The 57671-nt window shown below is 41.6% G+C and carries 40 protein-coding genes (2 of these 40 running past the window's edge); 12 read left to right on the top strand and 28 right to left on the bottom strand.

The window, feature by feature from the left end:
• The 15 genes from HMPREF1212_RS03645 to HMPREF1212_RS03575 all read right to left on the bottom strand — a co-directional run.
• Nucleotides 1-1969: the 5' portion of a family 43 glycosylhydrolase gene (locus tag HMPREF1212_RS03645; RefSeq protein WP_225607920.1), read on the bottom strand. It extends 467 nt beyond the left edge of the window; 1969 of the gene's 2436 nt are visible here — the first part of the coding sequence; it begins with the start codon at nucleotides 1967-1969; its stop codon lies off the left edge, out of view.
• 255 nt (nucleotides 1970-2224) lie between these two features.
• Nucleotides 2225-3706 (bottom strand): RagB/SusD family nutrient uptake outer membrane protein, encoded by a 1482-nt coding sequence (locus HMPREF1212_RS03640; RefSeq protein WP_046148467.1) that lies wholly within the window; start codon nucleotides 3704-3706, stop codon nucleotides 2225-2227.
• A gap of 17 nt (nucleotides 3707-3723) precedes the next feature.
• On the bottom strand, nucleotides 3724-7110 hold the full coding sequence (locus HMPREF1212_RS03635) for a TonB-dependent receptor (RefSeq protein ID WP_225607921.1): 3387 nt from the start codon (nucleotides 7108-7110) through the stop codon (nucleotides 3724-3726).
• 210 nt (nucleotides 7111-7320) lie between these two features.
• Nucleotides 7321-8304, bottom strand: a complete 984-nt coding sequence (locus HMPREF1212_RS03630) for a FecR family protein (protein ID WP_028726134.1) — start codon at nucleotides 8302-8304, stop codon at nucleotides 7321-7323.
• Between the two features lie 119 nt (nucleotides 8305-8423).
• On the bottom strand, nucleotides 8424-9563 hold the full coding sequence (locus HMPREF1212_RS03625; RefSeq protein WP_046148466.1) for a DNA alkylation repair protein: 1140 nt from the start codon (nucleotides 9561-9563) through the stop codon (nucleotides 8424-8426).
• Between the two features lie 21 nt (nucleotides 9564-9584).
• Nucleotides 9585-10127, bottom strand: coding sequence for an RNA polymerase sigma-70 factor (locus HMPREF1212_RS03620; RefSeq protein WP_046148465.1), 543 nt, complete (start codon nucleotides 10125-10127; stop codon nucleotides 9585-9587).
• A 177-nt stretch (nucleotides 10128-10304) separates the two neighbouring features.
• Nucleotides 10305-10772, bottom strand: a complete 468-nt coding sequence (locus HMPREF1212_RS03615; RefSeq protein WP_157316945.1) for a hypothetical protein — start codon at nucleotides 10770-10772, stop codon at nucleotides 10305-10307.
• On the bottom strand, nucleotides 10769-11227 hold the full coding sequence (locus tag HMPREF1212_RS03610) for a macro domain-containing protein (RefSeq protein ID WP_046148463.1): 459 nt from the start codon (nucleotides 11225-11227) through the stop codon (nucleotides 10769-10771). Before HMPREF1212_RS03610 ends, HMPREF1212_RS03615 begins: the two co-directional genes overlap by 4 nt.
• A gap of 235 nt (nucleotides 11228-11462) precedes the next feature.
• Nucleotides 11463-11873 carry a hypothetical protein gene (locus HMPREF1212_RS03605; RefSeq protein WP_046148462.1) on the bottom strand — a complete coding sequence of 137 codons (411 nt, stop codon included), beginning with the start codon at nucleotides 11871-11873 and terminating at the stop codon, nucleotides 11463-11465.
• 60 nt (nucleotides 11874-11933) lie between these two features.
• Nucleotides 11934-18116: an RHS repeat-associated core domain-containing protein gene (locus tag HMPREF1212_RS03600; protein WP_052724908.1), complete on the bottom strand. Its 6183-nt coding sequence runs from the start codon at nucleotides 18114-18116 to the stop codon at nucleotides 11934-11936.
• A 36-nt stretch (nucleotides 18117-18152) separates the two neighbouring features.
• Entirely contained in the window at nucleotides 18153-18605 is a 453-nt protein-coding gene (locus HMPREF1212_RS03595) for a hypothetical protein (protein ID WP_052724907.1), read from the bottom strand.
• A gap of 7 nt (nucleotides 18606-18612) precedes the next feature.
• Nucleotides 18613-19767, bottom strand: coding sequence for a tail fiber domain-containing protein (locus HMPREF1212_RS03590; RefSeq protein ID WP_028726129.1), 1155 nt, complete (start codon nucleotides 19765-19767; stop codon nucleotides 18613-18615).
• Nucleotides 19768-19790: 23 nt separating this feature from the next.
• On the bottom strand, nucleotides 19791-20204 hold the full coding sequence (locus HMPREF1212_RS03585; RefSeq protein ID WP_028726128.1) for a DUF3244 domain-containing protein: 414 nt from the start codon (nucleotides 20202-20204) through the stop codon (nucleotides 19791-19793).
• A 164-nt stretch (nucleotides 20205-20368) separates the two neighbouring features.
• On the bottom strand, nucleotides 20369-22024 hold the full coding sequence (locus HMPREF1212_RS03580) for a tetratricopeptide repeat protein (RefSeq protein WP_046148461.1): 1656 nt from the start codon (nucleotides 22022-22024) through the stop codon (nucleotides 20369-20371).
• A 231-nt stretch (nucleotides 22025-22255) separates the two neighbouring features.
• On the bottom strand, nucleotides 22256-22855 hold the full coding sequence (locus HMPREF1212_RS03575; RefSeq protein WP_028726126.1) for an HU family DNA-binding protein: 600 nt from the start codon (nucleotides 22853-22855) through the stop codon (nucleotides 22256-22258).
• A 392-nt stretch (nucleotides 22856-23247) separates the two neighbouring features.
• Between HMPREF1212_RS03575 and HMPREF1212_RS03565 the strand changes: the two genes are divergently transcribed.
• The 12 genes from HMPREF1212_RS03565 to HMPREF1212_RS03510 all read left to right on the top strand — a co-directional run bounded on the left by HMPREF1212_RS03565 (nucleotide 23248) and on the right by HMPREF1212_RS03510 (nucleotide 41904).
• Complete coding sequence (locus tag HMPREF1212_RS03565; RefSeq protein ID WP_087880911.1) at nucleotides 23248-24465, top strand: ATP-binding protein; 1218 nt, start codon at nucleotides 23248-23250, stop codon at nucleotides 24463-24465.
• Nucleotides 24466-24536: 71 nt separating this feature from the next.
• Nucleotides 24537-25079, top strand: a complete 543-nt coding sequence (locus HMPREF1212_RS03560) for a DUF5063 domain-containing protein (RefSeq protein ID WP_046148459.1) — start codon at nucleotides 24537-24539, stop codon at nucleotides 25077-25079.
• Nucleotides 25076-25660, top strand: a complete 585-nt coding sequence (locus HMPREF1212_RS03555; RefSeq protein WP_028726123.1) for a 3'-5' exonuclease — start codon at nucleotides 25076-25078, stop codon at nucleotides 25658-25660. The genes HMPREF1212_RS03560 and HMPREF1212_RS03555 overlap by 4 nt, the downstream gene beginning before the upstream one ends.
• Nucleotides 25661-25662: 2 nt before the next feature.
• Nucleotides 25663-26847: a class I SAM-dependent rRNA methyltransferase gene (locus HMPREF1212_RS03550; RefSeq protein WP_028726122.1), complete on the top strand. Its 1185-nt coding sequence runs from the start codon at nucleotides 25663-25665 to the stop codon at nucleotides 26845-26847.
• 165 nt (nucleotides 26848-27012) lie between these two features.
• Nucleotides 27013-28869, top strand: a complete 1857-nt coding sequence (locus HMPREF1212_RS03545) for a glycoside hydrolase family 127 protein (protein WP_046148458.1) — start codon at nucleotides 27013-27015, stop codon at nucleotides 28867-28869.
• 221 nt (nucleotides 28870-29090) lie between these two features.
• Complete coding sequence (locus HMPREF1212_RS03540) at nucleotides 29091-29654, top strand: RNA polymerase sigma factor (protein ID WP_028726120.1); 564 nt, start codon at nucleotides 29091-29093, stop codon at nucleotides 29652-29654.
• A 123-nt stretch (nucleotides 29655-29777) separates the two neighbouring features.
• On the top strand, nucleotides 29778-30848 hold the full coding sequence (locus tag HMPREF1212_RS03535) for a FecR family protein (protein ID WP_046148457.1): 1071 nt from the start codon (nucleotides 29778-29780) through the stop codon (nucleotides 30846-30848).
• 357 nt (nucleotides 30849-31205) lie between these two features.
• Entirely contained in the window at nucleotides 31206-34418 is a 3213-nt protein-coding gene (locus tag HMPREF1212_RS03530) for a TonB-dependent receptor (protein ID WP_157316944.1), read from the top strand.
• Nucleotides 34419-34430: 12 nt separating this feature from the next.
• Nucleotides 34431-36170 (top strand): RagB/SusD family nutrient uptake outer membrane protein, encoded by a 1740-nt coding sequence (locus tag HMPREF1212_RS03525; protein ID WP_046148456.1) that lies wholly within the window; start codon nucleotides 34431-34433, stop codon nucleotides 36168-36170.
• A gap of 110 nt (nucleotides 36171-36280) precedes the next feature.
• Nucleotides 36281-38491 carry a beta-N-acetylhexosaminidase family protein gene (locus HMPREF1212_RS03520; protein ID WP_052724905.1) on the top strand — a complete coding sequence of 737 codons (2211 nt, stop codon included), beginning with the start codon at nucleotides 36281-36283 and terminating at the stop codon, nucleotides 38489-38491.
• Nucleotides 38492-38516: 25 nt separating this feature from the next.
• The gene (locus HMPREF1212_RS03515; RefSeq protein WP_232430041.1) at nucleotides 38517-39557 is read left to right on the top strand and encodes an MBL fold metallo-hydrolase; all 1041 of its coding nucleotides are present in this window, start codon (nucleotides 38517-38519) and stop codon (nucleotides 39555-39557) included.
• Nucleotides 39558-39609: 52 nt separating this feature from the next.
• A complete protein-coding gene (locus HMPREF1212_RS03510) occupies nucleotides 39610-41904 on the top strand; it encodes a glycoside hydrolase family 3 C-terminal domain-containing protein (RefSeq protein ID WP_044191278.1) in 2295 nt (764 codons plus the stop codon).
• A gap of 125 nt (nucleotides 41905-42029) precedes the next feature.
• Here the strand turns inward: HMPREF1212_RS03510 and HMPREF1212_RS03505 are convergent, their stop codons facing one another.
• The 13 genes from HMPREF1212_RS03505 to HMPREF1212_RS03445 form a co-directional block, all read right to left on the bottom strand.
• Nucleotides 42030-43361, bottom strand: coding sequence for an NADP-specific glutamate dehydrogenase (locus HMPREF1212_RS03505; RefSeq protein ID WP_028726115.1), 1332 nt, complete (start codon nucleotides 43359-43361; stop codon nucleotides 42030-42032).
• 161 nt (nucleotides 43362-43522) lie between these two features.
• Nucleotides 43523-43705, bottom strand: coding sequence for a hypothetical protein (locus tag HMPREF1212_RS03500; RefSeq protein WP_046148455.1), 183 nt, complete (start codon nucleotides 43703-43705; stop codon nucleotides 43523-43525).
• Between the two features lie 13 nt (nucleotides 43706-43718).
• A complete protein-coding gene (locus HMPREF1212_RS03495) occupies nucleotides 43719-44108 on the bottom strand; it encodes a putative signal transducing protein (protein ID WP_046148454.1) in 390 nt (129 codons plus the stop codon).
• Nucleotides 44109-44143: 35 nt separating this feature from the next.
• Nucleotides 44144-45517 (bottom strand): protoporphyrinogen oxidase, encoded by a 1374-nt coding sequence (gene hemG / locus HMPREF1212_RS03490; protein WP_046148453.1) that lies wholly within the window; start codon nucleotides 45515-45517, stop codon nucleotides 44144-44146.
• Nucleotide 45518: 1 nt separating this feature from the next.
• Entirely contained in the window at nucleotides 45519-46886 is a 1368-nt protein-coding gene (hemN, locus tag HMPREF1212_RS03485; RefSeq protein ID WP_046148452.1) for an oxygen-independent coproporphyrinogen III oxidase, read from the bottom strand.
• A 2-nt stretch (nucleotides 46887-46888) separates the two neighbouring features.
• Nucleotides 46889-48094, bottom strand: a complete 1206-nt coding sequence (locus HMPREF1212_RS03480) for an MFS transporter (protein ID WP_046148451.1) — start codon at nucleotides 48092-48094, stop codon at nucleotides 46889-46891.
• A gap of 1 nt (nucleotide 48095) precedes the next feature.
• Complete coding sequence (locus HMPREF1212_RS03475) at nucleotides 48096-50171, bottom strand: TonB-dependent receptor (RefSeq protein ID WP_046148450.1); 2076 nt, start codon at nucleotides 50169-50171, stop codon at nucleotides 48096-48098.
• A gap of 3 nt (nucleotides 50172-50174) precedes the next feature.
• The gene (locus HMPREF1212_RS03470) at nucleotides 50175-52526 is read right to left on the bottom strand and encodes a TonB-dependent receptor (RefSeq protein ID WP_046148449.1); all 2352 of its coding nucleotides are present in this window, start codon (nucleotides 52524-52526) and stop codon (nucleotides 50175-50177) included.
• 176 nt (nucleotides 52527-52702) lie between these two features.
• A complete protein-coding gene (locus tag HMPREF1212_RS03465) occupies nucleotides 52703-53287 on the bottom strand; it encodes a response regulator transcription factor (protein ID WP_028726107.1) in 585 nt (194 codons plus the stop codon).
• Between the two features lie 9 nt (nucleotides 53288-53296).
• Nucleotides 53297-53986, bottom strand: a complete 690-nt coding sequence (locus HMPREF1212_RS03460; RefSeq protein WP_028726106.1) for a hypothetical protein — start codon at nucleotides 53984-53986, stop codon at nucleotides 53297-53299.
• A gap of 24 nt (nucleotides 53987-54010) precedes the next feature.
• Nucleotides 54011-54952 (bottom strand): sugar phosphate isomerase/epimerase family protein, encoded by a 942-nt coding sequence (locus tag HMPREF1212_RS03455; RefSeq protein ID WP_046148448.1) that lies wholly within the window; start codon nucleotides 54950-54952, stop codon nucleotides 54011-54013.
• Between the two features lie 3 nt (nucleotides 54953-54955).
• Nucleotides 54956-56341, bottom strand: a complete 1386-nt coding sequence (locus tag HMPREF1212_RS03450) for a Gfo/Idh/MocA family oxidoreductase (RefSeq protein ID WP_028726104.1) — start codon at nucleotides 56339-56341, stop codon at nucleotides 54956-54958.
• A 42-nt stretch (nucleotides 56342-56383) separates the two neighbouring features.
• A protein-coding gene (locus tag HMPREF1212_RS03445) for an SUMF1/EgtB/PvdO family nonheme iron enzyme (RefSeq protein WP_046148447.1) crosses the window boundary here: on the bottom strand, nucleotides 56384-57671 show its 3' portion. The gene runs 299 nt beyond the window's last position; only the last 1288 of its 1587 coding nucleotides appear in the window; the start codon falls outside the window, past its right edge — the gene reads right to left on this strand; its stop codon occupies nucleotides 56384-56386.

The raw sequence follows: 57671 nt of genomic DNA, 5'->3' as shown, positions 1-57671 counted from the left end.
TTGCACCGTAAAGTTCACCCGTAGCTAAAGTATCCTGCATGCCGTTTTTGCTGAAATAGACATAAGGGGTTCCGTCATCATCCACAAATATGTCTGCATCGATGGCCGAATATCCCAAATCGAACCAGGGAGTATGGAGGTCAACAAAAGGTCCGCCCGGGTTTTCGCTGACAGCCAGACAGGTTAGCATACGGTCATATTCTTTCACATAACAACTATACGTCATATAAAACTTTCCTTTGTAGTATTCCACCTCAGGCGCCCAAAAACCAAAACTACCGATATGATTCTCCGGCTTGCGATACAAAAGTCCTTTATATTCCCACGTGATCAGATCGGAAGAGGTGTAACAAACAAAACCTTCTCCTTCCGACAAAGTGCTCGTACCGGTCAGATAATATAAATTCCCTGCCTTATAAACAAATGGATCAGCCACATACACGTAAGTGCTGTCTGTCGTTCTCAAAGGATTCGTATAGGTTCTTTCTTTTTTGATGCAAGAGAGTAAAGGTATAATTTCGGACTCTTCTTTTATCTCATAATCTGACAAAGAATAGCGGGTTTCCTTAGAAGGAGTAGGCATAAACAAGCCTGTCCCTAACAGGTCACTGACAACAGGAGATATTTGACTTCCTTCTGATTTCACCAATAATATACAATAAGAATCCTTAACCACATATCCAATTTCGAAAAATACAGTTTCCGAATCTTCCCTACAATAGCTTTTAATTAGAGGATCTTCTCCTTTCCTGAAAAAAAGATCCAACTCGACAGCGCAATCTTTCGAAAGATCGAGTCTCAATAAACTATGCTCCCCGGATGCCAAAATTGCACCTACAGGCATCCATTCGCCAGCAATAACAGATTGATTTTCCGGCAACACAACATCATGTCTTCTTCCTCTCACCCGTTGTGCCAAAGAAACATCCAATGTGTTCAATAACCGGGAATTTCTTAACGCACAATTTACAAATGAAAAATTGCCTTCAATATCCTCACTTATAAGAGAGGGGTTTATATCGAATATTTTATACCCTTTATTTGCCACTTCAATAATACTATTAGAAACTTTTACCTGAAATGGTGTCATGGAAGACGAATCTTTATAAAGAAAGGATGTTCCGAAATTTTTCAAATAAGAATAAAATATATTTTTATCCAGAATCAAAGTAGGATTCTTATCTGCTTCAATGACTATCGATTTGTCGATTGTATCATAATAAATCTCATTAAAAACAAAAAAGCCATCACTTTCCACACGTATACCTTCCGTCCGACGATAATTATCAGTACCAAGATCCAAACCTCCTCCTGTATGCATAGAAAGAATATGTACATTATTCAATATATGTCCAGCCGATTTTGTAACGAGACCATATTTTGTACCATATATAAACGTATTGGAAATTTTACAGTCACAACAAGAATGATCAATATAGATACCATAGACTTCTTCGTTGGAAGAAATTCCTTGTATGGTGATATTGTCAATTTTAGTATCGCTACTTCCAGTTCCTTTAAAATCATCTGAGACACAAATTCTGATATGGGTTTTACGTCCTTTAAACAAACTGATATACTTTAAAGACACTAATTGTTTTAAGCCATTCACCATGATACCGTTGTCAACATTAGAACAATCGAACATGCCTCCTTCTATATAAGAAAAACGTCGATGAGTGACATCCGGTGTCGACATTTCAGAATAACCGACTTTCAGCAAAGCATCTAATCTAAAATCACTTTTGATTAACGCATTTTTATCAAATACGATATTAACATTTTTCGTATAATCGAACGGTAATACGATCGGTTCCGACAAATTATAAGTTCCTGCGGGAAAATATAACGTTTTTCCATAACTATCCTTTACCAACCGATTAAGTTCTGCACCAATAACCGAACCGTCATTTTTGATTCCGAACCGAATAACAGAAATAATATCATTTTTTATCCCGATATTTTCCATTCCCCAAAGTTGTATGGAGAAACCCAAAAGAAAAAATAATAAAAAAAAGGAATTCCCTGCTTTTTTTATCATGATGATTAAACTTTGTATTTAAATAATGGAGGAGTACCTCTAAATAAGTTTTAAACAAAATAGCAGAAGAACAAAAGAATTATAATAACAAACAAATGCCTCTGATGTATCTTCTGTTCTTCTGCCTAAAAATAAATGTTCACTTCATCGCAAACGATCTATTCTTCTTTCCTCAACAAACATTTATTCATATCCGGGATTGTTTTTAACAATACCTCCTGATTCGATAATGACCTTCGGCGGAATCGGGAACAAAGTCATATAATCCTTGGCCGGATATCCCTTACTCAAGCCATATTCAATATATTTGCCAAAACGGATCATATCCTGACGTCTCCAACCTTCAAAATAAAGTTCACGTCCACGTTCAGCCAACAGGAACTCCTTAAACTTATCCTTGCTTGTCCGAATATCTGCCGGAATCGTATGCGTGACGCCCGAACGGTCGGTAATCTGCTTCAAATATCCCAAAGCCTTATCGGTCGGTCCGTTCAACTCATTTTCAATCTCTGCCAATGATAAAATGACATCTGCATAACGGCAAACCACCAACGGTATATTACCAGCTTGCGTTTGTTCCTTCGGTAACAGATACTTGACGATAACTGCACCATACGGCAAACGCTCTCCCTGATTGCCTTCACGCGAATACAAAGTTCCGTCCGTACCGATATAGCGGTCAGCAATACCAGCCAAACGCTTGTCTTCTTTCGCATACGTATCGTAAAACTCCCACGGCATCAACGTCACCCCCCAGTAAGGCGCAACCTTTATCCCGCAAACCTCGGCACAAGAAGGAGGAATCATATAAAAAAACCATTCGTTCCCCATCTGCTGCCCACTCGGAACCGACCATATGTTTTCATTATTGTGCTCTTCGCTGAACACTTTGCTGTAATCGTCGGACAGCGTATATCCCATCTGTGTCAGGCTTTCGGCATACGGGAGTGCCTTATCGTACTGGTGATCGTTCATATATAACTTCAGCAGCAGCATGGCAGCAACCCCTTTGTTCACCCGTCCCCAGTTTTCTGTATTATTGGTCTTGTCATACAGATACGGGAGTGCTTCCGTCAGGTCCTTGACCATCTGGTTGAAGTATTCTTCTTTCGAAGGACGCGGTTCATATACGATATTGTCGATTTTGGCCGGATCGGTAACAACCGGTATCGGTCCATACATATCGTAAAAGCAAAACATCATCCAGGCTCTCAAACATTTCGTCTCGGCCATCAGTTCATTCTTCACGTCCTTATCCATATCCGTCAGTTTGCTGAAAACATCCAGTATATAAGTTGCACGCGTAATATTACGACTTACCGCATAAGTCGAATAGGTATCGAACGCGCTACCCCAATTGAAGTGGATTTCCTGATGTTCGATATTAAAGATTTCATCGGTCGTCATCTCTGATAGCCCGATCCATCCGCCATAACCGGTCGTGAAGAGCGGCCAAACCCAGGCACCGTTGCTATTATCATTCACCGCACCCGAATTACATTTAAAATAGGCATACAACCCAGTCAACATAGAGCGCGCATCCTCTTCCGTTTTCGGAAAGTTCGTTTCCGAAAACGAAGAGTAAACCTTAGAATCCAAATCGCACGAATTAAACCATGCGGTCATGCACAAAGCCAATAAAAAAGCTATTATTTTCGTTTTCATGATTCATTCAAATTAAATTAAAAAGTAATATCGACACCTAAAACGACTGTAAACGGAATGGGGAGCGGAGACGCGTTTTGCTCCATTTCCGGATCCAGTCCCTCGTAATTCGTCAACAACAATGTATTCTGCAAATCCAGATAAACCGAAGCATTCGAAGCAATCTTGCTCTTTTTCATCCAATCTTTCGGCAACAAATAAGTCACTTTGATATTCTTAAAGCGCCAATAATGCGTGTTCTGCAAAGAAAAATCATCGGTTCCCGACTTATTGCTGTTTGCTGCCGCATTAGGTGCAATACCTGGCCACCAACCCGATGTATTAAACGAAGTCCAGACTTCCTTATACCGATAACTCGTATTGATCTTGCTGTCGCACAAACCACGATGTATCCACTGGTCATACGTTTTTCGTCCCAACACCCCATAGGTATCGAGATCGACCATCACATTTTTGATCCGGAAACTCGTACCCAAGCCGAAATGCATCTTAGGCTCATTGTTACCCAGCTTCACGATATCGTCATCATTTAGTACACCGTCACCGTTGATATCGACAAATTTCTTGTTTCCGGCATAAGAATCCGGTTGAAGAACCTTACCATTGGAAGTATATTGTTGTACCTCCTCTGGCGACTGGAAAATACCGTTTGTCTTCCAACCGTAAATCGGACTCAAATCATCCTTCTCCTTAATCCAAGGGGCAATGTCTACTTCCGGATTCCGTTCCACCCAGTATGAATGGTTGTGACTCATGTTCAGATAAGCCGTCCAGTCGAAGTTTTTCTTCTCCATAATCACCCCTTTCAGGCCGATTTCAAATCCGGTACTTCGTGTCGAGCCGATGTTCTTTGCCAAAGTAGCCACCATATCAGTCGCAGGCAAAGATGTAAAATCAAGCAAATCCTTCGCCGTACGTACATAATAATCGAAACTACCGCTCAAACGATCATTGAACAATCCGAAATCCAACCCGGCATTAACCGTCACATCCGTTTCCCATTTCAAGTCTTTGTTTCCTTTCTGCTTCTGAACGATTCCCTTATGTAAAAGCCCATTGTAATAATAGAATGCACCGGTCGCCATGCCATAAGTCGTCAGGCTATAGTTTCCACCCGTCAAAATACTTTCATTACCGGAAGTACCGATACCGGCTCTCACTTTCAGGAAATCTACCACCTTCTGCTGTTTCATAAAATTCTCTTCCGAAACAGTCCATGCTGCAGAAACACCCGGGAACCATCCCCATTTGTGATTGGCAGCAAATACGGAAGAACCATCGTTACGTAATGTACCACCAATCGTGTACCGATCTTTGAACGTATAATTGAAACGTCCGAAATAAGACAATTTGTTCCGTTCCCATCTCCCCGAGTTGTAAGTCGTTTCATCTACATCAGACGACAATTCCAGATAATTGTTTTCAAGTGCATCTGACGGGAAATTAAAGACGGTAACAGAATAATTGTTGCCGGATGTCACATAATATCCCGTACCGAGCACAACATTCAAACGGTGATCCCGTCCGAACTGTTTGTCGTAGCTCAAATATTCTTCGATACCATAATTATTATTGTATGCGTTAGAATAACCACCGAAGTTACGCTGTGTCTGTTGAGGTAAAATCGATTTAGTCGGTGAGAATACATCACGATTTTCGTCTGTCTTATCGACAGAAATCTGCATATTCGCTTTTAATTCCGGTAAAATTCTGATTTCCAGATTCGGAGCAAACATCAAACGTTTGGTCGTTGTCTTGTCTCTCATATAGCTCCAGGCCAACGGATTCGCCGTCATCGCATTTTCAGGCAATGTCAGGTTGCCGTTTTCATCCTCCAACGGAAGGCGCGGAGAAAAATATAAGGCTGCATTCGTTTGGTTCGCCTCATTGGCATTAGCTCTCCAATGCCCCGAAGACGGGTTGTTCGCGCTCAAGAGCGAATACATACTTGCCACATTCAATTTCAAATATTTGCTGAAATCAGCCTCCACATTGATACGTCCGCTGAAACGTTCCAGATCGTTCGTTTTCATAACCGACTTATGATCGTAGTAATTGAAGGAGGCGTAGACTTTAAACCGCTCGCTACCAGCATTGAAAGAAACGTTGTGATTATGGATCAGGCCGGTACGGCTTATTTCGTCAAAATGATCATACGACTCGGTCTGCTTCAACTGATTCTCATCATACAACACAGCCCAACCGGAAGCAGGAGCTGGTGTCGGACCATACGGATAATACTTATTGATATACAGCCATTGCTCTTTCATGCCTAAATTTGCCACGTTCATGAAATCCTGAGCATTCAGCATGTCGAAATACTTATTTACGCCTTGTACAGAGAATGAACCGCTGTATGTCACTTTCGGACGTCCGCTCTGCCCTTTCTTCGTCGTAATTAAAATCACGCCGTTTGCAGCCGACGAACCATAAATGGCCGTAGCACTCGCATCCTTCAAAACATCGATCGAAGCAATATCGTTAGGGTTCAATGTTGCCAAAGGACTACGGTCCGAACCATCTCTCAAAGCCGTACCTAACAAGCCGGACGGCCCGACCTTTGACGCTTTGTTTGATTCGGAACTGATAATCACTCCGTCGATCACATACAACGGGCTGTTAGAACCATTCGGAGAAAGTGCACCTCGAATATTAACAGACATGCCTGACCCCGGTTGTGCGGAATTTTGTGTGATACTCAAACCTGCTACTTTCCCTTGTAACAAATTATCTGCACTTACGGCATTCGGAGCTTCCAATTCTTTGGCTTTAACAGAAGAAATTGCGCCCGTTACCGTCTTTTTCAATTGTGAACCGTAACCAACAACTACCACTTCGTCCAATACCTCCATATCCTCATCAAGAGTAACCGACAGAGATTGTTGGTTGCCAACCTTTACTTCAATTGCCCGATATCCAACAAAAGATATGGCCAATACTGCATTCGAAGAGACTCTCAGAGTAAACCGACCTTCTGCATCCGTGATGATACCATTCGTCGTTCCCTTCTCCATGACATTGGCACCTATTACCGGTTCGCCTTTCCGATCTTTCACTACTCCGGAAATAACGCGACCAGTCTGTTGATCTTTTTCAGATTTTGTTAAAGGCGACAAGATGATGTAGTTATCAGAGAGTTCATATTTCAAATTCCTCCCATGTAAGGCTTCATTCAATAATTCATCAACTTTCGCTTTTTTCCTATTCAACGAAATATCAAAGTTTGATTTGATTTCACTCGTACTATAAATAATCAGATAATCAGTCTGCTGCTCGATTTCTTTAAATAATTCTTCTATTGATAAGTTTTCAGACTGAAGGTTTACAACTTTATTTTGTGCCTCACCGTTGAAAGCAAATAACTGTGAAACGAAAATAAACATACATAAAAAGGTCATCTTCATAATCCTGAATGCTTTTTTGATTAATTTAGGGCATAACTTATGCGTTAACAAAGGATTTATTTTCATATCTTTGTTTTGTTAAGTAAATACTATTTTTTTTGATCACAAATGGGTTTGCTTTTCGCTAAATCGGTAGATACGCCAATATCTGCCGATTTTTTTAATTTATCATGGACTCATACATATTACATTTAAAGGTTAATACTTTTTTTACTTACTCAGAACGATCTGATTCAACTCATCATCTTTTTTAATATTAAATTTATGTATCCGCTGGATCAACCGGAGTATTTCCAGCACGCCATCCCTTTGACGGAATTTTCCGACATATTCATAATTTAATATTTCCGGGTCTTTCACAATTATTTTTACATCATAATATAATTCGAGTTTCTTTATAATGCTTCCTAACTTTTGCCTTTTAAATGTATAAATACCTTGGCGCCACAACAACTCATCCGGATCCTTCGTCGACAGTTCCAGCCGTTTCCCTTTCTGAACCAGATACTGTTCCGGAGAAAGTACAACTCCTTCCGACTCTAAAGACGGGAAATAAGCCTTCACAGACCCTTGCTGAAGATAAACACCGGTATAGTCACTCCCCGGGTAACAGAACACATTGAACTGAGTACCCAAAGCCTTTACATCGATCGTTCCGGTAGAAACAATAAAAGGTACTTTTTCGTTTTTAGCCACATCAAAAAATCCTTCCCCCGATAAAAAAACCTTCCGCTCCTTTTCAAAAAAAGAAGGATAAGATAATTTCGAACCGGCATTCAGCCACACTTTCGTTCCGTCAGGCAACGTCAGTTCCGCACGCTGTCCGGGCGGCACCACTAGCTCCTGCTGAAATGCGATCAGTTCTTGTTGTCTTGAAAGATTTCCTGCAAAATAATAAGACGCCAACATCCAGGCAGACACAAAGGCGATCACTAGTATTGCTGCATACCGGCTAAACGAGATCAGCCAAACTCTTCTTTTCCGGGAATTTACCAGTCTTCTAAAGCCTGCATAGCTTTCAGAGCCCTGCTGCGCATCTATTTTTTCCGGAACCAATTCCAACAGACTATGCAAGTGCTGATAACCTATTATTTGAGATTTCAGTTCAGGTTTATTATAAGCTTCTTTTAATAGCTGGTCCTGTTCCTGCTTCGGTAATACTCCCTGACAATATTTTATGATTCTTTCATCCATTATTCACTGTTCTTTATATAGTAAACGAACAGAAAAAATAATCCCCCTAAAGAAATCTGATTATTTTTCTCATTTTTCTTAATTTTCCAGGAAAGACTAATTACTGTATGCCGTATTTATCATTCAATCAGCTCAAAATCATACTTTTCAAACTCATTCCCATTGATTATTACAGCAACCTGGTGAAGTCCGGGATGGAATTTCCTGGTTGTTACCACGCGAAAAGAGTGTTTTCGAGTAATTTGTGTTGTAGAATTTTCGGCGTACTCCTTTTCGCTGATCTTGTGGACTTTCTTTGTCAACGTTCCATTCGCTTTTTGGTAGTAAATTCCGTATTCAAGCCGTATTTTGGTTCTTTTATTGTTCTTATTCAATATGTTAAAACTAAATTCCAACGAGTTTCCAACTTTAACTTTGAGTATTGAAATTTGAAAATTCTCAATGTGGATACTTTTTACTGTAGAATTAAAACCAAACAGTTCCATCATCTCCGGATTGCCTTGTTTTAAAAGTGTCCGGCTACCGTGTTTGATAATCCAATCCACTTCCTTCGACTCTCCTTGCCATCTTTTCATCAAATCAATCACAGTTTGGGGATTATCTTTCGCTATATCATTCAAGTTATTAGCAACACTCAAACGCACAAATCTCGCCGGATCGTTTTTAAGGTTTTCCAGAATTGGAATGATCGGGGCAGGATTTTCTTTCAAATTCGGCAAAGCCATCGCCCAGGGAAGACGCGGACGACACCCTTCTGACGCAAGCCGTCTTACTCCCCAATGTTCATGCTTCGACCAAACTAACATTTGCTGCATCATTTTATCCGGATATTTTATAATAAAAGGATGAACAGAAAATTCACAACTTGTAAACTGGGTGATTTTTTCTATCGCTTTAACAGAGGTTTCGTAATCGTCCAATCCGTATTGTTCTACATAATTATCTAAAACCGAACCATACTCCAATGTTAAGCCAAACTTCGTATCATCTATTTTTGAAAAATCGGGCTGTGTATTTTTTACATAATCCAACAGTTCAAATATTTTGGTGATCGCCTTTTTATAATCTGCCGGTAAAAACTTTTTCAGAATTGTTGTAATGTGCATACAACGTTGTTTAAGCTCTCTGTTTTCCCATTCATTATCCATTATTTGGGATACAAACTCACGATCATCAAAATCCTTGATAACAAGTTGCAAATCTTTCGTAAATCTATTGAAAAATTGCTCGTTGTACATGTTTTTAAAAGGTTCTGCCATATTTTAAAATTTTACGCCTTATCAAAAGGACAAAATAAACATCAATAGTGGTAAATAGTTTTTTAATTCCTCTCTTAACTTTTTATAAGCGATAGTCATCTGTGTTTCAATGGTTTTTACAGACACATTCAGTTGTTCAGCTATCTCTTTCTGCTTTTTCCCTTCCAGTTTACTTAATATGAATATTTCCCGGCACCGTTTGGGAAGTGCGTTAAGTGCCTTTTCTATTATATTCTTTATATTATCCTCCGAAAGCCCGTCCATATCGAACGCTTCCAAAGAATCGAACTTCATACGGAAGGATAAGTCAAAATCCTCCTGCATCCTCGAAGCTGCTTCTTGCTCCAATAGTTTACGTCGCAGGTAATCAATACACCTGTTTTTTACAGACGTAAACAAATAGGCTATCACATTTATATGGAAATCAAGCGAATCTCTCTTTTGATAGAAATCAAGAAAAACATCTTGTGTAATGTTCTCCGCTTCTTCTTCAGAAAGTACATAGTCGCGTGCAAAGTGCTTAACACGCGAATACCATGTTATATAAAAGTTCTCGAAATCCATTTATCTCCTTTCAATGTCTTACGGTAAAATCCTTATCACAAACAAATGTAGATAAAAAGATTAAATACGCAAGACATGACCTGCAAGATATTAACAACGGTATGAAATTCCATTCCGGTTTCATGTACCTCACCACCAAAAGTATTCGTTATCAACCAGGGAGAACCTAAATGGTCATTATGAAAACATATCCAGACGACCTATATTGTTCTCTACAACCAGTTGTCGTTCGAATGAATTATCAAAACCTTTATTTTCGTTCAAAAAAAGATCACTACCTTTCTTAAAAATATTGTCTTTAATTATAACACTACCTTCAAATTGGCAATCAAAAAAACTAAAGAAACCATTAAAGATATTTCTTTCTAAAATAAAGTCAGCAACGTTATGTCCACCCATTTGATAGTCAATATCAGAAAGAACTATATTATTAACAAAATGCAAGCCACCTTTAAACCAACTAGAATGAATCGCAAATTTATCGATTATACAATTACAGATACAGACCTTCTTCGAAAAAATTAAAGAAGTAAAATTTAGCTCATCAATAATTGAGTTAGAGATATTAATATTCTCATTATTGTCTATTGAATTTGAATCAATTAAACGAGAAGTTATATTATTTATATTAATCATATTTTTCACACAATTGCACGATATGTTTCCACCACGCATAAATCCACAGTAGAATAAAGCAAAGAAATATCTTTAATAACAACCTTTACTTCCTCCCAATGCAAACCGCCAAACCCTGCACCTATCGCTGGCAAAGCTATTGATTTTACATTTTGAGAGACAGCTAATTTACACATCACATTCAAAGCATTTTCGATATATTCTATTTTTGCTTGAGGTCGCCATGATTCTTGCGTTGCCAGATTATAAACATATCCTTCACCATAATTATAGTCAAAGACATCGCCAGGATTAAATTGACCACATTGGCACAACAGCTTATACTCCTTATACATAGTCGGATATCTATTTGTAAATTGCAATGCGATACCCTTTTCCATAGCTCCAGCACAATTACAGCCGTGAGCATAACTTGAAACATCCTTTAAAGAGAAAATATCTCCTTCTTTAAGAAAATGAACCATTACTTTCTGTTTTTTAAAATTTCATCTTTATCATCTTTACAAAAAAGAGGACCCCATACAAAAAAGATATCTTTAGTTACTGGTGGTTCATACGATTGCAAAAACAAAAAATTATCCATATACCACTTTTTACAAAGTTAGTTTCTATCAAATACAGTCCCATATATAAATCTGGTATTACAACATCTGTTTCAGCAACAAGATAGGAATGGTATAACCCAATATTTATCTAGCTTTATTCCTCCAAAACTACGACATCATTTGCTGATATTATCTTTATAGTACCCCCTGTTGTATAAATAGAATAACACTTCAAGTCATTAAATATATCTATTGGAATAATTTTATCCATTCCACTTTTATATTCTATAAGAAAAGGATCAGTATCACTAATCTCTGAAGATAAAATAAAATAATTGCCTCTAACATTCTGGTATAGATTAACACTTGATTGATGTACTTTTTCGAACATACATTTCAGGTCCTTAAAATATTCATAATTTTCGGAGCCAATATCTTCATCGCTATCAAGTTCACTATTATCTAATACAAATGATAGTGAATTCTTCCCATCAACTTCATTTAAATTGTAAAATATACTTTTTATCATTACATCATGATAAAAATAATCAAAAAATAATTTCATATAGATCATTATTTACAAATAAAAATCATTACACACATTTAGTGAGATCAAATATAACAATTAAAACTTAATTTTCGCTCCAAATCCAGGGTCTGACTTTCCTCCAGGCATATAATGTCTACCTTTCATATTTAAATGATAGTGACTTTGACTTGGCCCTTTCATCCCTGGAGGAGTCGCTGCATCTATTCTTAGTTTTTCAATAAATTCACCATTTTTCATTATTCCATATGATGTTGAATTAGGAATATTCGCTTTGGGATTCACAATGTAATTACTTGGTATCTGATATTTTACATCATTAGGTAAAACAACCCCCTTGTCTGTTACTGCATATGGCAAAGATTGAGTTTGTTCCGTTTGATCTTTAATAGTAGAGGCCAAATTACTTAACTTATCATTAGCAGCTCCAACCGCAGGTTGTTCTACATTTAACGAAGGAGTTGGTGCTTCCAACAACTCCATCTCTGGAGCAGGACGAGTCGCAGTATTGTTAAATGAAAAAGTTCCTCTCCCAAATTGTACCTCTTTGCCAGTCCAGAAATTATTGCCCTTTAGAGCCGCTATACTTCCATTTGCAATTCCACCTGTTAAAGCTCCACCGGCTATACCTATTGCATAATCTTTTAATGACATGAACGGATCCCCAAAATACAAACTATTACCGGCACTTTGAACAGGCATCATAGCAGCTGTCCCCGCAGCACCTCCGGCTGCCCCAGCCAAAAATCCTCCTATTCCGCCAGCTGCACCACCAGCCGCTGCAAATGCAAGTCCTCCTGTCGCAGCACCTAATCCACCAGCTGCTGCACCGATTCCAAAAGCAACAAACCCATCTTTAAAACTATGCAATTGACCTGATACTGCTTTATAAATCAAGTTTACAGTTCCTCCGATAATTGCACCGATAATTATATGTATAAATTCTCCATTTTCATCCACATAGCGGAGTGGATTATTCATTGCATACGCATACCTGTTAAAGTTTTGTGAAAAATCGGGGGCTTGGACGTATGGATCCGGAGATAGAAACCGTCCAACGACCGGATCATACAAACGGGCATTCATGTTAACAACACCGAACCAAGGTAGATGTTCGTGCCCTGTGTATCCTCTGCCTAAAAACAAATCCGGTTCCTCATCCGTAGCATAGACAACACCTGTAACCGGATTTCGTAACCGTCCCCATGCGTCATAACTTAATTCCTGTTTCAAAGTTCCATCTGAAGAAACAACCTGCATAATACTTCCCAAATAATCCCGAAGAATATAATAAAGATTACCTCCGGAATTATCTTTTATATACACAGCAGCAGCGTTGTAATAATCGCCAAACAGATAGAGCCTTTCTGTTGTAGAAGACGAACCTTGCTCCAACTCATAACAACTCCCCATATAATAACGGGTTAATGTGCGACTACCATTTTTAGTCAGAGACATTTTTACCCGATCATATTCTCCATTATAAATAAATGTTGCTGCATAGTTATTTTCACTGATTGAATTTGGACGCCAAAATGAATTATATGTCACCTCTTGATTTCTTGCTGGAATTCCATTCTCTGCCACAGCTTTGGAAACTGCATAAGGCTTGTCCTCATTTGTATACTCAAAAGTTCCAACATCACTTTTACTCAAAAGATTACCTTTAGCATCATAAGAGACTAACTGATTTGTGTAATTAGTCAAGCGATTCAGATCATCATACTCAAAAAATTCAGTTTTACCCCGGGGAACATCTTTCCTATTTAACAAATTGCTAGTTGTCGGATCAAATGTATAAGCAAAATTCTGATAGGTTTTCGAAAAACCACTTGAACTTCTACCTGAAGGTAAACCGTAAGCCGTAAAGTCATACTTACGAGTTATTCCACCGGTCACAACTTCTGTCGGCTGTCCATATGAATTTTCTTTAGACAATTTATAAACGGTTGTCTGACCATTCAGTTTCATTTCACTTAGGTGACCATAAGCATAAATATAATTCTCCGTAGCTAAAACTCCCGACTGTGACGTGTATTTTATAGAACTAATATTTCCATCTGCATAAGTATATATTTTTTGAAGCCACTTATTATCTACTGCACTTTCTTTCCAAGTTGTCAATCGCCCGGCAACATCATAGGCAAATGTTTTTGCAGTCCCATTATTTGTCGATATACCAGTTAACTCATCCTTTTCATTATAAGTATAAGTTGTAACAAATTCCGGAGTTGTAACCGATTTCAACCGATTATATGAATCATATCCGGACTGAATGATTTTACCATCAGCATGTGTTTCTTCATATACATTACCGGAAGTATCATACTTATAGATTGTTCTCCCTTGGCTAGGGTCATCCATGCTAGTCCGTCTCCGATATTTATCATATCCAAATGATGTTGTGACATTACCGGGAGCTACGATGGATATAGGTAGACCGTCTGCATATAAATTATAGGTAATCGTCCCGGCTGGGTCTGTTACCGAAATGAGATTATTTTGTACATCATAATTTCTTGTAGCAGATATTTTATCTTCAACAGTTGTAACGCTATTGCCGTTATAACTGTAAGTTGTTTTCCTACCGGATGCTTCTACATAAGAAGTTACCCGATCGAAGTTATCATATGTATATGTATTCCATATAGAAGGGCTACTCCCGGGGAAGGGTAAAGATACTTTTTGCAAATTACCATAGGAATCATATAGTCGATCAGTATTAATAACTGTTCCGTCAAATCGGGTTTCGCTATTTCTCACATTGCGATTTAATGCATCGTAAACAGTCCGCGACACAGGTTTCCCCGTACTCGATTTTTTGATAGAATAAAGACCATTCACTCCTTCTTCCGACCATTGATAATCAGTAGTAAGAGTTGTATTATCAGGCATTGTCACTGATTTTTCTCGCCCAAATACATCATAAATATATGAAGTAGAGCCACCCCGATGATCTTTTATGGACTCTACCCTTCCTGTTGAATTATATACATACTTATTCTTTAAACCTAGAGGATTGGTTACTTCAGATAGACGGCCATAAGTATCATATAAATAAGATGTCGTCAAAGAATTCGTTGATGAATAAAGTTTTGAAGATTCCGTTGTTACATTACCCTTTGCATCATATATAAATGTCTGATATTTTGACTGATTTCCATCCACATAATATATTCTTGTCAAAGGAAGCCCCGAAACATGCGAAGAAATGCTCATGCGTTCCGTATAAGTAGACGCTCCACGAGTTACCGCCACTGTCTGGTCTGTTAGAAAACCCAGATAATAACCATCACCGACTTCCACTTTTGAACTGTACACATTTGTTTTTTTTATACTTATATTCCCGGTATATGCAGTTATTTCTTGCGTTGGATATCCATAAGTATCATAAATAAACGATGTACTGGCAGAGGTTTTCTTCAACAAATCCTCCTCTACTTTACTATTCAGTCTGATTTTTACAATTTTATCTATTTGTACATCAACAGCATAATTATAGGTTTTCTTAAATTCAGGTGAAATTTCACTTTTCAAAACACTATAACGATAAGGCTCGTAGGTCTGTACCAGACTTTGCCCTCTTTTATTATAACATGTTATAGTTTCAAATCCTCGAAAACCTAAACCTTGACGGTGAATAACAGCATTATGATAAAGAAAACGACTGTTATCGATTTTTTCTTTATTCATATATGTTTCAAAAGAGGCTAGAACCGCTATCGGTTCGTGAATATTCACGTAAGGAAAAACAGCACCTGTTCCTTTTGAATAAACTCCAGAACCTATCCCTTCTTCATTGATCAACTGATATTTATTCTTTTCAATAACTCCCAAGCTATTTACCATACCTGTAGCCAAAACTTCCTTACTATCATTTCTTGAAAAAGAATATTTAGTTACTTTTCCCTCCTTTAAACTGATCAACTGCGTAAAATAGCTATGTGTATTTATATTCGTTGGAACCAATATTGATCCTGTTGAAGGAAAACTTTCATAACAGGTAGAAATACCCACACTATTGTTTTTTGCCAAGTACGTAAAAAATCCACTTGAACTGTATTTCACAAGATCAGTCATACCATCTCCATTGATATCCTGCATGATAAATCCCTCTTTAGCGGAACTAGGATTATAAGTCCCGCTAAATGTTGATTTGTCAAACTGACCATTACCTGTTGAGTTATAGGAAGTCCATGTATAAAGATTTGCTGCACCCGTTTCATTTGAAGGAGAAACAAGTAAATCCATCAAACCATCTCCGTTTATTTCACCTAACAACAAAGCTCGATTTGCTAAATCTGCTCTTTTTAAACCCGTATAAGTGCCTATTTTACGAGAAGACCAAGCAGTTCCTGATACATCAAATGTATAAATACTAACTCCGTTTACACCAACGTGGCAAATATCACTTTTCCCGTCACCATCATAATCCATTACAAAAAGTTTATCAGTATTGTTTGCTGCAACTTTTGGATCAGTCTGCTGCGTTCCTACAAAATCAACGGAATAAGGAAAAACATGATTTTGATAAAGAATACGATTACCGGCTAAATCAAACAAATAACATGTAGAAGGTTTACTAGTATCTCCAAATGGTTGATGACAAGAGACTGCTAGTATTTCCATTTTCCCATCACCATTAAAATCTCCTGAGTAATAGTATTTTGGTTGGATACTTTTACCATCATCTGCATCTGTATAAACAGTTGGAAAACTGAAAGTTCGTGTATACTTCTTACTTAAACCAGAAAAAAGATTCGAACGATATACATGGAATGTAACCTGATCCTTATCATTCACAACCTGATTATTGATTTTAATCACATATTCTTCTTGTTGTCCTTCTATATCTGCACAAATAATATCTACAAAACCTTTTTCCGTTAATAAGTTAGGCATCGGACTTGCCATATTATCGGTCAAACCTGCATACAAAAAAATCTTTTCATCTCCGGTATAATTATTATCGAATCTATTTTGAGAATGACGAAAAGAAGTTGAATGACGATAATGCTTCCAATAGGGATTTTGATTTGGCAACGAAATCAATCCATCAGCTCCACTGTCATAATCAAATTTTCCTTTGGCAACTTTGATCATTGCCGGATCATCAGCCTTATACCACTCAAGTAATTGAGTTACAGATTCAGTATAGGTATTCGCAATCACTCCCTCTCCATAATAAAAAAGCAAAGGATTATAAGAATTGCCATTCGCCCTATAATCGATTTTTGTTAAAAGTGACAAGTTGTTTTGAGTCGTATAAGACAATGCATAAGTACCTAAAACAGATGAACCTAATTTACATACAATATTTTGTAATAAATTTGTTTCATTCACTTTCAGCCCTCCACTGTAAAAAAGAACTGGATCAGGGCGAGATGTCTGATATTGAAATTCGATAGAAGCCCCATTATACACAATCTTAGATATCCGATAATGATTATCTACATAAGTATATGAATAATCGATCTTATTTCCTTTTAAGTCTGAAAGAGAAATTATTGGATAAAATAAATTGTTCACCGTATTTGCCGTAAAGCCAAAAATTCCTTTATTCCCGTCCGGATAAAAGACTTCGAAGTATTTTGTTACATTTCCTGAAATGTAAGACTTTACCTTTATATTCCCTTGCTCCGATTCATATATAATATTACTGGTTGTTTCACTTTTCTTAATTAAATGAACACCATTTAAAACAAATATATCTTCCTTATTTAATTGAATACCCTGCGACTTACCATCATAATATACAGATTTTCCACTTCTGGAAATCATTGGAATACCAGATAAAGACCATCCAACTCCTACTACATTGTTTCCTTGCTGGCTATTATAAAATAATGATAAATCCGGATTAAATCCTTTCATTCCGGGATATACATCAATGGGTATATTATATGTTTTTGCACCTGTTGATGTCGTCCCTGATTGAATAACAATTTGTCCGACAGCTTTAGTCTTATCTAATACAACAGAATTAGGAACATGCATATTATCCGTCAACAAAGGAGTTATTGAAGTTCCCTCATTTGATTCACCCTGATTTCCCAATATAACAGTATCCATTTTTTGGGCAATAACCGGCGGATATAGTGATGCAAAAACAGAATCTTCATAAACTCGATAATCTTCATCTGTCCAACCAATAAATCTGTTATTAATTACACTGTTGAGTGGATCTGATAAAGTTTGAGCTACCCCTGTGAAACAAGTGTAGATAAAAATAAGTATGTAATATATTGTATATTTATTCATAACTAAGCAAATTCTTTAATAATTAGAAGGTTACACTTAATAAACAACCCGCCTTAAAATTCTATTACCGGAAGCATTGTAAATAAACTCAACAATTGAAGCCTCTTTCTTTTTTATATTCAAGACACCTCCTAATTCTGCTTCAAAAGAACCATTTATTAAAACGGCATCCGGTGCGGATAATGTCAAATTCCCATTATTAGTAATTGTTACATTCTTTACAATAAGAGTATTACATCCCTGAACCGAAACCGTCGAAGAGACTGTCCGGTTTTCAAAAGTATTGACACATGAACCTGTAACAAAGACAGATATGCTATCTGAGTGTTGTTCTTTTCTTAGACTATCAGATACAATCTGATTTGAACTATCACTTAGTTCTTCCCCGTTTTTGAAATCTTTTGAAGATATGAAATCCACAAATCCAAACAATAAGAAAGGTAGCATACATATCTTTACGTATGCCATAAACATATTTTCTCTTTTCATAGAAAAATCAGTTTACAAATTTCTTCAGTGTATCCGCTTTCTGTCCATCCACATACAACACATAGATAAACGTACCCAAACCGATCTCGGTCGGATTTATTTCCACTATATCATTTGCGGTTGTCAAGGTTATTTTCTTCAACATCCTTCCTGCAATATCAAACACCTGCAAATATGCATTGGCAAAAGTAGAAGGTAATGTATAAGAAACTGAGGAACCAGCTCTGTTATATAATTTTGCACCTTCTATAACGATATTATCTGTAGAAGTTGAACGCAATAGCGACTTACTTTCCTCTGGCAAAAGGCTCTGCAAAATATCTATTTCGTTCTGCTGTGCCTGAATAGTCTGTTGCATTTCTTTGAGACTTTCTACGATCAGAGGTATAAAACCTATATAATCAATCGATTTGATTCCATTTTCATCTGTCTGTACCAGTTCCGGTAAAACCTTCTCTATATCTTGTGCCAGGAAACCGATTCTCTTGCGACTGGCATCTTCCGCTTCTTTTCTATCAACAGCATTTTGATAAAGTTTGTCATCATTCTCTTTACCTGTCAAGGCTGCATTAGAAGAAACACTTGCACTATTCTGCATATTCTGAGCTTCGGTAAACTTTGATGCATCCTGTTCGCGATATTTATTAATTTCAGAAAGTTTATAATTATAGCTAACTCCATTTAGCTGACTTACAATATTTAATGGATTTTGAAGTGTCTGAACATTCTCTTTCAACCGAGCATCGGAAGTTATATTCACACCATTTACCCGAAGATTCGTATTGAAAACAAAATTACTATTCGATGCCGGAGCATAATATGCTACAATATTATTTGCTTGACCACTTGTAGTTAAATAGATACCCCTTTTCCCATGTAACCAAAGTTGATCCGTATCATCCGACCCATATTCCCCAATAAAGACATTCCATCCTTGATTTGGGTATTGTCCAAAATCACCGAACGTTAATTTTGAACCAGAACGCATATCACCATAAGGGCCAAATACCTGCATGGTTGTTACATTCAGAGGGTCTTCTGTCGGATCTGTTCTAAGCGTCCCCACTTGGACACGACCATTTTGTAGTAATCTCAACTGAGCATTTGAAGTAAAACACAAACAAGTAATTAAAACGGTTAATAGGTAAATCTTCTTTTTCATATCAATAGAGTTTATTTATTTTTTCATTCTACAGTAAATATTCCTGTTAATTCTCCCCCCTTGGAATCTTTCAATTTAACAGTATAACTGCCATTTAATGATTCACTCAGTTCAATTAATGATTTAGAACTTTTGAATACAGATATTACTTCTGAATAAATAATCATATTTTGGTCATTAGTAATTGTAATTTCTATTTCTCCTAATACATCTAAATAATAAACCATTAAAGCATTATTTTCCTGAAAAACTTCAATTAATTTAGAACTACTTCGCGTTGTCGGAGTAGACAAACGTCCTTTCAAATATACTTTTGAAGAACTCGTCACTGTACATAACTCTTTATTGCCAGAAGCAAATACATTAGTTGGAACACAAGGCATAAAAAAAGAGCCTACTACTATTAATGTTCCGAATAGTGTTTTAGTCAGATTCATACATTTATTCTTTAATTATGTTAATCTGAAAACAAATTTAGTTACTATTCGCTATCACACTACACGCATATAACTTTTCACAGAACACAATCAAAAACAACCAACTGATAATCAAATATATAATAAATATACAATATAACTTTTCAACTAATAGAAAAGGTTTATCAATTCAATTTTTCATTTAAGAAATCTCGTAAATTAGTAAAAGCTACGATACCTAAACTTTTTCGTATAGCAGAACGTTTCATATTTATTGTATTTACACTCAAATTTAATACAATTGATATTTCCACTGTTGAAAAACCAGAATAGGTCAAACAAAGAATACGATATTCTATTTCTTTCAATTGAGGATATAATTCTTTTAACCTGATAAAAAAATCATTATGCAATTTATTCATTACATCATATAAGACATCCCAGTTCAAAGCATCCTGACCATAGATTATCTCATTTATTTTTTTTATCCAAAATTCATCTTTATGAGATACATCTTTATTCATATAAATCTTTAAACTTGACATTTTCTTTAAAACATTAAAATGTTTAACTAAGTAGGAAGTAAATGTTTGTTCCTTTTCATCATATTTTTGGGATAAAATATTCAAACTCGTTATTTTTTCTTCTAATTCTAATATCTCATTTTTATGTTTTTTATATCTTCTGAATAATAAGAATATCAAAACAATAAAAAACAATATTCCTAATATTAAACCGATAAAGATATTTGCTCTTTCCAGTTTTAAACGAATATTATGTAATCGAATCTTTTCATAATCGTATTTTTTCTGAAGTTCCAACAATCTTTTATCCTGATTAACATCAATTATCTGCAAAAGATTCTCAGCATACATTTTATAATATGTCAAAGCCTCCGGATAATTTTTAAGGAGTTCCTCTCTCTCTGAAAGAAGCTGAAATAAATTAGCCTTTACATATACATCCTTTATGCTATCTTTCCTTTGCAACAAATAGCTCATATAGACATTTGCCGAATCTCCTTGATGACTTGCAGTATACAAATCTAACAAAGACACATATATTTTTATTTGATTATCTTGATTGGATGTGTATTCCAATGCTTCTTTCAAAAATCGAATAGCTTTTGTTAATTCTCCTTTCTGAGCATATAATACACCTAAGTTTTGTCGAACGATAGATTTCTCCTGGCATAATTTTTCTCTATCAACTAAATGCAAACATTCCATATAATAAAAAAGAGCACTATCCGGTTGTTCCAAATACTGAAAGCAATCACCTATTTGAATATAAGTAATAAGTTCACTTTTCAAATTTCCAACCTGTTTATAAAAAGAAGCAGACTTTCGAAAACTTAATATTGCTCCCTCACTATCAAACTGATTTAATAAAAGAACTCCAATAGCGCTCCGAATCAGTCCCCTCAAATTTATATTACCGCCTTTTTCCGCATACCCATCAGCTTCCAGAAAACATCTCATTGCATTTTCGCCGTTTCCACACTCCTTGTAATAACAACCACAATAATATAATGCCAAAGCGATATTAGGATTATCGTTCTTTTCCAAATAATAATCCCGTACGGAAAGAATAGTCGAATCAGATGTGATATCCTGATACGATTTATATTCAGCCTGAATTTTTAATAGGATATATCGATTATATTCTTCTGCGTTCAATTCCTCAGGGTAAAGAATAGAGCCCAATATATACAAAACACTATCAGGATCTGTTTCTAAAAGTGATTCTGATTCCGAGAATATCATTTCATTTTTTCCAGATCCGCAGGAAAGACACAATAGGATCTGAATGAATAAGATAGGTAGTATATATATTTTCATAACTGTATATATTATTTGCGTTGTCCTTTTGTTTTTCCGGCATTCTCTCTAATCGTAAAATTACACAAACAAAATTACTCAAACAATATATACAGCCATTATTTTTCAATAAGATTTTATCTTTCAATCATATTTGTCAATCCTAAAAACTTATAAGTCCAATCAACCTAAGAAATTGAAATGTGATAATAAAACACATTTTCCCCACATAATAATGGCAAATACAGTAATTTATCCATTCTTTTCATCGTTCGCCAGCAAATACATCACTTTATTCCGATATCCTACTCTGACTAACACACCTTCCTCTACAAATTTTTTCAGATCGGCCTCAGCCCGGTATCGGGAGCAACCGATAGCTTCTGCATAGCTGCGAGGACTGATACTGTCCCAGATAGCAATATGACTCAACAGTTTCTTTTTACGTTCTTCCCAACTATCCGGTTTCTTTTTGTCTTTTACATGTACCAAATCGATTTGCCGCAACTTTTCACGCAAAGAAGTGGAACAGCGATAGTTGATCCCGTCTACATATACCGTATTATTATCGGTTTTTTTCTTATTCGGAACAGTTCTCAATGATGGAGAGAAATATCCCAAATCATCCAACTCGACATGACAGCCATCTTCCAGAGCCAACTCGATCACCCAGGCAAACGAATCCAGAACGCTTTTCACTTCCGCCGATGAGACAGCCGAGCGTTCGCTTATCAGCCTGCATACTTTCTCCAGATTATATGTGCCCTGGCTGATTGCACGCGCATGGGATAATTTACTTCCTTTCCGGCCATTCGGTTTCGGTGTTGAATAAACTTTAAATTTTATAGCCATGATATTATTTATTAGGTTACGTACTATTGCTTCTTACATGCCATACTAATTTGAATTACTACCGCGACTAATCAACGGTTGATAACCGTCCGCCGTATGGCTCATAATTATCGGTCATACGGCTCACATCCATCAACCATACGGCCGATAATTATAAGCCATTGAATTCATCCCGTTCAAAGATACGAAAGAATGAGGGAAATTATTCTCTTGAACGCTTATTTTTATAGCATCTTTGCGTCCTTTCAGTAGAAGCATACAATCCGGTTTAATGCAATACTTATTATTTACGATATACATGAAATTCTTCATGAAAAAGCAAAAAGTTTACGGTATACATGAAACTTTTCGTATATTTGCTGATTATATACGATATACATACAACTTTTATAATTATGGAATATATATCACGTCCCACATACATTGAGAAAATAAAACCTTTTATCAACAAACAGATCATAAAGGTATTAACCGGACAAAGACGTGTCGGGAAAAGCTATGTTATGTATCAACTAATGGATGTTGTTAAAGAATCAGATCCAGAAGCCAACATTATATATGTAAATCGGGAACTGGAAAATTTCTTGTGGATACATGACTATACGGATCTATTGAAACATGTAAATGAGCAACTGACAGAAAAGAAAAAAAATTATCTCTTCATTGATGAAGTTCAGGATATAAGCTCCTTTCAACTGGCTCTGCGCAGCTTATTCGCAGAAAACAAATGTGATATTTTCTGCACCGGAAGTAATGCTAATATGCTATCTGGAGAACTGGCGACTTATTTAGGAGGACGATATATCGAATTCCCTATTCATGGACTGAGTTACAAGGAGTTTCTGATCTTCCACCAATTAACGGATTCCTATGAAAGTTTGACAAAATATCTGACTTATGGCGGTATGCCATATCTGGTAAACATCGGTTTAACAAATGAACATCCGTTCGAATATTTAAAAAGTATTTATTCTACCATCCTGCTGAAAGATGTAGTGGCTCGTGAAAATATTCGTAATATTTCATTCCTTGAAAATCTGGTATGCTTTTTATCCGACAATATCGGGAGCCTGTTCTCTGCCAGTAATATCAGTAAATTTCTGAAATCGCAGCGAATTGATATATCCCCCCAACTTACACTCAATTATTTGAAAGCTTTAGGAAATGCCTTTTTTATTTATAAGGTAAACCGAGCTGATATCGTTGGTCTAAAATTGTTTGAGATCGGAGAGAAATATTATTTTGAAGATTTGGGTATTCGAAATGCAATCAAAGGGTTCAATTTGCGCTCAGATATTCATAAAATCATGGAAAATGCTGTTTTTCTGCATCTTATTCAAGAGGGTTTTAATGTGTATTTCGGAAAATCCGGTGATAAAGAGATTGATTTTATCGGAGAAAAGAATGGTTCCAAGATTTATGTCCAGGTCACTCTGCAAATTACAAATGAAGAAACAGAAAAGCGGGAATTCGGAAACCTATTGGCTATCAACGACAATTATCCTAAATATGTAGTCACTCTTAACGATCTGATAGTTGGTAGCGATTACAAAGGTATCAAACAATTCAACCTGAATGACTTTTTGCAACGAGACCTTAATAAGAATTAATAATTCTGATTATCGCAATATATTTCTTACTTTTGCAGGTTAGAAATGGAAGGAACACCATAAGAAGTAAAATGGAAAAGGAAAATAATCCCATATACGAACGTAACACGCTGGAGTTTGTAACTGTAGCGCTAGAGTTTTGCACATTTGTTGAAGCAGCCGGACAAAACGGCCTTTTTGATTTTATGGACAAAGCTGTAAAGATATTGCCCTTGCTCTATCTGAAGGCAACGCTTTTGCCGGAAGTGGAATCTGATGAAGATGCCGAGCCGGAATTGTTCGTAACAGAAGACATGTACGAATCTGTTCGTACCCGGATCGCAAGCCTGTTGGGAGAAAAAGATACCTATCTGGAAACTTTCCATCCGGATATGCAGTACAGTGACACGCCTATCGCTGCATTTATCTCGGAAAACCTGGCAGATGTTTATCAGGATGTCGGTAATTTCGTATCTCTTTTCCGTCAGGGATACGAAGAAGTGATGCTTCAGGCTATCGCCTTATGCCGTACTAACTTCCGGGAGTTCTGGGGACAGCAACTCCTGAATGCACTGAAAGCTCTTCATGCTGCCCGTTACAGTGATGATGAAATTATAGAAACGAACGAGGAATGATGACACAATATACACACACAATATCAAAAGAAGAAATATCACTTCTTGAAATAGAAGAATTTCCCGGTAGGATTATCGTTATCGACACCGAAAAAGATGCAGATAAAGCGGTTGAATACCTGTTACAATTTGAGGCTGTCGGTTTCGATACGGAGACACGTCCCAGCTTTAAAAAAGGTACGCGCTATAAAATCTCGTTGATGCAGATATCAACAGACGAGGCTTGTTTCCTGTTCCGCCTGAACAGGATCGGTATTCCTCAACCGCTCGAAGACTTCATGGTAAACGACAAAATATTAAAGATCGGCCTTTCCCTGCGCGACGACTTCGGCGCCATACGGAAACGGACAGATATCAAACCGGCGAACTTTCTGGATCTGCAAAATTATGTCGGACAGTTCGGTATCGAAGATGCCAGCCTGCAAAAGATATATGCTATCCTTTTCGACAAGAAAATATCGAAAGGCCAGCGCCTGAGTAACTGGGAAGCCGATGTACTGACCGAACAACAGAAGAAATATGCAGCCCTCGACGCCTGGGCATGCCTGAAGATATACAACCAATTGAATCAAGATAAATAATAATGAACTATTGTAAAGTCTTTCTCAAACCTAAAAAGGAAGAATCGTTGCTGCGCTTCCATCCGTGGGTGTTCTCCGGAGCTATCCAAAGCATTGAAGGTAACCCGGAAGAGGGCGACCTGGTAGAAGTGTACGGAACAAACCAGCGTTTCCTGGCTATCGGCCACTATCAGATCGGTAGTATTGCCGTACGCATTTTATCGTTCAAGCCGGTCACTATCGACGCAAAATTCTGGGAAGAACGTATACGCGTTGCTTACACTCTCCGCAAGGAGCTGGATCTGGCAGAAGTAGAGAACAATAATACATACCGTCTGATTCATGGTGAAGGGGATAATCTTCCCGGTCTGGTGATCGATATCTATTCTCATACGGCTGTTATGCAGGCTCACTCGGTTGGTATGCATTATGCCCGTCATGATGTAGCCGAAGCATTAAAGACCGTCCTGGGAGACACTTTACAGAATATTTATTACAAATCGGAAGCGACTCTTCCCTACAAAGCCAATCTGGGAAGTGAAGATGGTTATTTGTTTGGCGGTGAAGTAGAAGATATTGCCATCGAGAACGGATTAAAATTCTGTGTAGACTGGCAGAAAGGACAAAAGACAGGTTTCTTTGTAGATCAGCGTGAAAACCGTTCGTTACTGGAAAAGTATGCGAAAGGCCATTCCGTATTGAATATGTTCTGTTACACAGGCGGTTTCTCATTCTATGCGATGCGCGGCGGAGCAGAAATCGTTCATTCGGTAGACAGTTCAGCCAAAGCGATATCGTTGACTAATAAGAATGTGGAGTTGAATTTCCCGGGCGATCCCCGTCATAAGGCCTTTGCGGAAGATGCTTTTAAATATCTGGAAAAGATGGGAAGCAATTATGACCTGATCATTCTGGACCCACCGGCGTTTGCCAAACATAAAAATGTTCTTCGCAACGCACTGCAGGGATATCGTAAATTGAATGCGATCGCTTTCGAAAAGATCAAACCGGGAGGTATCCTGTTTACATTCTCCTGCTCGCAGGTTGTCAGCAAAGAGAATTTCCGCCTGGCTGTATTCAGTGCTGCCGCCCAATCCGGCCGTAGTGTACGCATCCTGCACCAATTGACACAGCCGGCCGATCATCCAGTCAATATTTATCATCCGGAAGGGGAATATCTGAAAGGACTGGTTTTATATGTAGAATAAAAAAACTCCCCTTATAAAAAACGTATCGATACCCTACAATGTTCGATACGTTTTTTTTACACTCCCCCTTTTTATGCACATACACCACCCAATAAGTATTAGAAATTAAGAAAAAATCACTATCTTTATCCGCTACGAACTATTAATATTAAACTCTACAACGACATGAAACAATATCTAATACTCGTCGTGCCAGCTTTACTCGCTCAAGGCTGCCTAAGCTCTAAAGAAGAAATAAAAGAGCAACCATTAAAAATGATTAAGCAAATTGATTTCTCCCATGTGAAAATCAATGACAATTTTTGGTCACCCCGGCTAAACAAACATGTCTCCACCACTCTGCCCGTTTGTATCGATCAAATAGAAAATCAAACCGGTCGCATTCGCAATTTTGAAAACGCAGCAAAAGGAGAAGGAAAACACTCAGGCTTCTTCTTCGACGATTCCGACGTTTACAAAGCACTGGAAGGCATTGCTTACAGCCTGATCAACCATCCTGACCCCGAACTGGAGAAAAAAGCCGACGAATGGATAGACAAAATTGAAAAAGCACAACAACCCGATGGGTACATCAATACCTTCTACACACTTACCAACTTGGAAAAACGCTGGACAAACATGGACAAGCATGAAATGTATTGCGCCGGACACATGATAGAGGCCGCAATAGCCTATTTCCAAGCAACTGGCAAACGCAAACTACTTGACGCCAGTATCCGTATGGCCGACCACATGATGAGGCAATTCGGACCAGAAAAAGCACATTGGGTTCCGGGGCATGAGGAAATTGAACTAGCTCTCGTAAAACTCTATCAAATTACCCAAGAAGAAAAATATCTAGATTTTGCCCATTGGCTACTGGAAGAACGCGGACACGGACATGGCAGCAAGGATGGCAAAGGTACATGGGATCCGGATTACTATCAAGACAACTACCCGGTCAAAGAACTTACCGACATCTCGGGGCATGCTGTACGAAACATGTACCTCTACTGTGGTATGGCCGACATAGCTGTCTTAAAAAACAACACCGAATATATGGCAGCCATACATCGATTATGGGACGATGTCGTATTGCGAAACATGTACATTACCGGAGGAATCGGTTCATCCAAACATAATGAAGGCTTCACAAAAGATTACGACTTACCGAATTTGAAGGCATATTGCGAAACCTGTGCTTCTGTCGGTATGGTACTTTGGAACCAACGTATGAATCTAATTACAGGCGACGCGAAATACATCGATATACTGGAACGCTCCATGTACAACGGCGTGCTTGCCGGCATCTCCCTAAGCGGTGACCGATTTTTCTATGTAAATCCCTTAGAATCGAAAGGAGACCATCACCGGCAAGAATGGTACGGCTGTGCCTGCTGCCCTAACCAACTCTCCCGTTTCCTGCCAACCATAGGTAATTACATCTACGCTATTTCTGACGATGCGCTCTGGGTCAACCTTTACGTAGGCAACACGACCCGGTTTACCCTCAACGACGATAACGTCATCCTACGGCAAGAGACCAATTACCCTTGGGATGGCTCCGTTAAACTCACAGTATCTTCCACCAAAGACCTGGATAAGGAAATCCGGCTCCGTATACCCGGTTGGTGCAAAAATTACACCATAACAATAAACGGAAAGGAAGTGGGCTTATCTCAAGAAAAAGGATATGCTATCGTTTACGACTGGAAATCGGGGGACGTGATCTCGTTAGACATGGATATGCCCGTCGAAGTTGAATCGGCCGATCCTCAAGTGATGGAAAACATAGGCAAACGTGCCATCCAACGCGGCCCTCTTGTTTACTGTGTGGAAGAAACAGACATCCCCGGCCATTTCGACCAGTTAACACTTACCCCCGACACCGAATTCCAAACTTCTTTCGAGAACGATCTTCTGAACGGAGTGAAAACCGTCAATGCCAAAAACGGGCAACAATTAATCACCTTCATCCCCTATTACGCATGGGACAACCGGGAAGCGGGAAAAATGAAAGTATGGATAGATTATAAGGAATAAATACATGTCGAATAAAAAGAGGTATAATTTTAAATATATTCAAAACATTACCTCTTAAAAAATACCTGTATTTACAAAATTTAACGCACATCCGGATATTTATATATATATTTGTGAGATTTTTATAACAAAGAGTTAATAGAATCGTAACAGAAAAGGAGAAGGCTAATACTATATTTGCAGCATTTTTAGGATGAATGTAATTTTGAAATAATTCAGGAATGTATCAAAAAGCAGATGAAATAATATGGAATCTTTGCCTCAAAGGAGATCGTAAAGCTTTTGAAGTTTTATACCGGAGGTATTATCCTATATTATATAATTACGGTAAGATATATTCAAAGGATACGGATCTTGTAAAGAATTGCCTGCAAAACTTCTTTGTCAAACTGATGTCCAATTACTCCGGTTTATCTCAAACCGCTTCCGTCCGTTGTTATCTGCTGAAAGCCTTCCGGTATGCCTTATACAATGAATTAAAGTCTGAGCAGATCCGTAATGGCATCCTTATCAGTTGCCCCGATGATGTTTTGACAGTCAAAGCTGATCAATTCTTAGATGAAGAAGATCTGTCTCCTAAAAATGTATTTATAAGTTCGGCTTTCAGGAAATTGTCATCCAAACAGCAAGAGATATTGTACCTCTATTATATCAGGGAGCTGAATCATGATGAAATATCCGATTTGCTGAACATCAACTACCAATCCAGTAAAAATCTTCTTTTCAGATCAATCGCCAAATTGAGAAGTTTACTTCTTTCCGATTCATTTATGGACGAAGAATAATGTATTGCTATCACCCTTTTTTTGATATTAAATGTTAAACAAAGCGTTTAATTTGTTAAATGCATATTCTGTTGAGTACCGCGGGTAGTGATGAGTTGTAATAATTATAAAAGCACAACTTGTATGGCTAAAAATAAAATACAAAAGACAGATTTTGACAACGAGATGAAACAATTTATTTCACTTGTCAAAAAGCACGAACAGATTACCGATATGGAAGTACAGGATTCGTGGACAAACGTGAAGGAATTGTCATCTTCCGGAAAGAGCGGGAAGAAAACGCTTCGATACCTTCTTGCCGGATTATCCGTTGCTGCGTCTATAGCCATTCTTTTTATGATCTCCATGCATTACTTCGAGCCGCAGGAAGAATCGACCTTCCTTACCGAACTACAAAAAGTGGCACCTGTGGATAGCCTAAACGAAATACATCTGGTTATTTCTGAAAACCGGCAGGTGGTATTGGAAAATGAAGCAGTCGTTAATTATGACGAAGAAGGTAGCATAACCGTAAACAACCAATTATCAAAGATTCCTGAAGAACCGGCTACTAAAGGGAACAATCTGAACCATATTATTGTACCTAAAGGGAAACGTACACATATCACTTTGTCGGATGGTACAAAAATGTATGTAAACGCAGCCAGTCACGTAATTTATCCATCGGTTTTCGGCAGCGACAAACGTGAAATAGCCGTAGAGGGAGAAGTGTATCTGGAAGTGGCCCATAATCCGAAAACTCCGTTCATTGTAAAAACGAAAGGATTGGATGTAAAAGTGCTGGGAACGGTTTTCAATGTTGCCGCCTATGAAGAACAAAACATCTCCGTTGTATTGGTGAACGGACGTGTCGAAGTAAACTCTTCTGCAAAAGAAAAGATGCTGTTAAGTCCTTCCCAAATGGTTAGTCTGAAGGATGGCATTATGAAAAAAGAAAAGGTCGATGTAACGAAATATATCTGCTGGAAAGACAATATTATGCTTTTAGAAAAGGAAACCGTATCGAAGGTGCTGGATAATTTATCCCGTTATTACGGAGTGCCTATCTGGTATGATAAAAGCATAGCCAACCGGAAACTCTCCGGCAAGCTCGATCTTTGTGAATCTATCGATGAAGTCCTGGATATCGTAAAAGTTTCAGCTTCATTGAACGTCGAAAAAGCAGAAGGCGGAGGATATCACTTTCTGGAATAAAAGAAACGGGAGAATAGATAAATAGAGTATTAACAAATAACAGATTTGCCTATGAAGATATAAAAAAAACAAAAAAAAGATCGGACACTGTTGGCGCAATTGTCCGATCTATCAAGAGATAATCCTTAGTCGTTTAAAGAATTATAATACAAAGGTATGGAAAAAAATACAGCAATTAATCGAAAAAAGATTAATTACATAAAATTAGCATGTTTATTGATATCTTTAATATCATATCCTGCGTTAACCACACATGCATCAACTTCCCATGAAATGCTAGGGGAGAAATTGACTGTCCAGATGCAAAACAAGACATTAAAAGAAGTCTTTTCATATATAGAAAAAAACAGCAAGTACGTGTTTATATATGAAGAAGCGGTAGATCTGGGAAAGAAGGTCAATGTGGATATTTTAAACAAATCCATCGATGAAATTATCAAAGAGGTCTTTTCTTCAAATGGTTTTTCTTACGTTATCAAAGGCAGACAAGTAATTGTGAAGAACGAGAAAGAGACCGCTTCAAAACAGGCACCTGTCACAACACAAAACGGTATTGCTGTCCGGGGCACCGTCACTGACCATACAGGTATGCCGCTCGTCGGAGTAAACGTAGTTGTAAAAGGGACAACGATCGGTACCGTTACAGATATCGACGGAAACTTCGACCTGACGAACGTTCCACAGGGTTCCATCCTGCAATTTTCCTACATAGGCTACAAGAATCAGGAAATGAAAGCCCAGGCAAAAGTGACCGTTGCCTTGAGTGAGGATAACGAATTGCTGGATGAAGTGGTCGTTGTCGGTTACGGTACGCAAAAGAAAGTCAACATGACCGGTGCCGTTTCTTCGGTGAAGGTAGGTGCACTCGATAACCGTCCTGTAACAAATGCCACCAATGCATTGGCAGGTCTGGCAGCCGGTCTGTCTGTAACCAATACCGGGGGTAGCGTACCGGGATTAGAAAGCCCGACAATCCGTATTCGTGGTCAGGGAACTTTGAATAATTCAGATCCGCTCATCGTTATCGATGGTATGGCCGGAGCCAGTATCAGCGATATTAATCCCCAGGATATCGAGTCTATCTCTATTCTAAAAGATGCTGCTTCATCTGCTATTTATGGTTCCCGTGCCGCTAACGGTGTTATCCTGATCACGACAAAGAAGGGAACAGAAGGGTCTGCCAGAATTACTTACAACGGGAATGTTTCATTTGAAAAAGTGGCTAAACGTTTAAATCTTGTTACCGATTATGCCGATTTCATGGAAATTCAAAATGCCGGTTTGATTGCCAACGGGCAAGCTCCCCGTTTCTCACAGGGCAAAATTGACGAATGGCGTAACGATGGAGGTAAAAATCCTACGATATACCCCAATACCGACTGGCAAGACCATATCTACCGCAGTCCCTCGGTCGTTCAAAATCACACTGTAACAGCCAATGGAGGTACTAAGTCTGCCCGTTACAACCTCTCTTTCGGTTATATCAATAATCCCGGTATGATCTATCACTCCAACTACAAACGTTATCAGATGCGTGCCAACGTAGATGTGGATATCAAGCCCTGGCTGACAGTTGGTGCCAACGCATACGGTTATGTGGATTACAATAATCCTTCTGCCGATACTGCCGGTGCCGGTGGCGATGTTATTTGGGGATACGGTGCCTTCAACACGGTGCCGGGAATGACTCTTTACGATCCGGCAACAGGATTGTACGGTGGTATTCAAAATCCGGAAGAGGAAAACGTCAGCAATGCAAACCCGTATCGCCGTATGTGGTTCTACAAAGAAGACTTCCCTACCATCTCCCGTCGTACAGTGGCCAAGATGTATGGCCGCATCACTCCGTTCAAAGGTCTGACCATCGATGCATCATATACTTATAATGCCTGGGATCGTCGTATAGAACATCATTTGACCGACCGCGATCTGTATCGCTTTACAGCAGACGGGCCGGTTTTGCTCCGGGCCGGTACGGTTCGTACTTATATCAGAAGATACAACTATCGCAATGACTTCCGGGCATCGGATATAACCGCCCGTTACGAATTTAAGCTCGATAAGTTAGATGCTTCCGTCATGGCCGGTGCCAGCCAGGAATATAATAAGTACGACCAGGATTATTACCTGAAATATGACCTTGTCGATGAGTCGCTGACAGCTCTCGATGCAGCCTCTACACTCGGACGTATTACCGGTAACTACAACGAATGGGCCATGCGTTCTTACTTCGGCCGTATCAATTTGGTTTGGGATGACAAATATATGCTGGAAGCTAATTTACGTGCCGACGGTTCTTCCCGGTTCGCTCCTAACAAGCGTTGGGGTTACTTTCCATCCGTATCTGCCGGCTGGCGTATCTCGCAGGAAAAATTCATGGAAGATTACCAGGATTGGTTGAGTTCATTGAAGCTTCGTGTTTCTTACGGTTCACTGGGTAATAATGCGGCATCGAACAATTATATGTACCAGTCACTTTATGCGGCAACAAATTATGTTTTGGGTAACACTATTACCGGTGGTCTGTCGCAAACAACGTTATCCAACACCCAGTTAACCTGGGAAAGTACATATGTGACCAATGTCGGTCTCGATTTCGGTTTCTTCAAAAATCGGTTAAGCGGATCTTTCGAATGGTTCAACAGAGATACCAAAGGTATCCTGATTTCACTTCCGGTTCCACTGGAACATGGTACATCTTCTGTTCCTAACCAAAATGCGGGGGAAGTAAATAACCGGGGCGTTGACCTGGAGATCAACTGGACGGATCAGATAGAGAAAGTGGGGTACTCCGTAGGTTTCAATATGGGTTTTGTCAGCAACAAGGTAACAAAGTTCCAGGGTGATGTAGCATCTATCAGCGGAGTTAATAAGATACAAGAGGGAAAACCGATCAATCAGTATTATGTACTCAAGGTAGACCGCATTGTCCGCGACCAGTCCGACCTGGATTATGTACAATCGTTGGTTGATAAGAACCCCAACTATTTCGCGACCTATCAACGTCCTGAACTCGGAGACTTCCTGTTTTCCGACGCCAACGGCGACGGTAATCTGAATGCAGACGACCGCGTTGAAATCGGTCACGGAGACAGCCCGCGACTTACTTTCGGTGCAAATCTGGGACTGACCTGGAACAACTTCGATTTCAGTATGCTTCTCCAGGGAGTAGGCGATTATAAAGTTTATTACAACAACCAGGCTTTCCGCTTCACGACTGTTATGGGGCAATCGCTTATCAAGGATATTACAGACAATGCATGGACTCCTGAAAATCCATACAATTCCATCTATCCGCGGTTGCGTAATAATGCAAACAGCAAAAACAATATAGCCAGCGATGCGTTCATTCATAACGCAGCCTATCTCCGTTGTAAGAATATCCAGTTGGGTTACACGCTTCCTAAGAGTATCTCCCAGAAGTTCTTCGTTGAAAATCTGAAGATCTATACGAGTATCGACAACCTGTTCACCATTACCAGTTTCCCCGGACTGGATCCTGAAATTGCAGCAACTGTCGGCTATCCGGCAGTCCGTCAATATTCTTTAGGTCTTAATGTTTCATTCTAAAATCAGAGTACAATGAAAGGTAAAAATATAATTTCCGCATTTTTGGGTGCTGTCCTCCTGCTCAGCAGTTGCGAAAGCCTGGACTATACCCGCCCTGACCAGTTGTCAAGCGCAACATTCTGGAAGACAGAAGCTCATGCCAAGCAAGCAGCTGTCGGTCTGTACCAGGCCATGATGCAAACCTGGTGTTTCGGCCTGGAGTTTGCATTCGATATGTGTACTGACCTGGCTGACGGTACCAGTCCTTTTGCCGATATTTCGCGCGGGACATCATTCGCCTCAACCAGCGGAGCCGTACAAAACCACTGGCAATATCTGTATGAATTGGTTCACCGTTCGAATACGGTAATCCGTAATGTCTCCGCAATGAATATCGATCAGAACACCATTAATCAAATAGTCGGTGAAGCTAAATTCCTTCGTGCTATGGCTTACTTCCGTATGCTTAATTGTTGGGGAGGAGTACCTTACTACGATGAAACCTGTATTATCGAAGAGGAATTTGCTACGGTTACCAGTCCGCGCAGTTCGGCTGAAGAAATCCGCCAGCATGTGATCGACGATCTGACCGATGCAATCGCCAAGTTACCTGTCAACTGGGAAAGCAGTGACTATGGCCGTGTGACCAAAGGAGCGGCTTACGCACTTCGCGGAAAGGTTTATCTCTTTAATAAAGAATGGTCTAAAGCTATTGCGGACTTTGAAGAGATCGTGTACAACAAGAGCAATAACTACGGTTATGCCTTACATTCTAATTATGAGAACCTGTTCCGCCTTTATAATGGTGCACGCAGTAACGAGATGATTTTTGCTATACAGTCTATCGACGGTAACGTTGCCGGTTATGCTTTGAATATTGTCGGTTATTTCGGTAACAAAGCAACCATGCGTCTGATTGCCAGCAACTGTATCGTACCTTCAACCAAAATGGTTGACCTGTATGAAAAACCTGATGGCCAGAAGTTCAACTGGGACGAAGTATTTCCCGGCTTCAATAACGGAAACTCACAATTCCGCCGTAAATGCCTCGCTGTTGCAATTAATGATGCCAGTACTGAGATAACCAGTACATTAGACTGCGATACCGCAAAGGTTTCAGCTGTCTATAATGACCGCGACCCACGCTTATGCTGGAACGTGATCACTCCGTTCTCCCATTATCTGGGTACAGATGCCGGTTCGAATCCAAGAGACAAGCAATTCGTCATCGTAGATCCGACAAAGGGTGGTGCACCAATGGAAGCACAATCGTTCATCCGTAACTCCGAAGGCTGGAACTCCTACTTCTGGCGTAAATGGATCCCAACCGGTAACCTGGATGGTTATTGGGGGGAATACAACCGTACTCCCTATGAATTTCCATTGCTTCGCCTTGGCGATGTGATCTTGATGCTTGCAGAGGCTTACAACGAAAATGGTGAAACAGACAAGGCCATTGCAGAAGTCAATAAGATACGTGCCCGCGTCGATATGCCCGGCCTGAACTCCGGCCCTACCTGGATGGCAGTAAACAGCAAAGACGAAATGACACAACGCATCCGTGACGAACGTGCCCGTGAACTTGCCGGCGAAGGCCAACGTTATTGGGATCTCCGTCGTTGGGGAATACTCCAGTCGACTGTAAAAGATGCAACCGATATTCTCGGCGACCTGATGTATGAACGCGCTTACCAGTCACGCCACGAAATCTGGCCGATACCATTTGTTGAAATGGAACGTAATACAAACCTGATCCAAAATACGGATTGGTAACCTGATCATAGACAACACACTTTTAAACAGACCTGTGTATGATAGACCAGGTCTGTTTTTAATATGGTTCTTCTATTGATATTCAGGCTTGCACTTTTAAATTAAAAATTATGGATGGAACAACAAAAGTTTTCATGCTTGTCACTTTGCTGATAAGCTTGATGTCGGGAGCATGTACCGGAAAGAGCGGAAAAAGGGAAGTGAACGTTTATCCCATCCCCCAGAAAGTTGAATTATCGGGTGATTGGATAAAGATACCAGATACCGGTTACCGGCTAGAAGGGATCAGCCACCCCGATACCGATGCAGTTAATTTGTTGAAACAATCTTTCCTGATAACGGAAAAGGCTAAACAGGCAATTACTATCCGCCCGTTGGGAAAGATGAATAATAAAATGCAACGTTCGGGGGCTTATACATTGGCTGTGACCGGAAAAGGTATCGATATAGGTATTTATGACGACCGTTCGCTTTTTTATGCAGCTCAAACCTTGTCGCAATTGACCAGAGACAATAAGAGGATCCCTGTCTGTACGATATGGGATTATCCGGATGTTGTTTTCAGAGGGGTTGTGGAAGGTTTTTACGGAACTCCATGGTCTTTCGAAAACAGGGTCGAACAGTTGCGTTTCTATGGACGTATGAAAATGAATACTTACATTTTCGGCCCGAAGGATGACCCTTACCATCGTTCTCCTTATTGGCGTGTGCCCTATCCGGAAGAACAGGTGAAAAATATCCGTGAGCTATTGGCTGAAGCTAATAGAAACAAGGTGGATTTCGTCTGGGCCTTACATCCCGGAATGGATATCCGCTGGAATGATGCAGACCGGCAAGCGGCAATAAAAAAACTGGAAAGTATGTACGACCTGGGTATTCGTGCGTTTGCAGTCTTTTTTGATGATATTGAAGGTGCCGGAACGGATGCTGCCAGACAGGCTGCCTTTATGAACTATCTGAAACGGGAGTTTGTCGATAAGAAAGGAGATATTCAGCAATTGATCCTTTGTCCGACCGAATATAATAAGGACTGGGCGAAAACTGATTACCTGGATATCCTGGGCGAAAACCTGGATCCGTTTATCCATATCATGTGGACTGGCGATAAAGTCGTGAGCGACATCACCCGCCAAGGGCTCGAATGGGTTAACAACCGGATTAAACGTCCCTGTTACGTCTGGTGGAACTTCCCGGTAAACGATTATTGCCTGGCTCATCTGTTAATGGGCCCGGTATACGGCCTGGATAAAAATACGGCTTCCGATATGTATGCCTTTGTATCGAACCCGATGGAGTTTGCCGAGGCCAGTAAAGTGGCTCTTTGGAGTATTTCCCAGTTCACCTGGAATATGGATCGGTTCGATCCGCTACAGAGCTGGCATATAGCCTGCGAGTCTCTTGTTCCCGAAGCCCCTGATGCATTCCGCCTTTTCTGTGAACATAATGCGGATATAGGCCCCAATACATGGATGTTTTTCAGGAAAGAGTCTTTCAGTTCGACTGATCTGATCGACAGGTTCGAGCAATCATTGATTACCGGGAAGTATTTGAAAAAGGAGGCCTTTGAGATTGCCGACCTGTTTATCCGGATAAAAGAAGTCCCGGGTACGATAGAAAGCAGTTCTTTGAACAAGCAATTGATAAAGGAAATCCACCCCTGGCTGACCCAAACAAGAAATGTTGGAACAGCCGGTTGTGCAACCATGAGAATGTTGGATCTGGCCAGTAAACAAGATACCGAAGCATGCCGGAAAGCATATAGGGAAGTAAAAGAAGCACTGGATGCAATCGCTGTTTTCAGCCGGCCTTATCGCCGGGGAGAGCAAGACGGAGTCAGAAGCGGTTCGCAGGTTTTACTACCATTTATTCAAAGGATGTTACAGCATGTGGAGAATACCTTGTTGACGAACGAACGTCCCAAAGAACTTCCGGAAGTTCTGGCCGGTTCAAAAGCGATTGACGAGTTGTCCTGTTACTGCGAAGATGATGTAGTTGGCCTGATCCCTCATTTCCCACTGGTGACAATAGCACCCGGAGAATACTTCGGATTTCGGATTGAGAAAAGCAAACAACCGGTCGCATTGGTATATGATTTACGCAAAAGTAAATCCAAAGGACGTGCTTTACAGGGTTCTGTGGATGGAAAAGTCTGGTTTAACCTCTTGAAAACGGGAGCAGACCGGATGGATACTATTCCCATTCATGAGCCACGCGTGCGTTATATCCGCTGTATCAATCAATCACAGTCGGACATGTCGATAGGGATTGGCAGATTTGCTGTATTAACAAAAACAGGAACATTCAGTTACACACAGGAATAAAGTATTATTAAAAACTAATCACAAGATGAAAACGCTATTTTATACATTATTATGCATGGGAGGTTTCTGCGCTTCTCTATTGATCCCCAGTGGTGCGAAAGCCCAGGAAAAGAACACGATAGAAAAAAGTGCTTTCTGGGGGAACTCGGAAGCCTATCTGAACAAGCAGGCTTTCCAAATGTTCAACCTGATCGATCAGGCATTGACTGAAAATCCACCCGTACCCGGAGCTCCGATGGTCAGAAAATTGGCTCTTTACAATCTGGATGCGATGCTGCATGAAACCAAATATGACGATAGCGAGCCGCTCAATGGATTTATCACTTCCAGGATAAATAAAGTGATAGCGGATCTTTCCTCTCCTGTTAAGAAAGGAATGAAAGTTTACAAAATATATAACGATGGTTTTATCGCCCGTACCGGCTCGGTTACTCTGGCATTCGATGTTGTCAGAGGTGCATGCAAAGGAAAGAATTTGATTTCCGATGCCTCGATCCAACAGATTGTCGACCATTGCGACGTTTTGTTCCTCACACATAATCATGGCGATCACGTCGATCCGGTAGTTGTCGACATGTTCCTGAAAGCCGGTAAACCGGTTGTTGCCCCAACAAATATATTACCGGAAAAGAAAGATATACAACATGAACGTTCTGATAAAATGATCGATAAAAAGATGAAACTGGATAAAAACAAAAATATCCGGGTAAAAATATTCCCCGGTCACCAGAGTGAGTTGATAAATAATCTTTATGTGGTAACGACCGATGAAAAGAAGACTGTCGCCCATATCGGCGACCAGTACAACAAAGAGGATATGGAATGGATTGTCAATATCAGCAAAGATATTCCTCAACCGGATGCATTGATCGTAAATTGCTGGACTCACCGGATGAGTGACCTGGTAGATGGTTTTAATCCGAAACTGGTGGTTACGGGGCATGAAAATGAAATGGGACATACAATCGACCATCGCGAAGCCTTTTGGTTAACCTTCCAGAAAATGGAACAAATCAGTAAGGATTATCTGGTCATGGGTTGGGGAGAATGGTATCAATGCCCTTAACCGGGAGGAGAAAGATGAATCAGAAATAAACAAACAAGCATAACTATAATTTATGACGATACTAAAAACAAACATAATAGGCTTGGTTGCCGCCGCTATGATCGTATCAGTTCCGGTCAGTGCCAAAATTCCGAAGCTGAAGGCAAACAATATCGACGAAGTCATCAAAGCCATGACGATCGAAGAGAAAGCAGACCTGATTGTAGGTGCCCGCATGTATCACCAGGATGAGAACGCGGCTCCCCACATAAAAGAATCGTGGAAAGTTGTTCCCGGTGCTGCCGGACGCGTTAACCCGGTTCCCCGTGTCGGAATTCCTTGTGTGGTTCTTTCTGACGGGCCTGCCGGCTGCGGCATCCTGCCTGTCGAAGGGGAGGAGAATTACTTCTGTACCCATTTTCCCATTGAAACATTACTATCCTCGACCTGGGATGTCGATCTGGTTAAGAATGTAGGGGAAGTGATTGGCAATGAAGCGAAAGAATATGGGGTAGATGTGCTCTTGGCTCCCGCTGTCAATATCCACCGCCATCCGTTGTGCGGTCGCAATTTTGAATATTTCAGTGAAGACCCGCTGTTGACCGGCAAGATGGCCGTAGCCTATGTAGATGGTGTGCAAAGCAATGATATCGGTACTTCGGTAAAACATTTTGCCGCAAATAACCAGGAGACTAACCGGATGAACAATAACACGATCGTCTCTCCCCGTGCACTGCGCGAAATCTATCTGAAAGCTTTCGAAATGGTGGTTAAAGAGAGCCAGCCGTGGACTATTATGAGTTCGTACAACCGTATTAACAATGTATACGCTTCAGAAAATCCGGAGCTGATCACCACTTTACTACGTGACGAATGGGGATTTAAAGGTGCCGTGATGACCGACTGGTGGGGAGGCGCTGACGGTGCCGCCCAGATGATTGCCGGAAACGATATGATCGAACCGGGCACAAAGGAGCAGGCAGCCCATATCATCAACGGTGTGAAAAACGGGACACTCGATGAAGCGATAGTCGACCGTAATGTCAGACGCATCCTTGAACTGATCGTTAAGACACCCCGTTTCAAGGGTTATAAATACGCTAACAATCCCGATATGAAAGCTCATGCCGCCATAACCCGACAGTCGGCAACCGAAGGAATGGTTCTTCTAAAGAATGATAATCAGGCTCTCCCCTTGTCTTCCAAAGACAGAAACGTAGCTCTGTTCGGCGCTGTCTCCTATAACTTTTTCTCTGGAGGAACCGGTTCGGGCGATATCAACCGCCCTTATGTCGTATCGCTGCTCGACGGATTAAAAAACCAGCATATCGTTGTTGACGACAATATCAAAGCGATCTACCAGGCCTACAACAAACCGAAAGAGCAGGGTGAGCAAAAACGTGTCGAAGAAATGCCAATGGATACTGCCATCATCAAATATGCAGCCCAAAACAACGATATGGCTATCATCACGTTCGGTCGTATCTCCGGTGAGTATATCGATCGCGTTTCTTCCGACTTCTTCCTGTCTGAAACGGAACAGGAATTAGTCAAGAATGTAACCCGTATCTTCCACAATGAAAATAAGAAAGTAGTTGTCGTACTCAATATCGGCGGTGTTATCGAGACTCAAAGCTGGAAAGACATGCCCGATGCTATCCTGCTTTCATGGCAAGCCGGACAAGAGGGTGGAAACTCGGTAGCCGATATTCTCACCGGCCATGCAAATCCATCCGGCAAGTTGCCTATGACCTTCCCGGTTACACTAAGCGATCACTGGAGCTCACTGAACTTCCCGATCGATCAGAAGATCGACCGTCGCTGGTCGGTTAAGACAGGTTTAACCCACGACACTAAAAATGTGGATTATACTGTTTATGAGGAAGGTATCTATGTCGGTTACCGTTGGTTCGACACAAAGGACTTGCAGGTGAGTTATCCTTTTGGTTACGGTCTGAGCTATACCACGTTTGAATATGGCAGGCCTTCGGTGAAACGCGACGGTGAAAAGGTGATCATTGAAGTTGCCATAAAAAACACCGGGAAGGTAGCCGGAAAAGAGGTTGTACAGCTTTATGTGGAAGCTCCTCCCGGCAAATTAGACAAGCCGGTACACGAACTAAAGTCATTTGGTAAAACCAAACTGTTACAACCCGGCGAAAGCCAGATGATTACTCTCTCTGTCAACCCCGATGATCTGGCTTCATTCGACGAAGAAACGAGTGCCTGGGTAACCGATGGGGGTAAATATAAGTTTGTCGTAGCTGCCTCGTCCCGCAATCCCCGTGGCGATGTGATGGTTGATGTCAGTCCTTCGACACGCAAGGTTAACAATGTACTCAATTTACCTGCTGCATTTAAAAAGTAATCAGTAACCAACAGGTAATACAAATAAAAAAGGGAGTCATCCGACTCCCCTTTTTACATGACCAAATAACCACAGAATGTTCATTTGGCAAACAACTCCTTATTTATAATTCAGAATATCACTGATTACAGGATACCCTGTGCCATCATACCTTTTGCAACTTTCATGAAACCTGCAACGTTTGCACCTTTCACGTAGTTGATATAACCATCCTTTGAACCGTATTTTACACATTGTTCGTGGATAGACTTCATAATACCTTTCAGTTTTTCATCAACTTCTTCTCTTGTCCAGCTCAGCTTCATGGCATTCTGAGTCATTTCCAGACCCGATACGGAAACACCACCAGCGTTAGCTGCCTTACCCGGAGCATACAGAATCTTAGCTTCTAGGAATGCATCGATAGCATCCGGAGTAGAAGGCATGTTTGCTCCTTCGGATACTGCGAAACAACCGTTTGCCAACAATGCCTTTGCATCGTCACCAGTCAATTCATTCTGAGTTGCACTCGGCATAGCGATGTCGCATTTTTCACCCCAGGGGCGAGCACCTTGTACATACTTGCAACCATATTTTTCTGCATATTCGCGGATACGTCCACGGTATAGGTTCTTCAATTCCATGATATAATCCAGTTTTTCGCGGTCGATGCCTTCCGGATCATAGATATAACCGTCAGAGTCTGACATGGTAACCGGTTTAGCACCCAGTTCGATCAACTTTTCAACCGTATACTGAGCTACGTTACCGGAACCCGATACAGCTACGACTTTACCTTTGATATCGATATTACGAGTCTTCAGCATTTCCAGCAGGAAGTAAACATTACCGTAACCTGTTGCTTCCGGACGGATCAGTGAACCACCGAACTCGATACCTTTACCTGTAAATGTACCTGTATTTTCACGAGCCAGTTTCTTATACATACCATACATATAAGCCACTTCACGACCACCTACACCGATATCACCGGCAGGAACATCTGTGTCCGGGCCAATATGACGCCATAATTCCAATACAAATGCCTGGCAGAAACGCATGATTTCAGCATTTGATTTACCACGCGGGCTGAAGTCGGCACCACCTTTACCACCACCCATCGGAAGTGTTGTCAGTGAGTTCTTGAAAGTCTGTTCGAAAGCTAAGAACTTAAGGATGGACTGATTTACCGAAGCATGGAAACGGATACCGCCTTTGTACGGGCCGATCGTGTTGTTATGCTGGATACGATAACCCATGTTTGTCTGTACCTGTCCTTTATCGTCTGTCCATGTTACACGGAAAGAGAAAATACGATCGGGGATACAAAGACGTTCGATCAGGTTGCTTTTTTCGAATTCGGGATGTTCGTTATAAGCTTCTTCGATTGTGCCTAAAACTTCGGCTACTGCCTGATGATACTCGGGTTCGTTAGGAAATCTTCTTTTTAAGTTGTCTAAAACTTCATTTGCCTTCATAGAACTGTTTATTTAGAATGTTATACCATTTTGCTATTTCACGCTGTTCTTTTAACAACGTCGCAAAGGTAAGCCATTTTTTCATACCAGCAAATATTTGAAAGAAAAAATGATAAAAAAATATCATTTCGATATTTTAAGAGGACAAATGTGACTAAATGCTATTCATTCCTACGCTTTATGTTCTTATAGACAGGAACGAACACAATGATAGCTGATGCGACCAGGGCAAAGATGACATCAAAGGTTATCTTTTCACTGTATGTAAGCAGCATGTAGGCCAAAACGCCCCATAATAAAGTGAGACATACCGCCTGACTATTTGTTATCTTTCTACGAGCCATTAATTACATTTGTTTAGTTAGAGGATAGTTCTGATCCAAAAAAGATCAATAATGCCAAAAACACAGCAATAACCACCAATAAGATGACAATTTGCTTCTCCAGCGTAAAGTTCCGCAGAAAAGGGATATGTCGCGCCCATCCGGCAACGGCACGTATCTGTTCGGGTTCCTCGTCTTCGGCAGGGATATCATAGCCACCCTCCTTCATAACCTCCAGAGCACGCGGCACATCGCTTTCCAATATTTCCACACGGGCACCGCCAATATCCATATAACCGGCAAACATCTGACTACTGTATTCGTTCCTCAGATAGCATTCGATCTCCTCCGATTTGAGCAAAGCCATCAATGTCTGAGCTTCTGCCGGATATTGGAACCGGGCTATTTCTACCATCTTATCCATGAGCTTGTCTTTTGTGCAAAGAAAGTGATTTTGACTTACATAAGCAAGTTTTCAGCGATACCCGTTGCCTGGCGGATACGATCTGCCATCCCGATGCCGCCTTTTATATTACCGGCCAGAATCAATCCCGGGTATTGCGCTTCCAGTTTGTCGATCGTTGCAAAACGTTCACCGCTACTCAACTCATACTGAGGAATAGCACGCGGGTGACGAAAGATACGGATCATATCCGGCTGCACATCAATGGGAAATTTCAGCATGGCATGGAACTCGTGGGTGATCAATGCTTTTAGTTCATTATCTTCCAGGCGGGTAAGCTTCTCATGCTTCACTCCTCCGATAAAGAATGAAAAGAGAGCGCCCTCTTTCGGAGCACGGTCATCAAAACAGGCGGCAGGGAAAAGAATTCCCAGGACATCTTTCTGCTCACAGGAAGGAACCAGGCCACCAAAGGCGTTGAAACGGAGTTTTCCGGTATTCCGAATGCCGACACTCGCCTGTACGACCGGCGCATATTTCAGGTTGCTGATCTTATTCATATCTTCTTCCGCGATAAAAGGAAGCAGTTCCGGCAAGGCATATGCTCCGGTTGTCGTTATCACCTTATCCGCACGGATCGTTTGCTCTCCTTCAGAAGTGGTATAGGTGGCTATCCATCCTTTCTCTACCGGACGGATCGTTATACCGAAGGCAGACAGGGTTATTTTACTTTCACCGATAGCACGGGCCATTGCACGGGTCAGGTTATCCAGACCTCCGGCTGCGGAAAAGACCTTTTTGGTTGCCAATCGGTCACGGTCGGTCTTGGGCAGGCGGGCTTTCGCAATCGTTCCTTTGATAAAACCTCCGTACTGCTGCTCCAGATTATAGAGTTTGGGCAAAGCATAACGGGTGACCAACGTCATCGGGTTGCCGGCATATACGCCCGACAGGAACGGATCGACTGCGTAGTTCAGGAAGGATTTACCTAACCGACGGGCGGCCAGTTCACCTACCGACTCATCCGGATTGGTTCCTTTTGCCCGGAAAGGTTCACCCAGGATACGGAATTTATCTCCCAGCGTGAACAAAGGGGTGGTAACTGCACTGAACAGGCCAGAAGGAAGTTCACGGAAAGAGTTGCCTTTCCAGATCAGGCGACGCTTGGCTTCTTCATGGGCTGTTTCCAACTGACAAGCAGGAGACAAAGCCATGAACAGCTCCGCCACCTCGGGATAAGACACCACACCGGTATTCGGCCCGCTTTCAAAAACAAAACCGTCTTCGCGGAAAGTGTGGATCTGCCCTCCCACCCGGTTGCTACATTCCAGTATATGCACCTGCTTTCCTCCGCGAACCAGATGGAAAGCCGTGGTCAATCCGGTCAGGCCGGCACCAATGATCAGTATGTCCGTATTCAATTGTCCCATATCAGACAGGTTTAGAGAATGTTTTATCAGAATGAAGCATCAGTTTATCCAGCGAAGCGGCTACGTTGCGAACGAAAAGGCTTCCTTCGGAAGTGATGCGGATATGATCGCTGTCGAACTCGATCAGGCCGTCTGCCGCAAATTCACGGAGACGGTTTTCGTCATAGGCGGTTGCAGATTTTACTTCCGTGACGGAGAGAGACAGGCGGGCGGCCAGTTCTTTCCAGTCGAGGGAGTAGTTACACATCAGTATCTCGATCACTTCACGGGTGATCTGCTCGTCCCGGTTCAACGTGTATCCTTTAGAGATAGCAAAGGTTCCGCTTTCTATCCGTTCGATATATTGGTTGATATCTTTGCTGTTTTGCGTATAAGCGGAACTCAGCTGGCTGATACCGGTCACACCGAAAGCATATACTTGTCCGGTTGTGCGGCGGGTACAGTAACCCTGAAAGTTACGATGCAACTGGCCGTTTTGCAAAGCGGTGTATAATTCATCGTTTTCAAGGACAAAATGATCCAGTCCGATTGTCTTATATCCGGCTGCACCTACTATTTCTTTAGCCGAACCATACATGCGGCTTTTCTCTTCACCGGCAGGAAGTCCGGCTTTTTCCAGGATAAGCTGTTGTTTGTTTACCCAGGGGACATGCGCATAAGAGAAAGTGACCAGACGGTCGGGACGCAGGGCTGCCGCTCTCGTTATCGTTTCCGAGAAGCTGTCGACTGTCTGGAAAGGCAATCCATAGATGAAATCCATATTGATACGCGCCCCTTTCGAGCGGAGTATCTGAAAGATCGTCTCCACGGGAAGCAAGGAAGGACGGCGGTTGACCGTCTTCAGCACCTTCTCATTGAAATCCTGCACACCGAGACTGAAACGGTTGAAGCCCGCTTCGGTAAGCGATTGCCAGTAGGCCTCATCCAGATAACCGGGATGGCATTCGACAGCAATCTCCGGTTGTTCGATCGTATCAAAGCCGGAAAGCAAATGCTCATTCAGTTCTTTCAGATAATGCGCCGGCATAGCTGTCGGGCTTCCTCCCCCGTAATGGATCTGGGAGATCTTACGTCCCGGAGCCAGACGTTCCTTCACTTTGTCTATTTCCTTATGCACAGCCGAAATATAACGTTCCACGACCTCCGGCTTCATCATCGGAAATGAGTTACATCCGCAATAATGACAAAGATGGCGGCAGAACGGGATATGTACATAAAACGATATATGCCCGGGCAGAGCCTCATTAGAAGCTTCTATAGCCGACTCATATTCCTTATTGGTAAACGCATCCGTAAAATAGTTTGCCGGCGGATAGCTGGTGTATCTCGGCACCGGCACATTATATTTTTGTAATAAATCCTGTATCATAATTATACTATTTCTTTCTCCTTTCTGAATACGATCAATATATAGATCAACGATAACGTAGCCAGGCTGACCTCAAAGAAAAACAACCCGTGATAGCCGGTATGATCGGCAATCTTCCCGCTCAATATAGCCATCAGCATTCCGCTCAGATGGGTGATTACGGTCTGTATCGTAAAATCCGTGCCCTCGCGTCCGGGACGTACACAATCCATCGCTGTGGTATAAACCACGATCGTAGCCATTCCATAACTTCCCCAAAGCAGGGCGATACCGGCATACAACAGTTCCGTGGTCGGCGTTGTATAAGACAGCCCCAGGAAATAGAGCGTCGCCAGCAATACGAATACAGAAAACAGCAGTCGTCCCCGATGGCGTCCGATACGGCGAACGATAAACCCTCCGGCAAACGATGCCAGAAAACCGCAGGAAGTCCCTACCACGCCACTCATCACCCCGATCTCTTTCATCGAATATCCCAGGTCGACCAGATAAGGCTTCAGCATAGCCAGTGTTCCGATCAGTCCCGAATAATACAGGAAAAGGAAACCGATCTGCTTCCATATCTTCTTTTGGGTGAAAAAGTAGAAGACATCGGCCTTCTTTGCCCGCTCGTGGGGTTCCTTAGGCTGGATCACGATCCCCTTGTTAAAGAGTAACGGAAGCAGAGCCACAATAACGAACAGAGCCACACACGGCAGCAGGCTGTTCCATCCCAACTGCTTAAACAACAGCAACAATACACCGCCCCCGATCATCGAACCGCCGAAGCTACCCATCGATTGCATACTGTTCGCCAGACTCTTATCTTTCCGGCTAAAGGAAAGTACCGCCAGGGCATCCGTTGCAATATCCTGCGTGGCGGAAGCGATAAATGAGATAATGATCAGGGCAATGATCATATAAAAATCAGTCTTGAAATCAAGGAAAGCCACGGCAAAGATCAGGATGGCATAGACCAGTTCGGAAGAGAATATCCAGCGTTTATAATCGCCTGTCGTCACGGCATGGCGGTCTACCATCGGCGACCAGAGGAATTTCAGTATCCAGGGTAACTTGATCAGCTGAAGAAGTCCGATAGCGGACAACGAAAAATTCTCCTGCCGCATCATAACCGGGATAACGGTGGAGAAGAAACTCATCGGAATAGTCTGCGCAATATAAAGGCAGAAGAAGGTTCCGAGGTTGAATATTTTGTTTTTTTGCATCATATTAAAGTGCTATCGCCACACTTCCCCCGATCGTAAACGGCCGGCCCAATTGCGCCAGCCCTTTTCCTCCCGACTCGAAATAGAAAGCGTTATAGTGGGTATTCGTGATGTTTTTAGCCCAGATTGCAAAGGTAGCAAATCCTTTGGTTGCAGAAACTTTTCCGCTTAATTGTCCGTAGTAAGGTTGGGAAACTTTATTGTCTTCCTTCCAATGAATACGCCCGGTTCCGGTATAATTCAGACTGACCAGAAAACGGTCGATGTGGGTACAGGGATTCGACAGCGTGTAGTCGGCTCCGACAGCGAACGTATGCGAAGGAACCATCGGCAGGTAATTGCCGGAGTAATCGATGTTTTTCTTTTCATCGACATATTCTTTAAATGTGGCATGTGTAAAGCCATAATTCACCTGCACCATCAGGCCATTCACCGGGTTTCCCTGCAAAGTGACTTCCACGCCTTTGCTCACGCTGCGCCCGGCATTTGTCAACATCGATCCGCGACCGGAAGGGAGTGTCTGGCTGATCTGCTGGTTCTTCCAGTCGATCCAGAAAAGGGCGATCTCGGCACGCAAGCGGTTGTCGAGAAAGGGGTGCTTCCCACCCAACTCATAATTCCAGCTGCTTTCGGGGCGGAACGAACGGTCTTCTTCACGCTCGAAGGAAGTATTGAAACCACCGGTCTTGTAGCCTTTCGTCACCGTTGCATAGAGCAGGCCGGTAGAGGGGAACATATATTGCAGGGCAATCTTCGGGGTCAGCTGGCTAAAGTTCAGTTTACTGTAAAAAGCATCCGTCTGATTACTACTGCCGCCGGCATCTTTATAGGCCAGATAATCGGTTGAAGCCCGCTCATAATCGTATCGCAGTCCGAAAGTGAGGGACAAGCCGTCTGTCAGCAAGCTATCCAGAGTAGACTGGTGATAAAGGGCAAAACCGTAAGTAGGAGTATCGTATAATTTCCGGGTACTGTATTTGGCGGAGAGGTAATCGAGCGTCACCGTATTATCGATCCCCTGCCAGAAACCGAAAGCACCGAACAACCATTTATAACGGTTGGCAGTAGTAGATTTGATATTGAACTCTTCCGATACCATCTTCTGCTTCTGATCCTGCCGGGCAAAATAAATGCTTGCCGCAGAAAAGTCCTGGTCGATCCCCTGATGATCCGAAAGATATTGGAATGCGGTTTTACTGCTCAGGCTGTAACCCTCCCCTTTATATTCGACCGTCAGGCCGGTGGTGGACATGGCTCGTTTGTAGAAACTATAATCGTTGTAATTGACATCGCCCGGCTTATGTGTCAGCGAGTCGCAAACGGCATACGGGTAGCCGCCCTGTTTGGAATAATCATACGAACTCATCAGCCCCAACGACAACCGATCCGTCGGCTTCCATTCCAGGCGGATGCGACCTGAACCGCTTTTCTGATCGTCTGCTTTCTTATCGGTAAACAGGTTGGTGAAGTATCCGTCGCTCCGGTTATAATTGGCGGAGAGGGCATACCCGAAGGTATCGCCGATCTTGGCGTAACGGGAAAGGGCATAATCGCGGTTACCATAGGTACCGTTAGAGATGAAAGCGTTCATCCCCTGATACTTCAACGGCGATTTGGTATATACGTTAATGATACCTCCCATCGTGTTGCGTCCGTAAAGTGTCCCTTGCGGGCCGCGCAGCACTTCCATCCGGTCTATCTCGGTGAAGTTGAAATCGAAAGCCGACTTTTCAAAGTAAGGGATGCCGTCTACGTAAAGCCCCACCGAAGGGGCATTGATCTTCGAGCCGATCCCACGGATATAAACGGGAGAAGTCAGCTTCGAGCCATAGTCGGGCATGAAAAGGTTAGGGATAAAGGAACTGAATTCCTTGATATCGGTAATGTTCTTATTTTGTATGGCCGTCCCTGTTACGGATGATGCCGACAACGGCTCCAACCGCAAATCCCTGTTTTGCTTGAATGATTGAACAACAACTTCGTGCAGATCGACCTGGCGGACTTTCACAGTATCCTGATCTTCCGCCCTGACAGCTAAAACAGATAAGGATAAACAACAAGATAGGAATAATATCTTCATAACTTAAAACGCTACCGTAACTTCTGCCCCGATCTGGAACGGTTTACCTTTTTGTATAAATGAGTTATCGAACGATTCGAAATAGAATGCCTGATAATCCGTATTCGTTATATTACGGCTCCATACATTCAGATTGACAGCTCCTTTACGGACACCGGCTTTGCCGTTCAGCACGCCGTAGAAATCCTGGCTAAGATTATTTTCTTCTGTCCAGAAGATCTTTCCGGCTCCGGTATATTGAGCTGAAATTGTAAATTGATCGAACCAGCAATTATGAAGCAGTTTAGTATATTGAAGTCCCAAACTTACCGTATGACGGGGTGTATACGGAATAAAGTTATTTTTATAATCCTTATCCACTAACTCTCCATCTTCTTTTACCTGCGTCATATAATCGCGGAAAGTAGCACGGGTAAAACCATAATTAAGATCAGCTGTTAAACCTTCAGCAAGAAGACCTCGCAAACCAACTTCAACACCATAACTATCCGCTTTACCTCCATTGGTAATCATACGGCCACTACCATTCTGAGCGAAAGTTGTCAACTGGATATCCTGAATATCCATATAAAAGAGCGTCAGCTCCATATTCAGACGATTCTTGATAAGTTCACTACGAACCCCCATTTCATAGTTCCAACTATGCTCAGGCTTAAACGACGCAACATCAGATACAGGAGGTAACTCCGGATTTTCAAACATACCACTCATTGCCGGCGGCATCATATTTTTTATTTCTTCTTTAAGATCATACTGAGCCTGTGCCTGTACCAGATCTCCAAACATCTGTACATTATACCCCCCTGTTTTATATCCCTTTGCTACAGAAACATAAGTAAATGTCCCCGGTGAACATTGATAACGCAAAGACACTTTAGGCAAAACCTGCAAGAAATCCTGAGACTCCTCTCCCTGTAAATGGGCTGTCACCGGGAAATCCTGATTAATTGCCGGCATGCCCGGAGCCATACTCGGCATAAATATATTCATCGTCATCCCCTTTACCGATGAGTCATAATTCAATTTCGCATGTTCGTAATCTAAGCGGATACCCGCCGTAACAGATAGACCTGGAATAAATAAATCATTATAAGTTGATTGATGAAATAATGCTAACCCATAAGTCGGTGTTTCAAAGTATCCAGGGAAATAAATTTGATTATTCTCACCTTTAACGGTAATCTTAGGCATAGGTATTTTATCAAATTGAGCTTGAAGGATTTCTTTTATACCATCTTCCTTAAACATCACCGGCCCATCCGTTTTCAAACTATTATAAAAACCATACGCCCCGAAGCTCCATTGATAATTCTTCTTATCGTTTGATTTAATCGCAACTTCTTCGCTCCAGGCATATTGCTTCTGTTTCTGATTCAATGTAAAGATAGATTTCTCCGTATAATCCTGATCCATCTTCATATCATCTTTCAAATACTGGTAGGCAGTAGTGGAAGACAACAGGATCTTATCCGTTTTCCATTCCAGATAAAGACTATTATTCAACATATTACGCAGATAAGAACTAGGATCGTTTATGCGGATCGGCTCAACAACACCTGTTTCCTTATTATACAATCCATAGGGAAAGGCGCCCTGATCTACATGATCGTAGTTGAAAGTATATTGCGCTTTCAGGTTCGGATTGATCAGCCAGTCCAGTTTGAAGCGTCCGCCGGCCGACTGTTCCTTATCCGCACGGGTATTATCATATTCATTGACAAAGAACCCGTCATTACGGTCATAATAACCGCTTAATGAAATACCGACCTTTTCGCTCAGTTTCCTGTAATGGGATGCCTTAGCCTTAAAAGCGCCATAATTACCACCCGAAAGAGTCAGCTTCGTCCCCTGATAGTTGAATGGCGACAAGGTATAAATATTCACGATACCTCCCATCGCATTACGTCCGTACAACGTACCCTGGGGGCCACGCAGCACTTCGATACGCTGGATATCGTTCAATTCAAAATCGAATGCACTCTTATCCAGATACGGCACATTATCCACATAAAGTCCGATCGACTGCCCGCTGCTTCGTGCACCGATACCGCGGATATAGATAGCCGAAGTCATTTTGGAACCGTAATCCGGCATATAAAGATTGGGAACATACGCACTGATATCTTTCAACGCATCGATCTGACGTCCTGAAACAGCTTGCGGGGAAAGGATAGATACAGATCCCGGCAACAAACGCAGGTCGTTCGTCTCCTTCGTCGACGAAGTGATGATAACCTCATCGATATTATATGTCTTAATAGTATCATTTTTGTTTACATTCACCTCATCGGCTTTCATCGTTTGTAAACAAAGAAAAGAGCCTGCGACCAGGACATACAGGTAGCGTTGTTTCATTGTATTTCGAACTATTAGTATTTTACGATTGCAAAGAAACAGGAAAGAAACAAGGCCCGCAATCACTAGATGTAGTGATTTTACACAGTAGTGTGACCTGTTATAACACTATAGACCTATATATATCAGCACTATAGTATTAACCGAAGTATCACTATAGTCCTAAACAGAGATCACTATAACTCTATATCATCCCCCGAAATAATTCCGTTCATGATGGCATAAAAGGTAAGGCCGGAAACGGTTTTGATGCCGAGCTTGGCGGTAATGTTTTTACGGTGGGTAAGGACTGTGTTCAGGCTGATACTCAGCTTGTCGGCTATTTCCTTGTTGGTGATGCCTTTTACTATCAGTTGGAGGACATCCGTCTCACGGGTGGAAAGGTCTTTGTTGGTTTCGCCGGAAAGATTAGCGGAGTTATCGTTGGTCATTAACTGCTGCAACTGCTCGATGATGATCTCCTGCGGAGCTTTTATGGTGATATGGTTCGTAGTGGAAACTCCACCTGCCCCTTCTCCCCCATCGATCAGTACGGTTGTTTTGCTACGGCGGGGAAGGAAAAAATCGGCATTCAATACCAGGGTTTCCGGTGAAGTAAAATAGTAATCGAACGTGTCGTTGCAACCCGAAGCATTAAACGCTTCGAAGGTAGGGAACCAGCATACTTCTACCGGCGGGAAATAGTCGGTAAGCAAGCTCTGAAGGCCAATGCTTTGCAAAGTATCGGATAGAATGATCGCTATTTGCCTGGTTCTGTGCATCAACAAGGATTATTTACATAATTTCTCCATCGCGGAAACCATCGGAGTAAGAATACGGTAACGGATGCGGTTGTGCTGCTTGATATCTTTCTCAAGACTGCTGATACCGAAGATCACAGCATAGCATAAATTCTCATTGTAATCGCCCGACAGATGCTTAACCATGATCCCTTTCAGGTCTGACAGCAGCGCTTCGATAGGATCTTCCAGCCGCTGCTCACCACCGAGCTGAAGCACTCCGGTTTCGCCCGAAGCTTGGCAACCGTTGATCTTTTCACTTAAAGACAGGCAATAGGGAAACCACAACTCATCGTCTTTCTGAATACGGCTGGTCAACTCTTCCTTGAAAGAGGAGAAAAATTTACCGATCAGGTTCAATGTATTGTTTCCCGGCGTACTCATAGAGATAAAAGAGGTAAGATGCCGCTCTATGTTCGGCAATTGATAACGTAAATAATACTGGTTGGTCTTGGTCAGGTAATCGATGATCTGTGATGTATGGAATGTCTGCAACTTCCGCTCCGGGAAGTACTCTTCGTTGAGGAACGTATTGATCACCGTCAGCAGGAAATCGGTATCCAACTGATATTCATCACAGATAGTCTTCACCGACTTGTCACCCAATCCCAGACGGATACCAAACCGGTTGATCACAGGAATGAGTGAGGGATGTTCTTCCACCACCTCACTCATTTGCATATTAGGATATACTAAAGGCATAGTTTATGCTTCTTCCCATTGTTTGCGTAATAGTTCCACTGCGGCCGGAAGCACCGTGTTACGATCACCCTGGCATCCGCATTCGAAACTTACGTATTTATCATAACCCAACATCTTCAGGCCTTTGAAGCCGTCTACATAGTTATCCGCATCACCGTCTTCACCCGGCATGCTGCGTCGTTTGCGGCTTGCCACGTGTACGTGTTGCAGATAGTCGCCCGCCGAGAGGAACGCTCCCATATCAGAAGTTTCTTCCCAGGTCATATGCCAGAAGTCGCCCATGCAACGAACACCCGGATTGTTGATATCCCGGCATACGGATGCAGCATCGGCTACCTGACGCATATAGAAACATTCTTTCCGGTTCAATGGTTCAAAAATAACGGTCGTTCCGTTCTGAGCCGCATGGTTACCCATTTCGTTGAACTGTTCGCAAAGGAAGTCGCGCGTTTCCTGGTTATGAGGAAGCGCCGGTACCTGTCCGTTGAAAGCAGGAACAATGATAACACCCGTAGAACCCAGCTCACCGGCTGCCGTGATGATCTCTTTCATCGTATCCATACATTGCTTACGGATAGCCGGATCCGTAGAGAGGATAAAACCTTCGAAGCCTGCACAGATAGCACTGACTTTGATATTGCGTCCATTCAGGGCTTGTTTGATCTCCCCCACACGGTCTTTCAGTCCGCGTCCGCCCGGTTCGAAACCGACGATACCCATCTTTTCCATATAGTCGAACTTCTCATTGAGGTTTTCACCCGGAGGAGTCCCTTCCTGGAAAGAAAGGTTCAGTTTCGCCTTGCTGTTACAGCAGGATTTAGTTTCCGGACATGTTTCCGGAGAAGAAGCCTTGCCGGCACAGGAGGCCAATGCACCGGTGCTTACAGCGGCTACTGCGGCACCGGACAATGTTGTTCTTAAAAAGTTTCTTCTATTCAGAGTCATATCTTATTTCTTTTGTTCAAGAGGTTTGCCAGGAACCGGAACGGTAAACGTACTCATATCCATCTTACCCAGATTCAGGTCTTTCGGAGTATAATCCAGCGGAGAAGCAGTCATTGCATCCCAGGTTGTTTCAGCACCGGTATATGCCGATTCGCGTCCCATGATAGCAGCCATATTGGAAACGGCTGTTTCGGATGCCTGCTGAAGCGGTTTGTTACCACGGATACTGTTGATCCAGTTCACATGTTCCAGTGTATACGGGTCAGTCTGTTTGAAATTCGCTTTCTCTGCTTCGTAGTCGTATTTCCATATCACGTTACCGGCAAGGTCTTTGATCTCCATAGTAGAGCTATCCCATGAACCTTTTGTCCCCTGAATAAATTCGCTTACGTTATTCACGCAACCGTCGATCTGGCGGCACATGCTGTGCATGTGGATACCGTTCTCCATCGTGAAGTCGATACTGAAATTATCATACTGGTCACCTGTAACACGACGATGACGGGAACCGAAACCGACAGCCTTAACCGGTTTCAAACCGCTGAACCAGGTGAATACATCGATGTTGTGTACATGCTGTTCAACGATATGATCACCTGACAACCATTTCCAGTTTACCCAGTCTTTGATCATATATTCACAATCATTCCAGTCTTTCTGACGTTCGCGGAACCACAACATATTCTGGTTCCAATAAACCGTACCACCGGTAATTTCACCGATCATACCTTCCATTACCTTCTTATAAGATTCCACATAAGGACGCTGGTGATGACGTTGTGTACCTGTGATTACACGCAGGTTCTTGGCATCTGCCTGTTTAGCAGTAGCCATGATCGTACGATAACCTACCGGGTCTACACAGATCGGTTTTTCAAGGAATGAATGTTTTCCTTTTTCCGTAGCATATTGGAAATGTACCGGACGGAACACGGGAGGAGTTGCAATGATCACAACATCTACCCCACTATCTATTACTTGTTTATAAGCATCCAAACCGACAAAACGCTTATCGGCGGGAATATCTATGTTTTTATCTTTTTTCAGCTTATCAGCCAGTTCATCCACTCTTTCCTGGAAAGTATCACCCAATGCAACGATTGTAACACCGTTGGCGGCATTCAGGAAGTTGAAAGCTGCACCGGAACCACGTCCGCCACAACCGATAACACCGGCTTTCAGTTCCTGTCCGTCGGTTGCCAGATCCGGCAATTCGGGAACGTAGTACGTTCCGGGTTCTTTCAGCGGTTTCAAAGCATTCGCCTTGCTTCCACCGTCACAAGAAGTTAAAACACTAGCCGCACTACCTGTACCGATTGCACCCAGTGCACCAGCCATAGCCGAACTTTTTAAAAATGATCTTCTACTGATACTGTTTTCCTTTTTCATGATATAGCAAATTTAAAGAATTGATATAATTTTTACACTAGTCTACTTTACTGATGTATCCGGCTCGCATACTACACGGAAACCGATGCCGCGTATGTCTGAGTACCACCAGATACTTTTAGGTTGCTGCGGGTCTGTCTTCAACCACGCATCATGTTTGGTATAGTCGCGGGCTGCCGAACGAAGGTCTGCCGCATCCGAAGTATAGTTACCTCCGCGTACTACCCATTCCGTTCCTTCAGTCACCAATGGATTTGTAACAGCATTACCACCCTTGCTGTAAGCTTCGGGATCGTATTTATCTGCACAATATTCCATGACATTACCCAACATATTCTTTAATCCAAACGGATTGGCTTTCACCAGATCCGGTTCCTGTGTCTTATTCTTACTGTTCTTGCTGTAAATGACGAACGAACTGATACTGTCGGTCTTTGCATCGAAGAACTTACGCCAGAAGCCCTGATCCGAGAAATCTTTCGGACTGCCGGAAAAGAAGTAAGGAGTTTCCGTACCACCACGAGCTGCATATTCCCATTCGGCTTCAGTCGGCAGACGGTATTTCTTACCGGTCTTTTTCGACAGCCACTGGCAGAACGTTTCAGCCGCATAATGTGTCATCGTGATAGCCGGACGGTCGCCGCCACCCCATCCCTGGTCGGGGAATCCGAACGGAGGAGTCGGGCCGGAGATCGCATCTACATCCGGATTGCTGTTGTTCGCATATACAGTTTCGGGAGGTGTACGTCCTTCACTCATTGTGCTGCCGTAGAATGCCCAGTACTGATCCCAGGTCACTTCCAGTTCCGCCATAAAGAACGGGCTGACAGTTACATCACGTACGGGTTCTTCATCCGGTTTATGGAACGGTTCTTTCGAGGTACTACCCATCTTGAATGTTCCGCCCGGAACAGCCACCATCTTAAACGACACCGGAGTGCCGGGGATCTGTTCCTTATAATCAGCAAAAGCTGTTACCGTCGCCGGTTCTTTAAAATACAAGCTTGTATCGATCGACCCTGCCCCGGAAGCCATACCCGGAACACCCGTCATCTTCGAGTGATTGTAGTTCGGGTTATAGTGTCCTGCATCCAGGTGGCAGCTGATACACTGCAAGTCCAGTTTCTTTTCATTCTCATCATAATAAAGGTGTGCTGTGATACCATCGTTTGTAATTCCTTCCGGAAACAAATTCTGGTGACACTCTTTACATGATTCGTTAGGGATATACTTTACGGCATGTTCCAACTCTGACTTTGCATTCCAGTCAAAATCGGCGCTGTCCTTTGTCATGAAAGACCACACATCTTTAAGACCCAGCTTTGCTTTT

It is taken from the genome of Parabacteroides sp. HGS0025 (genome assembly GCF_000969845.1).
Taxonomy (GTDB): domain Bacteria; phylum Bacteroidota; class Bacteroidia; order Bacteroidales; family Tannerellaceae; genus Parabacteroides; species Parabacteroides gordonii.
The sequence above is the reverse complement of the archived record's forward strand: the minus strand, read 5'-3'. Positions and strand labels throughout refer to the sequence as shown.

Bases quoted from the DNA above. Each gene is read 5' to 3' on its own strand.
- HMPREF1212_RS03475 (WP_046148450.1), bottom strand. From the start codon at position 50,171: ATGAAGATATTATTCCTATCTTGTTGTTTATCCTTATCTGTTTTAGCT.
- HMPREF1212_RS03545 (WP_046148458.1), top strand. From the start codon at position 27,013: ATGAAACAATATCTAATACTCGTCGTGCCAGCTTTACTCGCTCAAGGC.
- HMPREF1212_RS03525 (WP_046148456.1), top strand. From the start codon at position 34,431: ATGAAAGGTAAAAATATAATTTCCGCATTTTTGGGTGCTGTCCTCCTG.
- HMPREF1212_RS03610 (WP_046148463.1), bottom strand. From the start codon at position 11,227: ATGGTTCATTTTCTTAAAGAAGGAGATATTTTCTCTTTAAAGGATGTT.
- HMPREF1212_RS03580 (WP_046148461.1), bottom strand. From the start codon at position 22,024: ATGAAAATATATATACTACCTATCTTATTCATTCAGATCCTATTGTGT.
- HMPREF1212_RS03520 (WP_052724905.1), top strand. From the start codon at position 36,281: ATGGATGGAACAACAAAAGTTTTCATGCTTGTCACTTTGCTGATAAGC.
- HMPREF1212_RS03460 (WP_028726106.1), bottom strand. From the start codon at position 53,986: ATGCAAATGAGTGAGGTGGTGGAAGAACATCCCTCACTCATTCCTGTG.
- HMPREF1212_RS03630 (WP_028726134.1), bottom strand. From the start codon at position 8,304: ATGGATGAAAGAATCATAAAATATTGTCAGGGAGTATTACCGAAGCAG.
- HMPREF1212_RS03595 (WP_052724907.1), bottom strand. From the start codon at position 18,605: ATGAAAAGAGAAAATATGTTTATGGCATACGTAAAGATATGTATGCTA.
- HMPREF1212_RS03605 (WP_046148462.1), bottom strand. From the start codon at position 11,873: ATGAAATTATTTTTTGATTATTTTTATCATGATGTAATGATAAAAAGT.
- HMPREF1212_RS03585 (WP_028726128.1), bottom strand. From the start codon at position 20,204: ATGAATCTGACTAAAACACTATTCGGAACATTAATAGTAGTAGGCTCT.
- HMPREF1212_RS03470 (WP_046148449.1), bottom strand. From the start codon at position 52,526: ATGAAACAACGCTACCTGTATGTCCTGGTCGCAGGCTCTTTTCTTTGT.
- hemG (WP_046148453.1), bottom strand. From the start codon at position 45,517: ATGGGACAATTGAATACGGACATACTGATCATTGGTGCCGGCCTGACC.
- HMPREF1212_RS03635 (WP_225607921.1), bottom strand. From the start codon at position 7,110: ATGAAGATGACCTTTTTATGTATGTTTATTTTCGTTTCACAGTTATTT.
- HMPREF1212_RS03590 (WP_028726129.1), bottom strand. From the start codon at position 19,767: ATGAAAAAGAAGATTTACCTATTAACCGTTTTAATTACTTGTTTGTGT.
- HMPREF1212_RS03455 (WP_046148448.1), bottom strand. From the start codon at position 54,952: ATGACTCTGAATAGAAGAAACTTTTTAAGAACAACATTGTCCGGTGCC.
- HMPREF1212_RS03575 (WP_028726126.1), bottom strand. From the start codon at position 22,855: ATGGCTATAAAATTTAAAGTTTATTCAACACCGAAACCGAATGGCCGG.
- hemN (WP_046148452.1), bottom strand. From the start codon at position 46,886: ATGATACAGGATTTATTACAAAAATATAATGTGCCGGTGCCGAGATAC.
- HMPREF1212_RS03495 (WP_046148454.1), bottom strand. From the start codon at position 44,108: ATGGATAAGATGGTAGAAATAGCCCGGTTCCAATATCCGGCAGAAGCT.
- HMPREF1212_RS03535 (WP_046148457.1), top strand. From the start codon at position 29,778: ATGGCTAAAAATAAAATACAAAAGACAGATTTTGACAACGAGATGAAA.
- HMPREF1212_RS03555 (WP_028726123.1), top strand. From the start codon at position 25,076: ATGATGACACAATATACACACACAATATCAAAAGAAGAAATATCACTT.
- HMPREF1212_RS03505 (WP_028726115.1), bottom strand. From the start codon at position 43,361: ATGAAGGCAAATGAAGTTTTAGACAACTTAAAAAGAAGATTTCCTAAC.
- HMPREF1212_RS03465 (WP_028726107.1), bottom strand. From the start codon at position 53,287: ATGCACAGAACCAGGCAAATAGCGATCATTCTATCCGATACTTTGCAA.
- HMPREF1212_RS03550 (WP_028726122.1), top strand. From the start codon at position 25,663: ATGAACTATTGTAAAGTCTTTCTCAAACCTAAAAAGGAAGAATCGTTG.
- HMPREF1212_RS03500 (WP_046148455.1), bottom strand. From the start codon at position 43,705: ATGGCTCGTAGAAAGATAACAAATAGTCAGGCGGTATGTCTCACTTTA.
- HMPREF1212_RS03560 (WP_046148459.1), top strand. From the start codon at position 24,537: ATGGAAAAGGAAAATAATCCCATATACGAACGTAACACGCTGGAGTTT.
- HMPREF1212_RS03620 (WP_046148465.1), bottom strand. From the start codon at position 10,127: ATGGATTTCGAGAACTTTTATATAACATGGTATTCGCGTGTTAAGCAC.
- HMPREF1212_RS03625 (WP_046148466.1), bottom strand. From the start codon at position 9,563: ATGGCAGAACCTTTTAAAAACATGTACAACGAGCAATTTTTCAATAGA.
- HMPREF1212_RS03540 (WP_028726120.1), top strand. From the start codon at position 29,091: ATGTATCAAAAAGCAGATGAAATAATATGGAATCTTTGCCTCAAAGGA.
- HMPREF1212_RS03510 (WP_044191278.1), top strand. From the start codon at position 39,610: ATGACGATACTAAAAACAAACATAATAGGCTTGGTTGCCGCCGCTATG.
- HMPREF1212_RS03450 (WP_028726104.1), bottom strand. From the start codon at position 56,341: ATGAAAAAGGAAAACAGTATCAGTAGAAGATCATTTTTAAAAAGTTCG.
- HMPREF1212_RS03480 (WP_046148451.1), bottom strand. From the start codon at position 48,094: ATGATGCAAAAAAACAAAATATTCAACCTCGGAACCTTCTTCTGCCTT.
- HMPREF1212_RS03515 (WP_232430041.1), top strand. From the start codon at position 38,517: ATGAAAACGCTATTTTATACATTATTATGCATGGGAGGTTTCTGCGCT.
- HMPREF1212_RS03640 (WP_046148467.1), bottom strand. From the start codon at position 3,706: ATGAAAACGAAAATAATAGCTTTTTTATTGGCTTTGTGCATGACCGCA.
- HMPREF1212_RS03600 (WP_052724908.1), bottom strand. From the start codon at position 18,116: ATGAATAAATATACAATATATTACATACTTATTTTTATCTACACTTGT.